The 57,671-nt window shown below is 42.1% G+C and carries 51 protein-coding genes; 19 read left to right on the forward strand and 32 right to left on the reverse strand.

The annotated features are described in order from the left end of the window. Window positions 1-270 precede the first annotated feature (270 nt). From psb34 to V7K50_RS01510, 3 genes are all read left to right on the forward strand, one after another. Window positions 271-450: a photosystem II assembly protein Psb34 gene (gene psb34 / locus V7K50_RS01500; RefSeq protein ID WP_334956579.1), complete on the forward strand. Its 180-nt coding sequence runs from the start codon at window positions 271-273 to the stop codon at window positions 448-450. 377 nt (window positions 451-827) lie between these two features. Continuing rightward, window positions 828-3,041: a tetratricopeptide repeat protein gene (locus V7K50_RS01505; protein WP_334956580.1), complete on the forward strand. Its 2,214-nt coding sequence runs from the start codon at window positions 828-830 to the stop codon at window positions 3,039-3,041. Between the two features lie 296 nt (window positions 3,042-3,337). Continuing rightward, on the forward strand, window positions 3,338-4,081 hold the full coding sequence (locus tag V7K50_RS01510) for a choice-of-anchor K domain-containing protein (RefSeq protein WP_334956582.1): 744 nt from the start codon (window positions 3,338-3,340) through the stop codon (window positions 4,079-4,081). A gap of 66 nt (window positions 4,082-4,147) precedes the next feature. Here V7K50_RS01510 and V7K50_RS01515 read toward each other — a convergent pair whose 3' ends face one another. The 3 genes from V7K50_RS01515 to V7K50_RS01525 form a co-directional block, all read right to left on the reverse strand. Then, window positions 4,148-5,272 (reverse strand): site-2 protease family protein, encoded by a 1,125-nt coding sequence (locus tag V7K50_RS01515; protein ID WP_334956584.1) that lies wholly within the window; start codon window positions 5,270-5,272, stop codon window positions 4,148-4,150. 286 nt (window positions 5,273-5,558) lie between these two features. Further along, window positions 5,559-7,265, reverse strand: coding sequence for a putative bifunctional diguanylate cyclase/phosphodiesterase (locus V7K50_RS01520; protein WP_334956586.1), 1,707 nt, complete (start codon window positions 7,263-7,265; stop codon window positions 5,559-5,561). Between the two features lie 484 nt (window positions 7,266-7,749). Further along, on the reverse strand, window positions 7,750-8,457 hold the full coding sequence (locus V7K50_RS01525; protein ID WP_334956588.1) for a 5'-methylthioadenosine/S-adenosylhomocysteine nucleosidase family protein: 708 nt from the start codon (window positions 8,455-8,457) through the stop codon (window positions 7,750-7,752). Between the two features lie 214 nt (window positions 8,458-8,671). Here V7K50_RS01525 and V7K50_RS01530 point away from each other — a divergent pair, with 214 nt between their 5' ends. The 4 genes from V7K50_RS01530 to hpnH are packed head-to-tail and all read left to right on the forward strand — an operon-like array spanning window position 8,672 to window position 13,461. Then, window positions 8,672-11,353: an efflux RND transporter permease subunit gene (locus V7K50_RS01530; RefSeq protein WP_334956590.1), complete on the forward strand. Its 2,682-nt coding sequence runs from the start codon at window positions 8,672-8,674 to the stop codon at window positions 11,351-11,353. Continuing rightward, on the forward strand, window positions 11,353-12,336 hold the full coding sequence (gene hpnA, locus V7K50_RS01535) for a hopanoid-associated sugar epimerase (protein WP_334956592.1): 984 nt from the start codon (window positions 11,353-11,355) through the stop codon (window positions 12,334-12,336). The genes V7K50_RS01530 and hpnA overlap by 1 nt, the downstream gene beginning before the upstream one ends. 19 nt (window positions 12,337-12,355) lie before the next feature. After that, window positions 12,356-12,502 carry a hypothetical protein gene (locus V7K50_RS01540; protein WP_334956594.1) on the forward strand — a complete coding sequence of 49 codons (147 nt, stop codon included), beginning with the start codon at window positions 12,356-12,358 and terminating at the stop codon, window positions 12,500-12,502. Beyond that, the gene (hpnH, locus tag V7K50_RS01545) at window positions 12,442-13,461 is read left to right on the forward strand and encodes an adenosyl-hopene transferase HpnH (RefSeq protein ID WP_334956596.1); all 1,020 of its coding nucleotides are present in this window, start codon (window positions 12,442-12,444) and stop codon (window positions 13,459-13,461) included. The genes V7K50_RS01540 and hpnH overlap by 61 nt, the downstream gene beginning before the upstream one ends. A 265-nt stretch (window positions 13,462-13,726) precedes the next feature. Here hpnH and V7K50_RS01550 read toward each other — a convergent pair whose 3' ends face one another. The 7 genes from V7K50_RS01550 to V7K50_RS01580 form a co-directional block, all read right to left on the reverse strand. Then, entirely contained in the window at window positions 13,727-14,494 is a 768-nt protein-coding gene (locus V7K50_RS01550) for a HEAT repeat domain-containing protein (protein ID WP_334956598.1), read from the reverse strand. 167 nt (window positions 14,495-14,661) lie between these two features. Continuing rightward, window positions 14,662-15,507, reverse strand: coding sequence for a HEAT repeat domain-containing protein (locus V7K50_RS01555; protein WP_334956600.1), 846 nt, complete (start codon window positions 15,505-15,507; stop codon window positions 14,662-14,664). Beyond that, window positions 15,482-15,763, reverse strand: coding sequence for a phycobilisome linker polypeptide (locus V7K50_RS01560; RefSeq protein ID WP_334956602.1), 282 nt, complete (start codon window positions 15,761-15,763; stop codon window positions 15,482-15,484). Before V7K50_RS01560 ends, V7K50_RS01555 begins: the two co-directional genes overlap by 26 nt. A gap of 227 nt (window positions 15,764-15,990) precedes the next feature. Next, window positions 15,991-16,860 carry a phycobilisome linker polypeptide gene (locus V7K50_RS01565; RefSeq protein ID WP_334956604.1) on the reverse strand — a complete coding sequence of 290 codons (870 nt, stop codon included), beginning with the start codon at window positions 16,858-16,860 and terminating at the stop codon, window positions 15,991-15,993. Window positions 16,861-17,010: 150 nt separating this feature from the next. Continuing rightward, on the reverse strand, window positions 17,011-17,823 hold the full coding sequence (locus V7K50_RS01570) for a phycobilisome linker polypeptide (RefSeq protein ID WP_334956606.1): 813 nt from the start codon (window positions 17,821-17,823) through the stop codon (window positions 17,011-17,013). Window positions 17,824-17,986: 163 nt separating this feature from the next. Further along, on the reverse strand, window positions 17,987-18,478 hold the full coding sequence (cpcA, locus tag V7K50_RS01575) for a phycocyanin subunit alpha (RefSeq protein WP_334956608.1): 492 nt from the start codon (window positions 18,476-18,478) through the stop codon (window positions 17,987-17,989). 88 nt (window positions 18,479-18,566) lie between these two features. After that, complete coding sequence (locus V7K50_RS01580; RefSeq protein ID WP_334956610.1) at window positions 18,567-19,088, reverse strand: phycocyanin subunit beta; 522 nt, start codon at window positions 19,086-19,088, stop codon at window positions 18,567-18,569. A gap of 661 nt (window positions 19,089-19,749) precedes the next feature. On the opposite strand from V7K50_RS01580, the gene V7K50_RS01585 reads away from it, so the two are divergent. Continuing rightward, window positions 19,750-20,820 (forward strand): aliphatic sulfonate ABC transporter substrate-binding protein, encoded by a 1,071-nt coding sequence (locus V7K50_RS01585; protein WP_334956612.1) that lies wholly within the window; start codon window positions 19,750-19,752, stop codon window positions 20,818-20,820. A gap of 38 nt (window positions 20,821-20,858) precedes the next feature. Here V7K50_RS01585 and V7K50_RS01590 read toward each other — a convergent pair whose 3' ends face one another. Then, the gene (locus V7K50_RS01590) at window positions 20,859-21,524 is read right to left on the reverse strand and encodes an HD domain-containing protein (RefSeq protein WP_334956614.1); all 666 of its coding nucleotides are present in this window, start codon (window positions 21,522-21,524) and stop codon (window positions 20,859-20,861) included. 327 nt (window positions 21,525-21,851) lie between these two features. Here V7K50_RS01590 and V7K50_RS01595 point away from each other — a divergent pair, with 327 nt between their 5' ends. Then, window positions 21,852-22,190 (forward strand): hypothetical protein, encoded by a 339-nt coding sequence (locus V7K50_RS01595; RefSeq protein ID WP_334956616.1) that lies wholly within the window; start codon window positions 21,852-21,854, stop codon window positions 22,188-22,190. A gap of 178 nt (window positions 22,191-22,368) precedes the next feature. Here V7K50_RS01595 and V7K50_RS01600 read toward each other — a convergent pair whose 3' ends face one another. The 4 genes from V7K50_RS01600 to V7K50_RS01615 form a co-directional block, all read right to left on the reverse strand. Further along, window positions 22,369-24,159, reverse strand: a complete 1,791-nt coding sequence (locus V7K50_RS01600; RefSeq protein ID WP_334956617.1) for a tetratricopeptide repeat protein — start codon at window positions 24,157-24,159, stop codon at window positions 22,369-22,371. A gap of 2 nt (window positions 24,160-24,161) precedes the next feature. Beyond that, complete coding sequence (locus V7K50_RS01605) at window positions 24,162-24,935, reverse strand: toll/interleukin-1 receptor domain-containing protein (RefSeq protein WP_334956619.1); 774 nt, start codon at window positions 24,933-24,935, stop codon at window positions 24,162-24,164. Window positions 24,936-24,945: 10 nt separating this feature from the next. Further along, on the reverse strand, window positions 24,946-25,659 hold the full coding sequence (locus tag V7K50_RS01610) for a hypothetical protein (protein ID WP_334956621.1): 714 nt from the start codon (window positions 25,657-25,659) through the stop codon (window positions 24,946-24,948). Between the two features lie 63 nt (window positions 25,660-25,722). Then, a complete protein-coding gene (locus tag V7K50_RS01615; protein WP_334956623.1) occupies window positions 25,723-26,115 on the reverse strand; it encodes a hypothetical protein in 393 nt (130 codons plus the stop codon). Window positions 26,116-26,157: 42 nt separating this feature from the next. Here V7K50_RS01615 and V7K50_RS01620 point away from each other — a divergent pair, with 42 nt between their 5' ends. The 3 genes from V7K50_RS01620 to V7K50_RS01630 all read left to right on the forward strand — a co-directional run bounded on the left by V7K50_RS01620 (window position 26,158) and on the right by V7K50_RS01630 (window position 30,593). Beyond that, window positions 26,158-26,340 (forward strand): hypothetical protein, encoded by a 183-nt coding sequence (locus V7K50_RS01620; protein ID WP_334956625.1) that lies wholly within the window; start codon window positions 26,158-26,160, stop codon window positions 26,338-26,340. 562 nt (window positions 26,341-26,902) lie between these two features. Beyond that, window positions 26,903-29,917: an L-glutamate gamma-semialdehyde dehydrogenase gene (gene pruA / locus V7K50_RS01625; protein WP_334956627.1), complete on the forward strand. Its 3,015-nt coding sequence runs from the start codon at window positions 26,903-26,905 to the stop codon at window positions 29,915-29,917. Between the two features lie 229 nt (window positions 29,918-30,146). After that, complete coding sequence (locus V7K50_RS01630; RefSeq protein WP_334956629.1) at window positions 30,147-30,593, forward strand: GNAT family N-acetyltransferase; 447 nt, start codon at window positions 30,147-30,149, stop codon at window positions 30,591-30,593. Between the two features lie 66 nt (window positions 30,594-30,659). Here the strand turns inward: V7K50_RS01630 and V7K50_RS01635 are convergent, their stop codons facing one another. Further along, window positions 30,660-32,621 carry an ATP-binding protein gene (locus V7K50_RS01635; protein WP_334956631.1) on the reverse strand — a complete coding sequence of 654 codons (1,962 nt, stop codon included), beginning with the start codon at window positions 32,619-32,621 and terminating at the stop codon, window positions 30,660-30,662. A 481-nt stretch (window positions 32,622-33,102) separates the two neighbouring features. On the opposite strand from V7K50_RS01635, the gene V7K50_RS01640 reads away from it, so the two are divergent. Next, window positions 33,103-34,029, forward strand: a complete 927-nt coding sequence (locus tag V7K50_RS01640; protein ID WP_334956633.1) for a cobalamin-binding protein — start codon at window positions 33,103-33,105, stop codon at window positions 34,027-34,029. Window positions 34,030-34,521: 492 nt separating this feature from the next. Here V7K50_RS01640 and V7K50_RS01645 read toward each other — a convergent pair whose 3' ends face one another. From V7K50_RS01645 to V7K50_RS01655, 3 genes are all read right to left on the reverse strand, one after another. Then, window positions 34,522-34,824, reverse strand: coding sequence for a TMEM165/GDT1 family protein (locus tag V7K50_RS01645; protein ID WP_334956635.1), 303 nt, complete (start codon window positions 34,822-34,824; stop codon window positions 34,522-34,524). 122 nt (window positions 34,825-34,946) lie between these two features. Beyond that, a complete protein-coding gene (locus V7K50_RS01650; RefSeq protein ID WP_334956637.1) occupies window positions 34,947-35,378 on the reverse strand; it encodes a TMEM165/GDT1 family protein in 432 nt (143 codons plus the stop codon). Between the two features lie 102 nt (window positions 35,379-35,480). After that, complete coding sequence (locus tag V7K50_RS01655; RefSeq protein WP_334956639.1) at window positions 35,481-35,831, reverse strand: YkgJ family cysteine cluster protein; 351 nt, start codon at window positions 35,829-35,831, stop codon at window positions 35,481-35,483. A gap of 193 nt (window positions 35,832-36,024) precedes the next feature. Here V7K50_RS01655 and V7K50_RS01660 point away from each other — a divergent pair, with 193 nt between their 5' ends. Both V7K50_RS01660 and psb30 read left to right on the forward strand, forming a co-directional pair. Beyond that, on the forward strand, window positions 36,025-36,561 hold the full coding sequence (locus V7K50_RS01660) for a hypothetical protein (RefSeq protein ID WP_334956641.1): 537 nt from the start codon (window positions 36,025-36,027) through the stop codon (window positions 36,559-36,561). Between the two features lie 246 nt (window positions 36,562-36,807). Then, complete coding sequence (gene psb30, locus V7K50_RS01665; protein WP_442936923.1) at window positions 36,808-36,951, forward strand: photosystem II reaction center protein Ycf12/Psb30; 144 nt, start codon at window positions 36,808-36,810, stop codon at window positions 36,949-36,951. 119 nt (window positions 36,952-37,070) lie between these two features. On the opposite strand, the gene V7K50_RS01670 is transcribed toward psb30, so the two are convergent. From V7K50_RS01670 to V7K50_RS01725, 12 genes are all read right to left on the reverse strand, one after another. After that, window positions 37,071-39,239, reverse strand: a complete 2,169-nt coding sequence (locus V7K50_RS01670) for a single-stranded-DNA-specific exonuclease RecJ (RefSeq protein WP_334956643.1) — start codon at window positions 39,237-39,239, stop codon at window positions 37,071-37,073. Between the two features lie 119 nt (window positions 39,240-39,358). Next, window positions 39,359-39,784, reverse strand: coding sequence for a hypothetical protein (locus V7K50_RS01675; protein ID WP_334956645.1), 426 nt, complete (start codon window positions 39,782-39,784; stop codon window positions 39,359-39,361). 471 nt (window positions 39,785-40,255) lie between these two features. Continuing rightward, window positions 40,256-40,468, reverse strand: a complete 213-nt coding sequence (locus V7K50_RS01680; RefSeq protein WP_334956647.1) for a hypothetical protein — start codon at window positions 40,466-40,468, stop codon at window positions 40,256-40,258. 152 nt (window positions 40,469-40,620) lie between these two features. Further along, a complete protein-coding gene (gene pstB, locus V7K50_RS01685; protein WP_334956649.1) occupies window positions 40,621-41,448 on the reverse strand; it encodes a phosphate ABC transporter ATP-binding protein PstB in 828 nt (275 codons plus the stop codon). Window positions 41,449-41,499: 51 nt separating this feature from the next. Further along, window positions 41,500-42,399 carry a phosphate ABC transporter permease PstA gene (gene pstA / locus V7K50_RS01690; protein WP_334956651.1) on the reverse strand — a complete coding sequence of 300 codons (900 nt, stop codon included), beginning with the start codon at window positions 42,397-42,399 and terminating at the stop codon, window positions 41,500-41,502. A gap of 6 nt (window positions 42,400-42,405) precedes the next feature. Next, window positions 42,406-43,347, reverse strand: coding sequence for a phosphate ABC transporter permease subunit PstC (pstC, locus tag V7K50_RS01695; RefSeq protein ID WP_334956653.1), 942 nt, complete (start codon window positions 43,345-43,347; stop codon window positions 42,406-42,408). A gap of 46 nt (window positions 43,348-43,393) precedes the next feature. Continuing rightward, a complete protein-coding gene (locus V7K50_RS01700) occupies window positions 43,394-44,395 on the reverse strand; it encodes a PstS family phosphate ABC transporter substrate-binding protein (RefSeq protein WP_334956655.1) in 1,002 nt (333 codons plus the stop codon). An 83-nt stretch (window positions 44,396-44,478) separates the two neighbouring features. Further along, window positions 44,479-45,636: a sulfate ABC transporter substrate-binding protein gene (locus tag V7K50_RS01705; protein ID WP_334956657.1), complete on the reverse strand. Its 1,158-nt coding sequence runs from the start codon at window positions 45,634-45,636 to the stop codon at window positions 44,479-44,481. A gap of 416 nt (window positions 45,637-46,052) precedes the next feature. Further along, window positions 46,053-46,283 carry a hypothetical protein gene (locus V7K50_RS01710; protein WP_334956659.1) on the reverse strand — a complete coding sequence of 77 codons (231 nt, stop codon included), beginning with the start codon at window positions 46,281-46,283 and terminating at the stop codon, window positions 46,053-46,055. Window positions 46,284-47,255: 972 nt separating this feature from the next. Next, on the reverse strand, window positions 47,256-48,509 hold the full coding sequence (locus tag V7K50_RS01715) for an exonuclease SbcCD subunit D (RefSeq protein ID WP_334956661.1): 1,254 nt from the start codon (window positions 48,507-48,509) through the stop codon (window positions 47,256-47,258). Between the two features lie 54 nt (window positions 48,510-48,563). Then, entirely contained in the window at window positions 48,564-49,289 is a 726-nt protein-coding gene (gene cysH / locus V7K50_RS01720; RefSeq protein ID WP_334956663.1) for a phosphoadenosine phosphosulfate reductase, read from the reverse strand. Window positions 49,290-49,980: 691 nt separating this feature from the next. Then, window positions 49,981-51,570: a DHA2 family efflux MFS transporter permease subunit gene (locus V7K50_RS01725; protein ID WP_334956665.1), complete on the reverse strand. Its 1,590-nt coding sequence runs from the start codon at window positions 51,568-51,570 to the stop codon at window positions 49,981-49,983. Between the two features lie 286 nt (window positions 51,571-51,856). On the opposite strand from V7K50_RS01725, the gene V7K50_RS01730 reads away from it, so the two are divergent. Beyond that, window positions 51,857-52,450 (forward strand): TetR/AcrR family transcriptional regulator, encoded by a 594-nt coding sequence (locus V7K50_RS01730; RefSeq protein ID WP_334956667.1) that lies wholly within the window; start codon window positions 51,857-51,859, stop codon window positions 52,448-52,450. A 330-nt stretch (window positions 52,451-52,780) separates the two neighbouring features. Here V7K50_RS01730 and patD read toward each other — a convergent pair whose 3' ends face one another. Continuing rightward, on the reverse strand, window positions 52,781-53,134 hold the full coding sequence (patD, locus tag V7K50_RS01735; RefSeq protein WP_334956669.1) for a heterocyst frequency control protein PatD: 354 nt from the start codon (window positions 53,132-53,134) through the stop codon (window positions 52,781-52,783). 339 nt (window positions 53,135-53,473) lie between these two features. Between patD and V7K50_RS01740 the strand changes: the two genes are divergently transcribed. The 3 genes from V7K50_RS01740 to V7K50_RS01750 all read left to right on the forward strand — a co-directional run bounded on the left by V7K50_RS01740 (window position 53,474) and on the right by V7K50_RS01750 (window position 57,278). Further along, the gene (locus tag V7K50_RS01740) at window positions 53,474-55,744 is read left to right on the forward strand and encodes a RelA/SpoT family protein (protein WP_334956671.1); all 2,271 of its coding nucleotides are present in this window, start codon (window positions 53,474-53,476) and stop codon (window positions 55,742-55,744) included. A gap of 405 nt (window positions 55,745-56,149) precedes the next feature. After that, the gene (locus V7K50_RS01745; RefSeq protein ID WP_334956673.1) at window positions 56,150-56,749 is read left to right on the forward strand and encodes a hypothetical protein; all 600 of its coding nucleotides are present in this window, start codon (window positions 56,150-56,152) and stop codon (window positions 56,747-56,749) included. Beyond that, window positions 56,646-57,278 carry a type ISP restriction/modification enzyme gene (locus tag V7K50_RS01750; RefSeq protein ID WP_334956675.1) on the forward strand — a complete coding sequence of 211 codons (633 nt, stop codon included), beginning with the start codon at window positions 56,646-56,648 and terminating at the stop codon, window positions 57,276-57,278. The genes V7K50_RS01745 and V7K50_RS01750 overlap by 104 nt, the downstream gene beginning before the upstream one ends. Window positions 57,279-57,671 lie beyond the last annotated feature (393 nt).

Consider the following 57,671-nt stretch of genomic DNA (forward strand, 5'->3'; position numbering starts at 1 on the left):
GGGAATAGGGAATAGGGAATAGGGAATAGGGAATAGGGAATAGGGAATAGGGAATAGGGAATAGGGAATAGGGAATAGGGAATAGGGAATAGGGACTGGGGACTGGGGACTGGGGAATAGGGACTGGGGAATAGTGGGAGAAGGGGAATAAGCAATGCCCAATGCCCAATGCCCAATGCCCAATGTAACGATTTGTCTAGCAGTTTAGGAGCATATTTAGCATTTATGTAACATAAAATGAACAATAAATAAAGGTAAAGGAATTAGTTCATGCCCTATACAACCGAAGAAGGTGGTCGCCTGAATAATTTTGCCAAGGAACCGAAGATTTATGAAGCAGAACCTCCTACGGAAGGGCAAAAGCGAACCTACATCTTACTAGGAATCGCCGCTACAGCTTTGGTTGTCGGCTTAATTCTAGTCGCCTTCTTTGTTTCCCAAAACAGTTGAGCCTAAAACATTTTAATAAAATTTCATCTTTATAGTTTTTCAGGTTCTGATTTTAATAGGGGCCTGATTTTTTATTTTTTGTTAAAATTGAATTAGAAACTAATGTATAATTAAATACTTTTTTACTTCTGCTATTAATTATGTCAAGTTTAAATTCATCGGTAAGCAAGTTCGTACTCAGGACTTTAGTCCTTATTTTCTAAGCACTAAAGTGCTTACTACAAACTTTTCATTACTAGCTTGACAAAGTACTAGACATGAAGTACCAATTTATCTTGAGCAGCACAACATCGACTTAAAAATTATTTTTATTATGAGTTTAGCCCACTTGAATACACCCAGAAAGGTGATAACTACGTTTTAGCTCTTTAGCCGCTATGAGCGTGAATGATACTGCACACAACAATAATTCTACTTTTAATCGGCAAGTGTATCACCGCCTGAAACTTGCCCTAAGTCTTGGTTTACGACGACAAATATTTTTAGCGGTATGTGATGATTTACACTTAAGAAATCAGGTAGCAGCCCGTTTACATTCTACATTGGCTTATCCTGTTGGACAGGTGCTATATCAGCCATCAAATGCTCAGGAAAATAGCACTCCAGCTTATCCGCGATTAGTCACGTTGCGTTTAAATTTAAACGATCCCAATCCCATAATCCAGATTAATCAATGGTTGGCTAATTATCCACCGCCAATTGTTGGGGCATCAAAAGATACCCCTGGAAGGTCTTTTCCAGCACCAGCATTTCAGATTGTCGGCGTGGAGCATCTCACTAAGCAACCAGTGGCAACACAAAGGTTATTTTTGCACTATCTCCGCTTAAGTGAACAATATTTCTCTACACAAGAATCCAGCCGATTCCTAGAATCTAACTTGCTGTTGTGGATACCACGTCCTTGGTTATCTGCTATCAAGCAATCAGCACCACAATTTTGGCGATCGCGTACTGGCGTATTTGTGTTTGCTGGAGAACCCACAGCAGCAACTCAGAATTCGGGCTATCCAGAACGTTTTTCACGTTCTCGAAGCTTGGATTTAGGGAATATTGAGCAGTCGATTCTAGATGAATCAGTTAACCAAGCAGAACTGAGAACCGCAGCCACTGAGTTAAACTTTGACAATAATTCTGATTTGCCAGTAGAGATCCAAGGGAATAGCGGACATCAAACCCAGGAAGTTTCGCCGTCAACATCAGATTTATTGAAGGCTACACCACAAGAGCAGGAATTTACTAATAGGTCTGGTAGTGGAAATAATCATCAATCCCTGTCATCTTTATCTTATATTAGCAGCGAGTTAACGGAGCTAGTGATAGCAACAATCAACATAAGTACTACTGAAAATACTGAAGATTATTTCCAACCGCAGCAGATTTTGTTGGAGATTGAAGAATTACACAAAAACCAAGTTCCAGGAGAGATACTGGCAGAAGCTTATCATCGCTTGGGTACTTTATACCGTCTTCGTATTGAGCAAGGAGAGTCAACCCTAGAAAATCTGATGGTGGCAATTATTGCCTATCAGGAGGCAATTAGCTATGACGAAAGCTCACCGCAACTCCCAGATATCTTGAATGATTTGGGTACACTCTACTGGATGCTATACCGCACACCACCCAATTCTGAGTCAGGACAAACTTATATAGAGCAGGCAATAGAGTTTTATCAGTTGGCGTTAAAGATGATTTCGCCTCAGACACATTCGGAAACTTACGCTCGTGTGCAAAATAATTTGGGGACGGCTTATGGTGATTTAGCTCGTTTTTCTCACCCATCTGAAAATTGGCAGCAAGCAATTTTAGCCTACAGTGAAGCACTCACCTACCGTACAGCCGATATGGACTCATTAAAGTATGCGGCTTGCCAGAACAATTTGGGTACTGCTTACTGGCATCTAGGACAATACAACCAACCGATTGTGCATTTAAAGAAAGCGATCGCAACTTACAACGAAGCACTTATACACTACAACCCCGAAGAGGAACCGCTCAAGTATGGCATGATTCAAAACAATATCGGTACTGCCTGCTGGCATCTGGCACAACACGAACAACCTGCCCAAAATCTCCAGCTAGCTATAGATGTCTACATTGAAGCTCTCAAGTATCGCACTCCTGCTAATGTTCCCAGTGCTTGCGCCGGTACACAAAATAATCTGGGAACTGCCTACTGGCATCTAGCCAACCTATCTCAGACAACTCAAGAGGCACGGCAGAAGTATCTGCAACTATGTATCAGTGCTTACGAAGAAGCTATAGCTTTGGCTCACTCACTTAGGGGTACTTCTTTAAGTTTTGATTTGCTTGCTTCTTATAATAACCTGGGACTAGCCTATTATCAGTTAGTAATAGATAAGTCTTTTAATGGCGATGTAGCAACACGTTCTCAACATTTAGAAACAGCATTAGATAACCATTTGCAAGCCTTAAACGGATTAAGTAAACAACCAGAGGCTTATCAAATAACCTTTACTTATGTAGTGAAAACTATTCGTGCTTTTCATCATCAATTAGGGATACAGGGACAAAATCTGGCTTTATCTAAAGTTCCTAGTCATTTGTTGCCAGAGATTTTGTCAAAATTATAAAAAATAATAGCTTGATATCAGCTTGACAATTAAGCAGGTAGGCAAGTAGAGTAGCGATGTCTACGACCGGCTATGCCTACGCAATAACTGTTTGACTAATTATGAAGTGGTGGGATTTTTTAACAACCCATAAAGCTAGCTTAGTAAATATAAATTAGTCAATAAGATTTTGGAATAAAATATGAATATTTTATTAAGAAATTCAATAGAATATTGGCGTATTTTCCGTAAAATTACTAAGGTAGACTGGAGACCTACTTTAAAGAAGCTCCAGAATAATAATTAAAACCTAACTTATGAAACTAAATTTTGTTTTCGCTACTGCTATATCTAGTTTTTTTGTGAGTACGGCCACCGGACTTGGTTTCTCTGGCCAAGCAGATGCTCTAACTTTTTCTGGCATCTCTAGTGCTACATGGGGAGTACCTACTCCAGGAACTGTAGATACCAATCCCATATATACAGGCGTGGGAAGCAACTTATTTAGTTGGGGTGATCCTAATGTGTGTCCATATACTCCTATTGGGTGTACCATAACAGGCTCAAATAAACTAACTTTTAATGGCAATTCATTTTCAACTGACATTAACTCTGTATTCAAAATAGCTGAGTTAACTTACTTCAATGGGACGGTACTTGAAGGTACAAGCCTTAAATCTGTACCTTTAAATATCAATGTGTCCTTCAGCCCTCCCGTTGGAACCAGCCAAGTTTTTGACTTTAACTTGCTTCTAGTAAATACACCCAATGATTCAAAAGATCCTGAAACAAATGCAGACTTTGTGTTTCTAGACACGAATTTGAGTAATCAGAGTTTTACCTTTCAAGGCAATAAATACAGCCTTGAGCTAACTGGCTTTAATCCAAACGTTCCCCAGACGAATATTAAGGCTTTTGAAGGAGCTACAACTACAACAGCTATTTATGCAAAAATCAAAAACATACCCGAACCTTCACTAGTAGCGGGTTTATCGTTGCTAGGGATATATCTGATATCTCGTAAAAAAAATTCTTGCAGAAGAAATACTAAGAGCCTTTAACTTACATAATTAGGGCGGGTAAGATACCCACCCCACAGGATTAGATAATTGATTTGTTGGAAATCACTATGCAGGGTTAGGTTGGGTTCGGCTTTGAAGTAGCTGGATAATTGCAGCTTTTTCTAAGATTCCAACTAGAACGCCATTCTTACGAATCACCGGAAGTACAGATAGCTTTTGTTCTTCGAGTAGCTGCATCACTTCCAGCAGAGGTTTATCAGATTGCACTGTGGTAGATTCGGTAATTGGCCGCATGACTTCTTTGACTTGAGTTTCTGACCACATTACTGTTGGGATGGTTCGTAAATTATCAACTGCGATCGCACCTATTAATTGTCCATCATCATCAGTCACTAAGAACCGATGCCAGTTTTGCCCACTGATGACGCGCTCATCGGCAAACTCTCTCAGGGTAAGATTAGCAGATACAATGGGGCTATCATGAGTTACAGCATCCTCGGCTGTCAAACCTGTGAGTTTTTCTTGCACTCTGGCAAATTGAGCCGCATTACCAGCATTTTGTAACAAGAAGAAGCCAATTAACAAGTTCCAAAAGTTACCAAAGCTGCCAAATAATAGTAGGGGAACTATACCAGAAAGAATTGCTATCCAACCAAAGATTTGCCCAACTCGACTGGCAAAGGTTACACCTTTATAAGGATTACCTGTAATTTTCCAAACGATAGCTTTCAGTATATTTCCGCCATCTAAGGGTAAGCCAGGAATCAGGTTAAATAGGGCTAATGCCAAATTAACAGAAGCCAAAACACCAAGAATTGCAGCTAAGGGCCCTGATGCAGCAGTAGTAACACCAATAGCAGTAACGATACCGCATAATAGTAAACTAACTATTGGCCCAGCGATCGCTACCCAAAATGCTTCACCTGGGGTTTTCGACTCTTTTTCTAAGCTAGCCAAACCGCCAAATATAAACAGTGTGATAGATTTAACATCAATCCCCTGACCAATTGCAACGAAACTGTGGCCTAATTCATGGGCGACGACAGAGGCAAATAACATCAGCGCTGTCATCAATCCTAGTAACAAAGCAAATCCCGCAGACAATTGGGGAAATTGCGCCACCAGTCCACTGCTATAGCTCCAAGTTACCAAACCCAGAACTAAAAACCATGACGGATGGATATAGAAGGGAATTCCGAAGAGATTACCAACGCGAATTGTGCCATTCATGTCGTTTACCTTTGATTTCAGCTTCGAGAGGTTTGCTTTCGTCCTTCTCGATGTCTTTAGTGTAACGAAAGGTTAAGAGATTTTAATCTTGATCGGGGTAGTAGTGTCCGTCCCTAAAGGTGCGGTTATTGGCTACGGGCGGGCGAGATGCCCACCCCACAAGAATTAGTTGAGTATTTTTTATTTGTCAGTCCCTAAAGGAGGTGAGTCTCTGGCTTACAGCCGTTTTCATGTATTTGAACCACATCTGTGGTATATTTACCTGAAAATAGCTGTAAGTATGCACCTATACTGCAATTATCTCGATCTGCTGAGAACTTTTCTGCAACATTGGGGTGATTGTATCAGCAGGGACAGGACGACTGAAATAGTAACCCTGACCTTCGTCACATCCCTGAATTTGCAGGTAGTCAAGTTGTTCTTTGGTTTCTACACCCTCTGCCGTGATGCTCAACCGCAGGCTCTTAGCGAGGGCAATAATGGCATTGGTAACGGCGGCGCTATCAGGATTGGACATGACATCTTGCACAAATGACTGATCAATCTTGAGTATGTTCACGGGAAAGCGCTTCAAGTAGTTGAGGGAGGAATAACCGGTGCCGAAGTCGTCTAGAGCCAACCATATACCCAGCTCTCGTAATTGTTTTAAGGTTTTAACTGATCGCTCAATGTCACCCATCAAGAAGCTTTCTGTCACTTCTAGTTCCAGATAAGATGCTTGGAGTCCAGTCTCCTCAAGAATTTGGCTGATTAGATCAACCAGATTTGATTGTTCAAACTGTCTAGCTGACAGATTTACAGATATCCGAATTGGGGTAAATCCAGCAAGCTGCCAAGCACGGTTTTGGGCACAAGCAGTTCGCAAGACCCATTCACCAATTGGTATGATTAAACCATTGGCTTCTGCAATGGGAATAAACTTTCCTGGAGAAATAAAACCTAATGTAGGATGTTGCCAGCGAACCAACGCTTCCATCGCTGTAACTTCTCCACTGTTTAAATCAATCAGAGGTTGATAATAAACCAGCATTTCGTTGCGCCTAAGCGCCCCATGTAATTCATTGTCTAAAATCAATCTCTCCTGCAACTGGGCATTAATTTCCGGCGAATAAAATTGATATTTACCACGCCCTTGCTGCTTCGCTTGGTACAGTGCTATATGACTCTGTTGCAAAAGTTGATCTACGCTATTACGATCATTTATTTCATTAATTGTGATGCCGATGCTGGCAGTAATATGAATCAAGTTACCCTCTACAGAAAAGGGTTTGCTCAGGGTACTTAACAGCAACTGAGATAGCTTAATCACACTTTCAAAAGAAACAATGTCTATGCGGGCAATGGCAAATTCATCTCCACTCAAATGGGCAAGAATATCTGTTTGTGCCATGCAGGGTGATAACCTCTGAGCAACTGCTCTTAACAACAAATTTCTTGTCTGATGCTCCAACCCATGACTCATAGCAGTGAAATCATCAATACCCAATAAAAAGACAGCTACAAGGCGCTGGTTATTTTCAGGTTGAGATAGACTCTGATGAAGGCGATCGCAAAATAAATCACGATTGGGCAATCCAGTCAGATCGTCATAATTAGTGATGTAGTGAATTAACTCATCTAATTTGTGAAGAGTTTGTGAAGTATTTGCCATCAATGTTCCCGCTTCATCAGCAAACTCTGTGGGCAATTCCGGTAGGGTTTTGGTGTTCAGATAATTTTGCAATGCAGCAGATGTCAAAATAACCGGGTTGAGGAGGTGGTGTAGTGCGTAGAGGGTGGCTGCCGTACCCGCTAAGGTAGCCAACAGAGCAATGCTCATAACTCGCGCCGCCATCTCGAAAGAGTAGGAATTTGAGATGAGGAAACTCAAGAGTAAGGTTAAAAGTGGTACATGAGTGCCCAAAAATGCCACCAACATAATTTTAGCGGTGTAACTTTTTTTGAGGCATTTGAAATGAGCTAGGAACGAGTATAAGTAGAGATTGAGATTCATAAATTCTGTTCGATAGTTGGCAAATTAGTTCCGAGCTCTCCTGACAAAAGAGTATTTTTGATTCACAATCTAGTGGAATTAGCTCTCGTGGAACCCAACCTTGATCAGGTCATATATTATGCTTCCCAAGATGAGTTTCTATTTGATCTGTATGACGATAAAGTTTCTGTAAAACTTATTCTATAAGCAATTCCCCAATCAAGAACTGATTGTATTGATTGTTACCAGCTTAGGATTTATTAGTTTGTCTCAAGGTGAGATAAAAGCAAAAGCAACTACATATAAATACAGATAACCATAGATATTTACTGTGGTTGGATTTTATAAATATTGACTTAATCAAGTTGAGATAATTAGTTATGATTCCTACAGTCCAATAAATTATTTAATCTTGTGGGGTGGGCAACATGAGCGATTTTGGCTATGGTCTCTCGTGTCGCCCACCCCACAAAAAGTAATTGAGTATTTTTTATTTGAAAGTCGCTTATTTTAGCTGATTGCCAGAAAATAGTAGATTTGTAACTTGCTGTAACACCTTTAATGCTGTTAATGAACCTCGAATCAGCCGAGTAGCTGCAAGGGGTTGTCGAAGCATTGCGATCGCTAAGGGAAAAGGTTTTAAGGAGCCATCAGAGTTAATTGCTGGTGTCAGATCGGGGATATTATGCTGACAATCGTCGCTGACTACTCGCAGCATTGCCACAGCTACCCCAGCTGCATTGAAAAACTCTAGGGCAGTAAATCCTTCCATATCAACAACATCAGCCGCCAAAGTCTCACCCAAACGGCGTTTTTCGGCGGCAGACGAAATTAGGCGATCGCTTGTTAGTGACTTGACTAAAAGTGGGGAGTGGGGAGTAGTGAGTGCTGAGTGCAATTGTGCTGTAAAATTCCGATCGCATTCTTGCTGCTTTCCCTGATAAACACAATCTTGATACAGCACAATATCACCAAATGTGTAGCGATCGCTCAAGCTGCCACATACACCCATAATCAGCACTCTGGATTTTGGAGCCAGAAATTGTCCATTTCCTAGGGATTCTTGCAGATATTTGAGTAAAGGCTTCATGCCAACAGGTATGGCTACTACCGTAGGGATGGAGCCAGGAAGGCCGCTTAATCCGCGACACACAGCTTGATATTCTGCTCCATGAGGGACCAGAATTGTGTTAATGGGCAAAAAATTAGACACTAGCCCTCTCAACAGAACCAAGTTTGATCTTTGAACTTTCCTTTTGCATTAAAGATTGGGTCATATCTGAGTAACAATAAATAATATTGCCCTTTACTAGTAACCAAAACTCGCAAAACCAAGGCAATTGCTACTGCCAAACATCTGGCTAGGATTGTGTTTTTGAATTTTGAATTGCTTAATAATTGTGTCACCCACACGATAATTTTCCAAGATGGTAAAACTTCATAACTCCAAATCCGCACGAGAACTCTTCAACATTTCCAAATTGGCAATTCAATTTTCGTGGCTGACGGTGAGTTTTTGGATTGCCGTAACGGTAGCTGGTGTTCTGGCTTTCAGTTCCCTGAAGTATGCCTTGTTTCCAGATATTACCTTTCCAGTGGTGGTTGTGAATGCTACAGCCCCCCTGACAACAGCCTTGGATACAGAAGCGAAGCTCACAAAACCCCTAGAAGAACGCCTCCGTTCCCTAGAAGGGCTGGAGGATATCCGCTCATCCACCTATCCTAGTCAAACTGCTGTTAGCCTTTCTTTTGCCGTTGGGACGAATTTAGAAACATCCACCAAAAAGGTTGAAACTGCCCTCAAGCAGCTAACTTTGCCTCAGGGAGCAACTTCTAAAATTATTCCTCTGAATCTAAACGAGTCAGCCGCCATTAGCTATGCCATTGAGAGTCCCACGCGGAATCTCCCAGATTTGACGAAATTGGCACAAAATGACATTGTGAGTGCGATCGCTAAACTACCAGGAGTCCTGAAAGTCTCACTACTAGGTGCTGGTACTGCAACTCCTACCTTAAATCCAACCAATGGGAGTGCAGCTGCTCTTCCCCAAACCGGGGCGACATTAGTCAGATTTAATGGTCAAAATGCGATCGCATTTCAGGTAATCAAACGCGGTAGCGCTAACACTTTGGAAGTCGTGAGTCGCGTTGAAAAAGAAGTTCAAAGGCTACGCTCTACCCTCAAGGATGTCAAACTCACCTTAGCTGCCACCCAAGCAGAATATATCCGCCACGCCACCCAGTCAACCATCGATGCTTTGCTGGAAGCAGTCTTATTGTCAATCGTAGTAATTTTTCCTTTTTTGTGGAATTGGCGGGCAACTCTCATCTCTGCTTTGGCGATTCCGACATCTTTGTTGGCGACATTTATCGTCATGGCGATTTTCGGCTTCAACTTGGAGACAATCACCCTGCTGGCTTTAGCTTTGGTGATTGGTAGCATTGTTGATGATGCGATCGTGGATGTAGAAAACATCATGCGACACATTGAAGATGGGGAAACTCCTCGCCAAGCGGCGCTTTTAGCTACAAATGAAATTGGGTTGACAGTCACCGCCGCCACCTTGACAGCAGTAGCGGTTTTTTTACCCATAGGTTTGATGGGTGGGGTAATCGGTCAATTCTTCAAACCTTTTGGCATCACCGTTTCAGCTGCAATGCTTGCTTCCATGCTAGTTGCTCGGACTTTATCGCCAGTTCTCGCCATCTACTGGCTGAAACCTAAATCGTCGCTCTCACCGCATGGGGAAGCAAAAATCTGGGTGGCATTTACCCAATTTTACAGAAACTTGCTGAGTTGGTCTTTGAATCACCGGAAGATAGTTATCGGGTTAGCTGTCCTCAGCTTCATTGCAGGTATAGCACTGATTCCAGTAATTCCCAAAGGGTTTATCCCCAAACTCGATCGCGGCGAATTTAATATTGCTTACACGGCTCCTTTGCCCAGTATCCCCGATTTGGCCGGACGGGGACAAGAAGGACAAAAAAGTGATATTCCCAGTCCCCAATCCCCAATCCCCAATCCCCTGAACGACTCTCTTGAAGTTGCGAAGAAACTAGAAGAGGTTGTGAGAAAATCACCGGCAGTTGAAACGGTATTTACCACTGTTGGTTCTCGTGAGGGTGAGCCGAATAAAGGGATACTATATGTAAAGTTAAAGAGCGATCGCACAATCACAACTGCGGAATTACAAGATCAATTGCGCTCCTCCTTACCTGCTCTTTCTGGAGTAACTACCAGTGTTGAAGATATTCAATTTGTCGATTCCGGTGGTCAAAAACCCCTGCAAATAGCATTACAAGGTGATAATCTCCCAGCTTTGAGTAAAGCTGTCAAAGCCATTAAAGAAAGGATTCAGAAATTACCCGGATTCGCTGATGTCACAATTACAGGGGAAACGAATCCACAGGGCACGGTTTTTCAAATTGAGCGTTTGAATAATCAGCGCGTGGCCTACATCAGCGCTAATCTTGGCAAGGATCTTTCCTTGGGTGATGCCACTGACAAAGTGGTAGCGGAAGCCAAGGCGGTGTTACCCTCCAATGTTTCCTTAAATTTAGGGGGAGACTCTGCCCGTCAAGGTGAAGTCTTTGGCAGTTTCGGAACTACTCTGGCTTTATCTGCCCTGTGCATTGTTGTAGTACTATTTTTACTATTCAAAACCTGGGTAGATCCTCTGGTGATTGGTGTCTCTTTGCCCTTAGCACTAGTGGGGGCAATGTTGGCGCTACTGATTACCAAGAGCGACTTTGGGATGATTTCACTGATTGGCTTCGTCTTTTTGCTGGGGCTAGCAAATAAAAATGCGATCTTGCTTGTAGATTATATCAACCAGTTACGCAACGCAGGCTTAGAGCGCACCGAGGCAATCCTCAAGACTGGACTAGTGCGCCTGAGACCAATTATGATGACCACCGCTTCCACTATTTTAGGGATGCTACCCATCGCTTTAGGTTTGGGTGCGGGTTCGGAATTGCGATCGCCTATGGCTATAGCGATCGCTGGTGGATTAGTAACTTCAACTATCCTCAGTTTGATTGTTGTGCCAGTAGTTTACACCATTTTGGATGATTGGTTTCCCCGATTTAAGAAGAGGGGGACAGGTTGATGCAGGTTTTTGTCACGGGGGGTACAGGTTTTATTGGTGCCCACTTGGTACGGTTGCTGCTGCAACAAGGTTACACAGTTAAAGCATTGGTACGCCAGAGCAGCAATTTGCAGAATCTACACAATTTGGATGTGGAAATTGTCAAAGGCGATTTAAATTCACCAAATCTCTGGCAACAAATGGCAGGTTGTCAATACCTATTTCATGTCGCAGCCCATTATTCTCTGTGGCAAACAGACCGAGAATTACTCCACCGTTACAATGTTCTGGGTACGCGCAATGTCTTAGCAGCAGCTCACAAAGCTGGCATTGAACGCACCGTTTATACCAGTTCAGTGGCCGCAATTGGTGTAGGATCATCAGGGGAAGTTGTGGATGAAACACATCAGAGTCCCTTAGAAAAGTTGGTGGGTGACTACAAAAAGTCTAAGTTTCTGGCTGAACAAGAAGCAATGCAAGCCGTTGCTACAGGTCAGGAAGTAGTTATTGTCAATCCCAGTAGTCCTATTGGTTCCTTGGATATCAAACCTACCCCCACAGGTGATATAATTTTACGATTTTTACGACGGCAAATGCCTTTTTACTTAGATACTGGTCTAAATTTTATCGATGTGCGGGATGTGGCATGGGGGCATCTACTGGCTTTACAACGGGGTAAATCAGGCGATCGCTATATCTTAGGTCATCAAAACCTCAGTCTCAAGCAACTACTCGAACAACTCGCCGAGATCACAGGTTTAAAGGCACCTCAACAAACTGTACCTGCTTGGTTGCCCCTTAGTGTTGCCTGGGTTGATGAAAAGATTCTTGCACCCTTGGGTAAATCGCCCTCAGTGCCATTGGATGGCGTGCGGATGGCGAAACAACCTATGTATTATGATCCGACAAAGGCTGTCCGAGAATTGGGTCTACCGCAATCTTCGCTGAAGGCGGCACTCAAAGATGCTGTGGATTGGTTTGTTGCTCAGGGTTATGTCAAATGAAAAATAGAGCAATTCACCTGTGGATGCAATCCGCGCTAGGGTAGCACAAGTACCCAAACCGACAATGACTGTGGTGTTTTTATATAAAGAGGAGCGATCGCAACAATGGCAGTTAATATACAACAAGCGATGGATATTGGGAAGTATCTGGTTACGCAGCGTTTGAAAGGACGTAAACGCTTCCCCCTAGTATTGATGTTGGAACCTCTTTTTCGGTGTAATCTTGCTTGTACTGGTTGTGGTAAAATCCAACATCCAACGGAAATATTAAAGCAAAATCTCACCCCAGAACAGTGCTTTACCGCAGTGGAAGAGTGCGGCGCACCGGTTGTTTCAATTCCTGGCGGAGAACCTCTGCTACATCCGCAAATTGATCAGATTGTCCAAGGATTAATTGAGCGCAAGAAATATATTTACTTGTGTACCAATGGTTTGTTGTTAGAAAAGAGCCTGGATAAGTTTCAGCCTTCCCCTTACCTGACTTTTAGTGTGCATTTAGATGGAATGCGGGAGTTGCACGATCAGTGCGTCGATCGCAAAGGTGTTTTTGATATTGCTGTCAAAGCCATTCGCGCTGCTAAAGCTAAAGGCTTTCGGGTTACGACTAACACCACTATCTTTGAAGGTACTCAACCCAAAGATATGCAAGAGTTCTTCGACTTTCTGGAAACACTAAATACTGATGGGATGATGATTTCTCCCGGCTACAGTTACGAGTGGGCACCAGATCAAGATCATTTTCTCCACCGAGAACAAACCCGCGCCCTCTTTCGGGAAATTCTGGCTCCATACAAAGCTGGTGAAAAAAACTGGAACTTCAATCACAATCCGCTCTTTCTCGATTTTCTCATCGGTGAGAAAGATTACGAATGCACACCTTGGGGTAGCCCAAGTTATAGCGTTCTCGGTTGGCAAAAACCTTGCTATCTGCTGAACGAAGGTTATTACTCTACCTTCAAAGAATTACTAGCACAAACTGACTGGAGTCAATATGGCCTGAAGAGTGGTAATCCCAAGTGTGCAGATTGTATGGTTCACTGTGGCTACGAACCCACCGCCGCAATGGATGCAATGCAACCGCAAAATATGGCGCGTGCCCTTGGTAGTGTGTTTGGTAGGAACTAGTAGTCTGTCAAGAACTAATTGACGGATAATTAAATGAGTAATGAGTAATGGGTAATAAGTAATGAGTAATACCCATTACTTATTACTCATTACTTCAAAATCAAAGACAGTTGGAGTCGGGGATTTAGCAACGGACAAGGAGGTTAGGACATTAACTGATGATATAAACCTATATATAAAAAGACTTTCAACCCAGTCCCCAGCGATGCACTGAGCTTGTCGAAGTGTCCCTAGTCCCCAGTCCCCTGCTATACTATGGGGTGGTTCACCGTCTGCCAGCACCACGATAAGGCACTTCAGGCACTTCAACGTTTTCTAGCTTTCTTTTGGGTGCAAACACTTCTTGATGTTGCTGCTGCTGCTGCTGCTGAATTTTTTCCTGTGCATACTTTACACGGGTGCGAACTCCCAGATCGACATCTGTATCAACTATTTGCTGAAGTCGATCTGTAATCCGCGACACTTGATCGGGTAAAGTGACTGCTATGGCGTTGCCGCTTTGCGGGTTGTTGCCAGACATCGCTAATGTTTCTAAACTCGTCACTGCTGCATAGCGCACTACCCACTCTGGATCTTGAGAAATTAGTAATAGCGCCTCTAATACCTGAGTCTGAACAGATTGCACTTTCTCAGGCGGTACTTGCTGCCAGCGCAAAGTGCCTAATCCCCTAGCAGCTGCCCGCCGCACACTTAAGGAAAAATCGGTTTTTGCCGCCTCTAACAAGGTATCTAGCGCCCGGATATCGCCAATTCCCGCTAAGGCACGAATTGCCCAGGCTCTAGCACCGTAGTTGTAGTCATCAATTAGTTGCAAGAGTGGCGGGACTGCGGCTTCCCCGATGGCAATTAGTCCATCTACCGCCGCCACCGCCGCCCCTGGATTGTTATAGCCCAAAGCTGCAATCAGGGTGGGAACAGATTCCTCTATACGAGCTGCTGCTAACTCTTGAACTGCGTCTACTAAGCGTTCTGAAGAATCTGCTTCTTGCACAGCACGGATCAATATTTGGGCAAGATCACTGTTATTCATCATAATTTATCATGAGTGATTAGTGGTCAGCCAATTGTAGCTTAAGTTATCCGTAGTTGACATCATACACAAACCCCATAACCCTGATTTTGCAGTTGGGTTGGGGATTTATGTGTGATAAACATTTAGTTTAAACGTATTAATGACAACTAATTCCTGGAAAATTATGACTACAACAGCGAGTCCATCAAATTAATCACTTTAATCGCACCTACTGACAAAGTGCTTGTTGCGGTGTGGTTAACTTGATATTCTAGCAATCCTTTCAGAGAAATTAGCTTCAGACTATTTTCGGCAAGAGTCTCGGCGATCGCATCTGCTGCGGGTAGATATCCAATGGCTCCCAAATCTGCTAACACGGCTCGACGCAATTGCAATTTCTCTCCCGCCAGAGCTTTTACCAACCGTTCTCCATAAACTGGTTCTTGGGTTAATTGATACATAGCTCGTGCGGCAGCATATTGCACCAATTCGATTGGATGCTCTAAGAATGGCTTTACCAAAGGGGTAAACTCAGTCGCCCTCAAGGTTCCCAAGGCTTCTAAGATGGCATCGTAGGGTTGAGATAAATCAGGCTGTTTTGATACCAGATCCTCTCCCTGCAAACCTACTTGTAATAGCTTAAATAGGGCGGGAATACAAACCGGATCACCCAGCATCTCTAAAGATTGTGCCGCCGCTTCCCGCACATAAAAATCTGAGCAGTCTAAACATGCAATTAAAGGTGATACTGCCTGGCGATCGCTTAGTTTCCCTAAAGCCCTAGCTGCGTTCCGTCTCAGAGGATATCCGCCTTCTGGTGTCCGATCGGCTTCATCCTCTAAAGCTTTAATCAATCCTGTAACCGCAGCTGCTTCACCGATCCGAAATCTACCCAACCACCAAGCAGCATAAAATCGCAGACCTAAATCTGCACTTTCAAGATTAGCGATCGCTTGCTCTACTGTCAAAGACTCACCGTTGGCAAAGTCACCTGTCGGTGATAAATCTTCAAATTTCTGCGGACTTGAATTCATTAGAAGAAGAAGGATCGCTTTGTTCGCTAGCTGTTTTAGCTTCAGGGTTCAATGGCTGAATGCTGACTATTTTGCCACCCAAGCGAGTAATCCTCTGCATTTCTTTATTCATCCGGTTCTCAGGTACTGTGAAGAACACAGTGGCACTAGAACGAATGGGATAGTTAGTTTTTTCGGTTTCTTCGCTTTGGCGCAGACCCACTACTTCATACCGGAAGTAACGACTACTCGTTCTACTACTAATTTGTCCAACCATAAAATTAATTCCCCATTTTAAGTTGTCATTAGTCTTTTGTCATTCATAATTACTCTTCGGGTTTGCCAGTTGCTCATGAGGGAAATCCCCTTCTCTACGAGACGCTCTGCGTTCACGTAGTGTCTCGCAGAGAAGGCGCTAGCCTCTCACGGATGGGAGAAGACCGCACTGGTTCACCAATGACTAATGACCAATGACTAATGACCAATGACTAATGACCAATGACTTTAAAGTGGTTTCACGCTGGCGATTTTACCACCTTGTTTTACCACTCTCTGGAAGTAACTAGATAGTTCTTCATAAGGGATGATCACCGCTTGATTGACACGGCGTGTGCTAGGATACCCAGCGCCAAAAATGCCTGCCACTTCAATGCGATAGAGTCTGCCATCTTTACCAAAAGTTCCTGCACCACCGAAAGTACTGTTGGGGGTAACGCCTTTTTCAGAAGCAACGTATGAGAAGCCTGAAGGACCACCGGAGGGAGGAACAACGATGGATGCACTATTGCGACCTAGTTCGGCGGCTAGGCGAGAGGATTTGCCTTTGAGTTGGGAGGTATCGCTACTGGCATAGCCACGATAAAGTTGGAAGATCCGGCTAAATCCGACAGTTTTCTGTCCTGTTTGAGTTTTAAAGCCGCGATAGTAAGGCACTATATTTTCACCAAAGCTAGATTGATACTCTGGCGAATCAATATAAGAATCAATGTCGGCTTCAAATCCCTTATTTTGGTACAAGTCCAAGTGATAAACCACCTCAGACTCATCATAAGGGGCACGACCCAACAAATGTTTATAGTTGAGTTCGATGACGCGAGTTTGGAAATTGTCGTAGAAAAATTTGGATTTGTAGAGTTCTGATTTAGCTACTTGACGCACAAACTCTTGGACTGTATTTTTTCCATCGCGCAAGATAGATTCAGCACTTGTGAGGCGGTCAGATGTCAATATGTAGTTGTTGCCCAAAACCTGACGATAGACGGCAGCAATTACTCTCTCAATATCTTCTTTGGTTGCATTAGGACGCAATTCCACAGGAGACTGATCGCTAAAAGGTTCTGTTCCCAGACGGGAAGCTGCTGTTGTAATAGCCATTGGTAATTTTCCTTTTGTAATTGGTAATTGGGGACTGGGAATTAGGGATCGGGGATTGGGTACTGAGTATTGGGTATAGGTTATGCCCTTTCTCCTCCTAGTCCCCAATTCCTAGTTCCCAGTCCCCAGTCCCCAGTCCCCAGTCACTATTTATACGGCTGTAATGCTAATCACCTTACTGCCTCTGCGATTCAACTGCTGCAATTTACTCGAAAGTTGCTCGTATGGTACGATCAATTCCGCAGTACTGCGCCGCACTACAGTTGAGTTTGGAGAAGCTGCTTGTAGCACTCTGATGCGGTATGTTTCGCCACGCCCACCTGTAGAGAGACCTGTTAAGGCTCCGGCGGATACTGGGTAAATGGGTGAAGCTAGATTCTTAGCCACTTCCCAGGTTAGGCGTCCTTGTTTTTGTCCTTGAGCGCGATCGCTATTGGCATAACCGCGATACAGTTGGAACAGTCGGCCAAATCCAACGTTTTTCAGTCCTACTTGGCTCTTAAAGCCTCGGTAGTAGGGCACAATGTTTTCGCCAAAACTCTCTTGATATTCTAATGAGTCAATGTAGGAATTAATCTCAGTTTCGTAACCTTGTGAATTGTAAAGCTCAACATGGTACGAAATCTCTGACTCATCTTGCGGGGCACGCCCCAATAAATGCTTATAATTCAACTCGATAAACCGAGTTTGCGAATTGGAGTGGAAAAACTTATCCCGATAGAGTTCTGATTGAGCAATGGCTTGCACAAATCCCCGAACTGAGATTGCACCTTGTTGCAACAGTGATTCCGCACTGACAAGACGCTCTCCTTCCAGGAGATATTCATTACCCAAAACTTGACGATAAGCCGCCCGGATAATCACTGCCACGTCCGCTTCTGTTCTATCAGGGCGTAGTTCTACCAGTGGCAAGTTTTCAAATCCTCCAATCCCTAATCTTGCTGCTTGTCCCAAAGCTGCCATATTTAACCTCCTCAGTTTTAACTGCAAAACTGAAAACTTTTTAGAAAATTTTTTTTCTAGTCTTTTAACAGTTTCTTCAAAATAAAACTGCCCGGAGAGATAAGCAACTCATAGAACTTACTGGTCATAAGAGCTGATTTCCTCTCCGGGCTAAAGAAATACTCTAGCTTAGAGTATTGATTACATAGTCGATGTAGGAATTTGCTTCAACAGCTGGGTCGCCACTTAGACCGTGGTTAGCTTTGATGTACTTCAGAGCTTCAATGTACCAGCTAGGAGACAAATCAAAAGTGCGGTTGATTTCAGCCAAGCCAGAAATCAAGAAGTCATCCAAGGGGCCTGTGCCACCAACAACTAAAGCGTATGTGATAATCCGCAAGTAGTAGCCAACGTCACGAACACACTTGCCTTTACCGCGTGCATCAGACGCGAAGTTAGGGCCTTGTTGTTGAGTGGTGTAAGGGAACTTGTTATAAACTGCTTGAGCAGCACCTTCGGTCAAGCGTTGAGCATTAGCGCTCAATGCTTTTGCTGCTTGTAAGCTAGCTGGTGCTTGGCGGAAGCGACCAAAAGCAACTTGAATTTCGGTGCTGCTGAGGTAACGGCCTTGAGAATCAGCTGCTGAAATCGCTTCAGTTAGAGGTGTTTTTGTCATTTTGGTATTTCCCTTTTACAAACTTTTGGTTGAAATTTTGTTTTGTCCTAATGGACAATTATCTCAGTCAATAGCAGCAATATCTGCCTTAAGCTACTGCTGAAGCAGCACGATCAAAATAGCCAGCGATTTCAGACGCTAAAGCGCTGCAATCGCCTCTGGTGATGTTGTTGGTATCGTTAACGATGGCTAGGGAAGCTGCTTTCAGCTTCTGAATACCAACAGCAACTGATGCTCCTGGGGTTCCCAATGCTAGATATGTTTCGCGCAAACCATTCAGGGCACGGTCATCTAGGACGCTGGAATCGCCAGCAAAGATAGCATAAGTGATATAGCGAAGAATGATGTCCAAGTCTCTGATGCAAGCAGCAGCGCGACGGCTGGTGTAAGCATTACCGCCGGGAGCGATCAATTGAGGTTGTTCTGCCCACAATTCACGAACCGCAGCAGCAACAAGAGCAGATGCATTGCTGGTAATCCGGTTAACGGAATCTGCACGCTTGTTACCATCTTTGACTAGTTCGCTCAATGCATCCAATTGTGCATCGGTGAGGTATTCCCCACGTGTATCAGCTTGGGAAACTACTTTTGCAAATGCATCTAAAACCATTGCCTTAAATCTCCTAATTTGCTTGGTTAAGAATAATTGGACTCAAAACTGAATGGTTACAGTTGATTTTTGATGTCAGCACTGCCTGACGAGTTACGAAAGGTTTAAAACAGACATCTCAAGAAATAAGTTTACGATCTCCAGGCTTTCAGATTAAAACTTTTGTTAGAAAACTTCAAACTTCTGTGAACGACTGGAAAACCTGATTAAGATGTTGTTTTTTCCTTCTAAGTTCTCTTTATACAATGCTGCCGCCTCATTATTTATTACAAATTATTGTTATGTTTGTTAATTTAATTTACATAAGTTCACATTCTTGTGCCTATGTAGTTTGGGAAAAGTTAGTACAGCACGCCGGAAATAACTATCGAGTTAAAAAGCCAATGAAATAAGCAGCATTACCGTGCTTTTTAACACCAAATATCTACACTACTACGTGAATATTTGACTACTCAACAACCTAATCTCTGTCTCCTGCCTATCTTCTGAAATTGCAGGATTAATAAACCAAAGAAAAAAGACTTGATTTTCGATGAATTTCCATGATAGTCTGCGTTCAGTTATAAACTACGGCTTATTCACGTATTTACCGTAGTTTGAATTGCACAGTGTGTTTGTCATTTTGCAAACTCATAGTTAATGGAAACGCAAATCACCACTTATGGTATATATAAAGTTCTTTCGCCATTTCACATGGCTCTTAGCACCTGGGTTGTTAACCTTGGCAACTTCGTTAACATTGGTTAGTTGCACAGCCGAAGGGGAAAAAGCTCAAAGCCCATCTGCTGCTACAAATGTATCTGATACCAATTCATCTGGAATCAAGGCGAAAGTACTCCGCATCGGGTATCAATCAGCAGGCGATTTGGTCAGATCACAAAAAGTATTAGAAAAGCGTCTGCAACCTTTGGGAGTTAAGGTGGAGTGGGCGCAATTTGTCCAAGGGCCACAACTAATGGAAGCGATGAATGTTGGCAAAATCGATTTGGGTGCTGTCGGGGAAACCCCACCCATTTTCGCCCAAGCTGCTGGCGCTCAAATCGTTTATGTTGTTGGCTCTCGACGCACTGCAACTACAGGTAGAGCAAGTGTGATTGCTGTCCCACCAAATTCTCCCATTAAGAGCGTCAAGGATCTCAAAGGACAAAAAATCGTCTTCCAAAAAGCTTCTGCATCTCACTATTTTGTCTTTAGAGCTTTGGAAGATGCGGGTTTAAAGCCCAGCGATATTAAAATCCTGAGTATACCCACAGTGGAAGCTAGTAGTGCTTTTCTAGAAGGAAAAATTCCGGTTTGGGTAGCTGGCGATCCTTATCTAGCTTTGGCTGAAAAAGCAGGTAAGATCCGAGTAATTAAGACTGCCGAAGGACTTGATACCCCTGGTGCATACTATGTTGGTGCAAGGAAGTTTGCGGTTGAGAATCCAGGAATTCTGCTAATAGTGATTGAGGAGATTGATAAACTCCAGCGTTGGGCTGAGGCAAATCCCAAAGAAGTAGCAAAAATTATCGGGCCAATCCAAAAACTACCTCCTGACATTATCGAAAAGGTAGTTAGCCGCCGCAGTTATGGCTTGAGAGGCATTTCCCCAGAGTTAATTAAGGAACAACAGCGAATTGCAGATTACTTCTATAAATATGGTGTGATTCCTAAAGATGTGAATATTCAGGAAGCTGTGCTGACACCTGAAGAGTATGCGGCAATTACTCCAGAATCAATTAGCCAAAAATAGGTTGAAGGGGCAGAAGCTAAATGCAATCTTTTGTAATGTTAATCGCTATGAAACGAACCAGACAATAAAGACTGAATTTCTCCCTGGATATTGCCACGGGCAGAGGGTTCGGCGAACTCTGCCATTAAAGGTGTGAAGTAGATATGCGATCGCTGTAAAAATCTTTCTAAAACCTGCTGACGACCTATGATATAATCTTGATCTTTCACCCAGGCATATTCTTGACGAATAGCATGGGCGTATTCACCATACTGCATCGGGTTAGTAGCCAAAATCGCTAAATCTGCATCAAGTAAAACTTGGCTATCATAGTCATCAACCCCAGCTTGGTGGTCTTTAGTATTCAAAATGAGACGGGTGACAGTAGTTATGATACTTTCTGCAATACCCAAATTACTCAGCAACTCAAAGGCATAGTCTGCACTTCGTCTTTCATTATCTTGAGCTTGAGAGTCATATACTACATCGTGAAACCAGGCAGCTAGTTGAACAGCAGCTAGGTTGTTGGTGTAGCCTTGCAAAATCTCAATTGTGCTGAGGACGTGATCAAGGTGTTTTAGTGTATGGTAATAGCGACCTGGAGTAGAGTAAGCTGCAACCAACTGATTAAAGGCTTTTTCAGCCCCTATCTGTTCAACACCAAAGGGTTGGTGTGTATTTTGCCACTTATAAAATAAAGTATCCATAAAGTTTTCTGTAGGCATAAAGGCAGTATACCCATTCTTAGTATTGGAAAAAATAAGTACATTCTATTAAAACAGCAGTAGAAGACTTCAAGTAGAACCTCAGATTCTAACTCCGTTAGCAGAAAGAGGGGAAAAATTTTCCTCCCCTTACTTGCAGCTACGGTGTACACACAAGTCTAACCAGTATAAGTTTCAACTCTTCTATTAGGGGACTTCCAAGAAATAAATTACCCAATCTTGTGGGGTGGGCAACATGAGCGCCCTATGGACTGGGCGGGCGAGACACCCACCCCACAAGAAGTAGTTGAGTATTTTTTTTAATTTGGAAGTCCCTAGTTTCGTCGGGTGCGTTATAGACACGCCGAAGTAACAAATGCGTTCACCGAAATAACAAATGAGTTCCCCGAAATAACAAATGCGTTCGCCGAAGTAACAAATGCGTTCGCCGAAATAACAAATGAGTTCCCCGAAATAACAAATGCGTTCACCGAAATAACAAATGAGTTCCCCGAAATAACAAATGAGTTCGCCGAAGTAACAAATGAGTTCGCCGAAGTAACAAATGAGTTCGCCGAAGCAACAAATGAGTTCGCCGAAATAACAAATGCGTTTACTGAAATAACAAATGAGTTCGCCGAAATAACAAATGCGTTTGCCGAAATAACAAATGCGTTTGCCGTATGACAGGCGTGGGGAAGCCGCGAAGAAACGGGCGATTGATTTGCTGAATGTACTGTATAACAGGCGGAAAAATGGCTAATGACAGATTATTGAGAATTAGTTGTGCGTTACTCTTTACTCAATCGAGCCTAACGCAGTACTCGGTATCTCGGCGGACACCCTAGTAACTATGTGATCCCTTTTATATCCCTTTTTCTAATTCCTCTAACAGTACACCAGCCTCTTCATAGGCAACCTTGTAGGTGTAATTAGGGGGACCATCGCAGATTGCTAACCGTCGTGCTTCTGTTGCATGAAATAACGCCTTTTGTCTGTCGTCATCTGCTAGTGCTAGCTGTGCCAGAAACAGATGTACATCTGCCCCTTGCAGCACATAACCACAGCGTTCTGTTATCTCCAGCGCTTCATCAGCAAGCCTGAGCGCTTCATCTCGCTCTCCTGTTGCTAACCGCAGTCGGGCTAGTTCCAGCAGAATATTTGCCTCCAATCGTACTAAATTAATCGCACGACAACGGGTGATTGCCTGAGTTAAATCGCGATCGCTTTCCTCTATATTGCCGTTAACTCGGTGGGCTGCACCGAGTAGCCAGTATGCCTGCACGTAGTCCCATACATCAGGATATTTTCTGCGTGCGTACTCATCTGCCAATTCTAGCGATCGCTGGGCTGCGACTAGGGCAGTGGCAACGGGATTAGTATCTTGTTCCGTGATTTGGGACTCGCGGTTTAATAATGTACCAATAAAGTTTTGGATTCTTCTTGATATAGATTGTCTAGCTGGTATTTTATTTTTACGCAAGTCCCTTTGCTCTACTAGATGGAGTAAGGTAGTAGCCCGTACTAAAAGCAGCGCCTTTAATGCTCGATAACCCCATATAAGTACTTGCTCTCCTATATTTCCCCTCTCCTCAACTATTGCCAAGGCTGTTGATAATTTTGCTTCTGCCTCAGTCCATGTCCCTCGGTAAGCTAAGTGTCTTCCTAATTCCCGATACCCCCGCGCCTCATCAAACTCATTTTCAATCTCTTGAGAAAGGGCAATAGAGCGGTGCAAGTTGGTTTCGGCTGCTTGCAGGTTGGCCAATTGCAATTGAATTAAGGTTAAGTTTCTCAAGTAAATAGCAAGGTTTGTCTTGTTGTTTTGTTTTTCACTTATTTCAATAGCTCGCTCATAGGCAGGTACTGATTTATGGGGTTGACCACTGTCATCGTAGTTCATTCCAAGTGAGTTCAGTGTTGAAGCCTGCTCCCACTTACCCGTCAGTCGCGGCAGTTGCTCTTCACGACTAGGGAAGAGGGCATTCAGGAGTTCAATATTCAACTGATATGCACCAAATTGTAGGCGAGTGGTTTCACCGATGCGATCGTTGAATAAGTCAAAAGCCTCATCATACTGCCCAGCCTTTACCATGTGATGATATAGCTCAATCACAGGATTCAAATCATCCAAACTCTGCACTCGCTCTGGTGGCGGTACTGCGGCAAAGTAGTCTCGCAGTTGACTGTGTACAATACTGCGCTCATTACTACCGAGGCGGTCATAAGCGTAGCGGCGAACAATGGGGTGCAGGTCATAGCGGTGATTTGGCTGGTCATACTGGAGTAAGCCCCGACTCACCAAGTCTTGTAAATCAGCATTAAGGGACTCGCGTAAAAATAAAATATAAGTTAGACAATTTATATCAAGAAGAATCCAAAACTTTATTTGTACATTATTAAACCGCAAGTCCCTAAGAGTATTATTCTCCTGTGCGGCTGCTATTTCCCTCAAGTTTTTGTAAGCCACCGAACCCCGGAAACAGGCAATTTGACTCAATAACTTTTGGCGTTCTGGCGTTAAGCTGTCGTAGGTTTGCTGTAAAACATGGTGTTGGCGTTGCACTAACTGACCACTGACATCTAAACGTGCTGCTGCTGCAATATCACCAGGTTGTTGAGCATCCTGAACAATTAAGCCAGCTAAGAGGCGCAAGCTCAGAGGGTGAAGTTTAAGTAATCTGGTGAAAGAATCAGCAGTATTTTGCGACTAGTTTGCACCGCTTGTTCTATTTGAGCAGTAAAAGAATCACCTAACTCAAGGTTGCGAAAATCAACCCAAATTTGTAAGCCTTGTTTTTCTAAATCTGGTAATAGTTCGTTTTGTACCCATTCTTGGTCTTGATTACTGTAAGAAATAAAAACATCATAAGCAAAAAAGCGCTCTAAAGGCTCGACAAAAGGCAGCTTTTCCACTTCTTGCTGCATCTGCAAAATATTATTATAAAACTGCCAATCTTTTCTATCTGTAGCAATTGCCAATAATTTATCTCGCCACTGAATTGCTGTCGCTAAATTTCCAGCAATGGCATGACAAAAAAATGCTTCTGCGGCAACTGTTAAATTGTTATTATGAGATTCATAGACTGATGCTGCTCTTTTTGCCCCATCCTGAAGTAAATCTGGTTGTCTAACAATGTAGCGTTCTAATAATCCTTCACGGGTTAAATCATGATAAGTCAATCTATCGTTGAAAGAGGCAATAAAAGGAAGAGATTTTAAGTGTTGATAAACTTCTATTGCCTGATTTGAAGTGCTTTCTGGCAATAGTGCTTCCACAATTTGTTGGTTAAACCAATGCAAGATGACACAACGCCGTGCGACTAAAGCTGTTGCTTCTGGCAAGCTGTTAAAAACTGACTCAGCCACAATTGCAGATATTTCTGCTGGGTTTTGTGCTGATAGCAATGCTTGTAAGACTGAATCATTCATATAATGTTTCCTACTGCAAGCAATTCCAGATCAACCCGGTAAACTCTCCAGGAGTGTACTGGACAGCTTTAGCAAAAGCTAGAATTGTTTCTTTTGTCAATTTAGCATCACCGTCAATTTGTTGGCAGTACTTGATATACTCTTGCTCTTCCTTTACTTCCTTCAGTTCACAATTACAACAATATGCAACATAGCTACTGGATGCTTCTGGTAACGAACGACCAGCGACAATAAATCTTAAATGCTTGATATGGATTAATTGAACAAGGAACGTTTCCATCAGCCATTTTTGTGTATCTGAGTCGCCATCTACTGCATCCAAAAGCAGTAGTAATTTTTTATCACGCACGTGATTCAAATCAATAAATAATTTGTCAGTGAGAACCCTAGTTATATGCCAGATATCATCTGTTCTATTTGCAGTAATGTTAAGATTAGTACCAATCAATGTAGTTTTACTTATTTCGACTACTGGGTTGAGATTGCTCCACTTTTCATAGGCAGCAGAATAATTTGGAAGAGTCAGCCCTTGTGAGACAAGATAGAAGTATATATTTTGCAGGATATCAATAATTTTCTGTGTCTTACAATCTAGTACAGTCGAATAATAATCTTGGTGATGCTGACGCAGTTCTTCTGGAAAAACCTTAGTTAGCAAGTAAGTTTTACCCATCTTAGGTTTCCCCGTCAGGCGTAACACCCGAATGTCGCTATCTATTTTCATGAAATCGTGAAACTGCTTAATAATGCTATGAGCATTGATTGTTGTGTGTGTCATGAAAAGTAGTTAGTCGCGTGTATCAATATCAATCTTGGAACCAAGTGTGAAAATGTCGCTAAGACTAACACCACTTCCTTTTGACTTGATTACGGAAGCTATTGCCCGCAGACGAGTCATAGTTACTTTATCAGGATTGACTGGGTTTGTCTGCTGAGTTCCCGGATTTCCGCTAGTTGGTTGTGGTGGTGTGGCTGTTGGCGCTGGCACTTGTATTTTTTCACCCAACCACCAGCCAACTAGGGCGCCTACTAATAGACACCCGACTAACCAACAGGTTGATTTTATGGTGAACTTATCCGAAAAAACTTGCTGTTGAATCGCCGCCGAGAGCAAGTTGCCGACGAGATTAACGGCTAAGCCAACAAAAACTCCAGCGATCGCATACACAGATTTGGACACAGTATTTTTTCTCCTACTAATAGTAATTATTGCGACGGAGTAATGCCGCTACAGCAGGTGCTTAACTTTAAATATGCCCTGCCGGAGATAGATATTTGGACAGTTGCGGCTTGTCTCTACAATATGCTAGCAGGTTGTTTCCCCCGCAACTTCACAGGCGATCCCTTTGTGGCAGTTTTACAAAATGAACCTATACCACTAGAACAGCACGGCGTAAGTAAATAGGACTTACGCACTGTACAAATGCATCGTGATGTGAATTACCTAAAATAGGTTGTTTCAGGCTTTTGTTAATTATCCTGTTATCGTAAATAGACCATGCTGTAGGGGCACAGCAATGCTCATTGGTGTCAAGTTAAGCTAAAACTTCCTACGTCAATAAGCATTTATGCTTAAAAATGCGGTTTTAAAGGGACAAAAAACGAACTTTTTCAGGGACTATTAATGCTTTGTTTATTAGCATCACTCCCAGTTGGCGTATAAAACTCATAAAAAAGTTCACCTTTATACTTCGTTCCAAACAAAACCTATCGTTGACAAATAGGTTTTAACCTTAAGTTGACACTAATGAGCAATGCTGTGCCCCTACGAAAGATATGGTTTTTAACCTTTACACATATTTAGTATTTCTTGTCAATGCGTAAGTCCTAGTAAATTGCTTCTCACCTTTGGCGAATATTCCGAATTATAAACTCAGCATCATGGTGACTACGAAATGAAAGCGCCAAAATAGAAGACACAGGCTTTAGACAAAAAGCCTTGCCTTGATTAACGGAGTTTATTATCAGTGGTATTACAAGTACAAACAAGCACCTACGAAGCTAAAACCCAAGAAATTGCTAAACAACTTCTCGCAGCAACCCAGGAAAATCGTTCGTTCCTTTCTTCCCTGCGGGATCAAATGCGCTGGGATGATAAATTACTAGCTTGGGCGATGAGTAATCCTGGGTTGCGGGTGCAACTATTTCGCTTTATAGATACCCTACCTGCTTTACACAGTAAATCAGAAATTGCCTCACATTTACAAGAATATCTCGGCGATGAGTCTGTAGAATTACCGGCAGCTTTGAAGGGAATGTTAAACTTTGCTAACCCCGACTCTATGCCCGGACAAGTTGCTGCGACAACCGTTGGTACTGCCGTTGAGACTCTTGCCCATAAATATATTTCTGGGGAAAATATTAAACAAGTCATCAAAACAGTTGAACGACTGCGAAAAGAGAAAATGGCTTTCACCATCGACTTACTTGGTGAAGCGGTGATTACCGAAGCCGAAGCGCAGTCTTATCTAGAACGCTATCTAGAATTAATGCAACAATTGGTGGAAGCATCGAAGAATTGGGCAGCTATCCCGGCTATTGATGAGGCTGATGGGGAAGTTATCCCAAAAGTCCAGGTTTCTGTGAAGTTAACAGCATTTTATTCTCAATTTGATCCTTTAGATGCTAAAGGTAGTGAGGAGCGAGTTAGCGATCGCATTCGTATTCTATTACGTCGTGCTAAAGAGTTAGGCGCAGCTGTGCATTTTGATATGGAACAGTATGCATATAAGGATATAACTCTCAGCATCCTGAAAAAACTGTTACTAGAAGATGAGTTTCGGCAACGTACAGATATTGGCATGACTACTCAAGCATATCTGCGTGATAGTGAGCAAGATGTCAAAGACATAATTTCTTGGTTAAAACAGCGCGGTTATCCCCTGACAATCCGTTTGGTGAAAGGTGCATATTGGGATCAGGAAACTATCAAAGCAGCGCAGAAGCATTGGAAACAGCCAGTTTACAACGACAAAGCGGCAACTGATGCTAACTTTGAAACCATCACTCAGCTATTGCTAGAAAATCATCAATATGTCTATTCTGCCATTGGTAGCCATAATGTGCGATCGCACTCTCGCGCCATTGCCATCGCTGAAAGTTTAAATGTCCCCCGCCGTCGCTTTGAATTACAAGTCCTCTATGGTATGGGTGATAAAGTTGCAAAAGCATTGGTTGACAGGGGTTATCGGGTGAGAGTTTACTGTCCTTACGGTGAATTATTACCTGGAATGGCGTATTTAATTCGCCGATTGTTGGAAAATACCGCTAATAGTTCTTTTTTACGGCAAAATCTCGAAAATCGACCAATTGAAGAATTATTAGCACCGCCAATTGTCAAAGAGGAGAACTCTTTAACTCCTAACCCTTCGGCAGGCTCAGGGCATCGCTCCTCACTCCTAACTCCTAACTATCATTTCCTCGGTGCGGCTGATACTGATTACTCTGAGGAAGAGGTGAGAACAAAAACGGCGCAAGCTTTCCAAAACGTTCGTCAACAGTTGGGTAAAACTTATTTGCCCCTAATTAATGGCGAGTATGTTAACACACCGGAATTTGTTGATTCTCTCAATCCTTCTAATTTCAGTGAGGTAGTTGGTAAAGTTGGGTTGATTAGCGTTGAACAAGCGGAACAGGCGATGCAAGCTGCAAAAGCGGCCTTTCCTGGGTGGAAGAAAACACCAGCTAAACAACGCGCTGATATTTTGCGGAAAGCGGGTGATTTGATGGAAGAACGCCGCGCCGAACTTTCCGCTTGGATGGTTTTGGAAGTTGGGAAACCAGTTAAGGAAGCTGATGGAGAGGTTTCTGAGGCGATAGACTTCTGTCGATACTACGCTGACGAGATAGAACGGTTAGATGAAGGTGTGAATTACGACATACCAGGTGAAACTAATCGTTATATTTACCAGCCACGGGGAATTGTTGTGGTAATTTCTCCCTGGAATTTTCCGCTAGCGATCGCTTGTGGAATGACTGTCGCAGCTTTGGTTTCCGGCAATTGCACTCTCCTCAAACCTGCGGAAACATCTTCTGTAATTACGGCAAAACTCACAGAAATCTTGATCGAGGCTGGTTTTCCTAAAGGTGTATTTCAATACGTGCCGGGTAAGGGTTCGCAAGTTGGCGCTTATTTGGTAAATCATCCAGATACTCATGTCATCGCTTTTACGGGTTCCCAGGAAGTAGGTTGTAGAATTTACGCAGATGCAGCAACGTTGAAACCTGGACAAAAGCACATGAAGCGGGTGATTGCTGAAATGGGCGGCAAGAATGCGATTATCGTGGATGAAAGTGCTGATTTAGACCAAGCAGTTGTGGGAGTAGTGCAGTCGGCGTTTGGTTACAGTGGACAAAAATGTTCTGCGGCTTCCAGGGTAATTGTGCTGCAACCGATTTATGATACCTTTGTGCAACGGTTGGTGGAAGCAACAAAATCCTTAAATATTGGGGAAGCAGAGTTACCAAGTACCCAAGTTGGGCCAGTAATTGATGCTAATGCCCGCGATCGCATCCGCGAGTATATTGAGAAGGGTAAGGCAGAAGCACAACTAGCCTTAGAATTACCATCACCCGAACAAGGATATTTTATCGGCCCAGTCATATTTAGTGAAGTATCGCCAAATGCGGTAATTTCCCAGCAAGAGATTTTTGGCCCTGTGCTAGCCGTAATTCGGGTGAAAGATTTCCAAGAAGCTTTAGCAGTCGCCAATGGAACTAACTACGCCTTAACTGGCGGACTTTATTCTAGAACGCCTTCGCACATTCAACAGGCGCAGACAGAGTTTGAAGTCGGTAATTTGTACATCAACCGCAATATTACCGGAGCGATCGTTGGACGACAACCCTTTGGTGGATTCAAACTTTCTGGAGTAGGTTCTAAAGCTGGTGGTCCTGATTACCTCCTGCAATTCCTGGAACCACGCGCGGTAACAGAAAATATTCAGCGTCAAGGTTTTGCACCAATTGAAGGTGCAGATTAAAACAAGCAAGGTGGGCAGTGATGCCCACCTTTTTTGTCATTAAACTAAACTCAAGTTTAGGGATTTCCAAGAAATAAATTATCCAATCTTGTGGGGTGGGCATCTTGCCCGCCTTTGACTATGGGCGGGCGAGACGCCCACCCCACAATAAATAGTTGTATATTTTTTTATTTGGAAGTCCCTTACTCAATTAAACTGTAAATAAATTAAAGAATATAAACAAAGCTTTATGACCAATTTAGTCATAAAAATTGCTGAAATACCTCAAGAACTTCTAGCAATTCAAGCAATTAGGATAGCAGTATTTCAGGAAGAGCAAGGGGTAGATGCGGCTTTAGAATTTGATGGTAAAGATGCAATATGCGAACATTTGATTGCTTATTTAAATGAGGAAGTTGTGGGTACCGCCAGAATTAGATATTTAGATGATAAGACTGCCAAAATAGAACGGCTTGCTGTTTTATCTACAGCTAGAGGGCAGGGTATTGGTAAGAAAATTATGGAAAATGCCTTAGAAGTGATAGATAACAAAAATATTCCCGAAGTAGTGATTCATGCTCAAGAATATGTGAAGTTTTTATATAAAAAGTTGGATTTTGTAGAAGAAGGAGAAGTATTTGAAGAAGCCAGTATTCCCCATGTGAAAATGAGAAAAAAATTCTCCCAACGAAAGTAAAAATATACTATATATTTTTCCCCAATTGGTAATGAGAAAATGTATTTTTATGAGCAATTAACTCATTTAAAAAATGTCGTTCCGATTATGTATCCACTTGACTTGGTAGCCAATTGTGTGGAGATAATTTTGCAACATTGTGGCAGTTTGATCCTCTTCTTCTCCAGGCAAAATGGTTTCATTTCTGGGGATGGCTGGAGAAGAGGATAAAAACGAGGACAAGTTAATATTTGCTTCCTCATCTCCCTCATCTGCCTCATCTCCCGGATACACTAGATTTGGTATAAACAGAGTGAACTGACTACCTGCTCCCAAAGTCGATGTCACGGTAACATCTCCACCATGTAAACGCGCTAATTTGCGTGTTAAAGCTAAACCCAAACCAGTGCCTTCGTACTGCCGGTTTAACCGACTGTCAAGCTGTTTAAAGGGTTCAAATAGAAATTGAAACTGATTTGAATCTATACCAATTCCAGTATCGGAAACTGTAAATGTTATCCCTTCCGGTACTTTTTTGACTACCAGCGATATCTGTCCGCCTGGGGTGAACTTAACGGCATTAGTGAGTAGGTTGAGTAACATTTGCTTGATCCGCCGCTCATCAGCAATACAAATATCCGCTTCGATGTCAATTTGATATGTGAGTTGCAATCCTTTTTCTAAGGCGCGATCGCGCACTGTCCATATAGCATAATTACATAAGTCGGACACTGACAAAGGTGACAATAACAGCTCCTCTTTGCCTGCTTCTACCTTAGATAAATCAAGGATATCGTTAATCAGTGCCAGCAGATGTTCACCACTACTATATATAGAATTTACATATTCGTTCTGCTTTTCATTAAGAGAGCCAACTATTTCTTGTTGCAGCAACTGTGACAAACCCATAATCGCATTGAGAGGGGTACGTAACTCATGGCTCATGGTTGCTAAAAACTCACTTTTTACCCGACTGGCAGATTCTGCTGCTTCTTGCGATGCACGTAATTTCAACTCTGTCTGCTTACGTTCAGTAATGTCCTCAATCATCGCTAGAAAAAACTCAGGTTCACCATCGCTGCCTGGTATAACAGAAACAGAGATATGAGTCCAAACTAAGCTACCATTTTGATGTAGGCAGCGTCTTTCCATCTCAATGCGATGTCTTTCGACAAGCTCTTCCTCATGTTTTGAGGGTTGGAAGCCGTCCCTTGAAGTTGTCTTTAAATCTGTGCCAATTCCTGACATAAGTTGTTTGTAAAGTTTTAAATCCCCCTTTTCTGTGGAAATGTAATCGGTAAAGCTCTTGCCATATAGCTCTTCTCGGCTGTATCCTAAAATCTCGCACAGTGCCAGATTAGTATCAACTATCTGCGCTTTCATATCTATAAGTCCAATACCGATAGAAGAACGCTCAAAAATCGCTCGAAATTGCGCTTCACTCTTTCGTAGTGCTTCTTCTACGATGTTTCGCTCCCTCGCTTCTATAGCCAGCGTCACGAAATCTGCAATTGAGCCAACAAAAGTCTCTTCTTCCAAAGTCCATTGACGACCTTCGCCTATGTGTTCGTGACACACTACACCTACCAAACGACCCTCTAGCCAAATTGGTGCATACAGTATGGATGTGATGCCTAAAACTGAAAGATAAGACTCAGATAATTCTTGGGTTCTAGTATCGTTTCTGGCATCATCTGCGGCAATGGTACGTTCTTCTTCTAAAGCCTGGAAATAAGCCGGATAATTTATTTTTAAAAGCGAGTTACCAAAGGTATGCTCCTTAGTCTTCACATCATATAAATCGATGCATTCAATTTGGGAACGTTCTTCATTATATAACCATACCCCAACTCGCTCCACCAAGAGCGTCTGAGCAGCAGTTTCTGTAATTTCCCTCAACACCGCATTGAGATTACCCTGCTGAAATGTCTTGCTTCTTGCCAGTTGTACCAGAGTCTGGCTTTGTTTTCGCCGACTATTTTTTCTGATTTGTAGAGCCTCTTGGGTCTCGTTCTGCTCTGTAATATCTATAGCTGACACCACCTGCATTAGTTGCCCTCAAGAAGAAATAATTTGGACTTGCAGTTCTCCGGAAAAAAATAGAACTGTCTTTGTATAACTACAATTACTTGATTTGGTTTTTCAGAACCGGAAAATATAATTTTTTTCATCAAAATTTATAATTCTGGCTAAGGAGTTAAAGCTAGATTTTGCTGCTCACTTCTGTTACTTCATGCTAGTGATTTTTGCCAGGGGATATTTAACATTTCAAAGAATTTTTACTATTAAGTAATTCTTCTATCTAATTCTTCTATCAAGTAAAGTTCCTGTTAATTAGTATAATGTTTTGAATTTAATTCTGGGGATTGGGAACTGGAAAAATTTTTCTTAATCCTAATCCCTAATCCTCAGTTAAAGTTATTGCTTAGTGCTGACTAGCAAAACACTGTTGATTCTCCTAGAGAAAGATACCTAATGACTCAAATTTTGTCAAAATTGAGCTAACGGCAGCTTTTACGGAGGTGGAACGATGACGGATAGCAATGTGAGAATTGTTTCCTTGATTCCCGGTGGGACAGAGATTTTAGCGACACTAGGGTTGGTTGATGCTATTGTGGGGCGATCGCACGAATGCGATTACCCTCCAGAAATCTACAATCGCCCCATTTGTACCCAAGCACGTTTAAACTCTAATGCCTCCAGCAGCGAAATTAACGATGAGGTGAACAATTTATTACAATCTGCTCTCAGTATTTATGAAATCAAAATAGATGTTTTAGAGCAGTTAAAGCCTACCCACATTCTCACTCAAGATCAGTGCGATGTTTGCGCTGTCAGCTTACACGAAGTGGAAAAGGCAGTTGCCTCACTCATTGACAGCAAACCTCAGATTATTTCTTTACAACCCAATACTCTCCAGGATGTTTGGGCTGACATTGAACGAGTCGGCAACATCTTTGGCGTAGACTCGGTAAAAATCTTAGAAAATTTAGAAGCTCGGGTCAAAATTTGTCAGCAAAGAATCCAAGGACTTTCTTTACATGAACTGCCTACTGTCGCCTGTATCGAGTGGACTAATCCTTTGATGATTGCGGCGAATTGGATTCCTGAATTAGTTAACTTAGCAGGAGGACAGTCTCTATTTTGCGCTAAAGGTCAGCCGTCTCCTACCTTACCCTGGGAAACACTTTTAATAACCAATCCAGATGTAATTGTTTTTATGCCTTGTGGCTTTGATTTAAATCGCACTCGCCAAGAAGCCAACTTGTTAACTCAACGTCCAGAGTGGGAAAAACTACACGCTGCCGAAGCTGGTAGAGTTTATATCACTGATGGCAATTCTTACTTTAATCGTCCAGGACCAAGACTGGTAGATTCTCTAGAAATTTTGGCAGAAATTTTGCATCCAGAAATTTTTCAATACGGCTACAAAGGAACTGGTTGGGAACCTTTGTAATTTAACTAGTAGTCCACCACGCTAACTTTGATGGGTGAATAAGTTCGTAAGCTGTTGCGCCTTTAATTTGCACTAATATTTTTTCAAGATGATTGTGGGGTGGGCATCCTGCCCGCCCTGATAATGCAAGTTCTATACATAACAGCTTAGTCAGGACTTTAGTCACTTGATTTGAGCGACTAAGCGCTCACTACAAACCAAGCATTGTTGACTTGGCGGACTACTAGATTAAAACTAGCCCTTTCAAGGTGACTCATAAAATCTCTGTTTTCCTCTCTGCGTCGCGCCAGTTGCTACAAGTCGGGGAACCCGCTCAAGGCACTGGCAACTCTATTGCTAAGGTTTAATAAATTACTTTTAAACCGCAGAGGACACAGAGAAAAGAGGAATTGTACCAGAAAATTATTGTGAATTTTTCACTCTTCTCATAGCTAGATTAAGCTCTCCATTCTGAATAAATTCCTTAAGGAATGCTGGGATTACTACCATCAGTTACGGTATTTGTTCAGAATCTGTCGATGGTTGGTTGTTAAATAACAGCAAACGTGCAGCAAGAATGGCAAATCCGACAGCCGCGATCGCTTTTAACACACGTGTAGGTAATAATTCGGCTACTGCACCCCCAGCTAACGATCCCAACAGGCTTGTCAACAGCAATGCGCCTGCTGCACCAAAAAATACTGCACGCGGAGAATTAGAACGCCCTGAAAGTGCGATCGCTGCAAGCTGACTTTTGTCACCCAATTCTGATAAAAAAACTGTAATAAAGCTTAGTCCTAAAAGATGCCAATCCATATAATTAAGGGGGAGTGGGGAGTGGGGAGATGAGGGAGATGAGGGAGAATAACTACTAACTTCTAATTCCTAATTCTTAACTAGTAACTTCTAACTCCTAACTCCTAACTTTTAACTTTTAACTAACCTTGAAATACATCCCAAAACAGCATTAAGGAAATCACTAACAACATCACACCGGCTGATTTTTCTATAGTTTTCGGGCTGAGTCGGCTGGCTATCCAACTACCTAAAAGTACACCTAATAAGCTGGTGGTTATCAGCGCCGCCGCCGAGCCGATAAATACCACCCACGGCGAATGAGATTCTGCACTCATTAGCAGAGTTGATAGCTGAGTTTTATCTCCAATTTCTGCGAGAAAAATAGTTACAAAGGTTGTACCAAAAACTACTAGCACTGATTGCTGCTTTTGAGGACTATCGGCAATTACAGGCTGAATTGGCTCAACAGCGATCGCCGGAGTTAAGTTAAAATCGTTGCTGTCTTTCAGTTCTAGCTCAATCTCAGACTGAGATATGCCAGAAATGCCCTTATATGCAGAGTCAAGTTTCACAGGTAGTAGTTTTGGTTGCTAGGGTGTTTTCATATTTCTATCATATTCTCAGATTGTTGTAATAAATTGCAACCCTACAGAATAAAATGAGTCGTGGGAGTGTCACAGCCCTACAGCTTGATCGAAGCGTAGTATTTCGAGACTGCGATCGCCATATACTCCTTCTATTTGCTGGCGACAGCAGTCAATAGCAAAATCGTTAACTTCTTCTGGTTCAACCCCATACATCTCTTGAAACACTTCTGATTCCACACAGCAGAAGCGAGGACGATTTGAGTAGATGCGACATTCTCGCGTGATATGGTCGAAATTAACGCACCATCCCCCTTCGCCTACCATACTGAGGTAGAGTTCTAGTTCTGATGCTGAAAGATAGTCTTCCAAGTCGGGACGCTCTGCTGGATCAAGATTACAGCAGGCTCCACATTGCTTTACACATTGCCAAGTTGACATTTTAGACATCTCCAAATTAGTAATATTTTATGGTAAAAGAATAGAAGCATGAGTTTTTGACTGTTGCAATTGCTGCTGACAATTATAAAGATAGGTCAGTGTTAAGCAAGATTTAATATTTTGCTACTACAAACAGGAAATTTATTGAGATGATTGTATAGAAAGATTTATTAGCTTTTAGGATTCCTTAATTATGAAACCTAATTTAGAAGATATCTCTAGCAGTTTTCCCCGCCGTCAAATTCTTAAAATTGCTCTTACTTTTGTGACTGGCTTAACCACGACATCATTGGTCTCTTTTTTCATGACCAAATCCTCAAAGCCAGCACAAGCAATTGTTGTGCAACGACCAAATGAGTTTGAGCTTGAGGGTCAAGGTACTCACATCAAGTATTCAATTCTCAATCAAGTTCCACAGCTTGATTACAGAACTAAGAACATTTATGAGCATTTCAGTGGCGATCAAATTGAGACATTAGCTACTGATATCGGTACACTAATAACGGTAATTATTAGCAGACCGCCAAACCCTGACCTTGGAGGAAATATAGTCAAACTGAGCTTTCTCTTACCAATTATCAACCTAGCTATTGGGAGTCGAGAAAGTCCTGTCCAAACCGAAGCAATTTTAACTACTGAAAGAACATCAGGATTTATCCGTACTCCCTTGTTTGGACAATTACAGTCATATCAGACTATAGTACTCCGGGGAACCGCTAGATATAGATAAGGGCTAATTTTTGAAATCAGGTCATGTCAATTGATTTTTTCTTGCTTGTGAGAAATCTGGGATTAGAGATTGGGGATTGAGAAAAATTTTCACAGCCCCAGTCTCCCTATTTTACGTTTTTATATCTTTTGTTATAATTTTGTTAAGTAAATTAAATCTAACAGGCCATAGCCAGATATGATCGATTTCGGGTTTTGTAATTAAGTTATTGAATTTTTTTAAGACAATTGAGAGGAGAAAAGGAAAATGTTTGACGCTGTATCTGACTTGTTTAACGCTTTTATCAGTATCAATTGGGAAGTTATTTTCCAATTGCTGTCTGTGGCGCTAATAGTGATTGCTGGCCCAGCAGTCATCTTTGTGCTGGCATTTCGCAACGGCAACCTTTAAAAGTACTGAGTGCTGATTGAGAGTTAGGAGTGAGTAATTAAATTTTATTCTCAACTCATAACTGATAAATCAGCACTCGTAGTCTCACAAGTGGGAAGTTGATTAAAGACTCCAAACTTCTAACTCCTAACTGATAAAGCTTGAAGCGCAGCTTGGATAATATTGTCATACAGTGGTTGAGAAATATCAACTTCTTTGGCATTTTGACGATTAGTGCCCAGCAAACCAATTAGATGTCCTGGCTGCATAGCTAAGACTTTGCCTTCAGTATTTTTAATTCTTAATTCTGCTTCAATACCGTTTTTATAGAAACCGCAAGTATACTGTCGCTGGTTGTATTCAAAAGTTGTGCTTGACGGGGTAGGTGGCGAAGCCAAAAATTGTTGAAGCTGAATTGGTAGTCTGACACCGATTAACTCTAGCTCAATGGTGGTCTTACCGTTAAAGTAATTTTCTCGCAGTTTGTAAGCGATATCCACTCGCAGTGGTAGTTGGAAATAGTCGCCCCAACGCCAAGCGATCGCTTTGATTTGATACTGCTGATTATCGATAGTTTGAGCAATTGTCAGTTTAATGTGACCCTTCCCAACGATTTTTTGCTCAACCACTTGCACATTAGGTGTCCAGAAAACTGGATCGGGGTTATCCATACCGCAGGGGTGCAGAGCGTTAAGCTGTTGATAAAGCTGCTGATTGACGTGATTTAGATTGACTTCGGCATCAATTTTGAGCAGAGGTTTAAGATGTTGGGGTTCAAGACACTGGTTAGCAAACTCAATCAAACGCGATCGCACCATCTCTAAATTCTCTGCGGGTAGAGAGAATCCCCCGGCTGCTTTGTGTCCACCAAATTTCCCTAGTAAATCGTGACAATATTCCAAAGCTTCAAATACATGAAACTCTGGAATTGAGCGTGCAGAACCGCGTATATGTCCCTCATCCTCATAAGTACCGATGAACACCGGAACACCGTAGCGTTCCACCAGGCGCGAGGCGACGATACCAATAACGCCATGATGCCAATTGGGTTGAACAACAATTAATACACGGTCTTGCTGTAGAGATGCAACAAATTCTGTTTCTACATAAGCGATCGCTTCTTCTTCAATTTGCTGACACATCTCCTGGCGAGAGGCGTTGATTTGTTCACACTGCATTGCCCTTTCTAGCGCTACTCCCATATCATCTGTAGTCAGCAATTCAATCACAGTCTGGGGATCACCAATTCGACCAATAGCATTAATTCGTGGCCCCAGGCGAAAACCGATATCTTCAGGCTTGAGCGATTTTGGATTTTGGATACTTCGACTTCGCTCAGTACAAGTTTTGGATTTTGGACTTGTACTGAGCGTTCGCGTAGCGTCTCGTAGAGAAGTCGAAGTATTAGAAATTTTCTCCTCTGCTCCCCCGGCTCCCTCATCTCCCCTCGCCTGTACGCCGCCTACCTGAATTAACGCCTGTATTCCGGGTAAGTTTGACTTGGGTAAATGCTGTAAACCACGTTTCACCCAACGACGATTTACGCCAGTTAAGGGGGCTAAATCTGCGATCGTTCCCAGCGTAAATAGTGCTAGCATCGGCTGGATCAAGCCCTTAGTCTCTCCTAGCTGTTGCGCTAGAGACACTGCCAAAATATAGGCAACACCAACACCAGCAACACCCCGATAAGGTGATGATTCCGCTATCAGTTTGGGGTTGAGGATAGCGTTAGCTGGCGGTAATTTTTGAGGTACATCATGGTGATCGGTGATAATCACTGCAAGACCAAGTTCTCTCGCTCTCGCAACTGGTTCAAACGCAGAGATCCCATTATCTACAGTGAGAATTAATCCTACACCTTCGCTGTGAAATTCTTCAACTATGCGTTTATTAATACCATAGCCTTCATGCATCCGACTGGGAATAGCATAATCTACTTGTGCGCCTAAAGTGCGGAGACTACGTAAAAGTAGAGCAGTGCTGGTCATCCCATCAGCATCGTAGTCACCGCAAATAGCAATTTTAGTTTGAGTAGCGATCGCATTTTCCAACAATTCCAAACTAATCGCCAAATCTGGGAAATCTTCTAACGGCGAAGGTAAAACCAAAGACTCTGGATCTAAAAATGCTTGTACCTGTTCTGGTGTTTCCATACCCCGATTAATCAACAACTGGCTGACAATGGGTGAAAGATTTGTCAAAACCGCCAGATTTTGGGCAAATTCTGGTTTTTGTGGATAAATTTGCCAGCGTTGATCGGGTAAGCGTCGGCGAGGCTTTGATAATTCAGATACAGGTCGTTCTAGCACAATAAAATTTAGGAGTTAGGAGAGACGCGATTAATCGCGTCTGTACAGGAGTTAAGAGTTTTGAATTAAAAGTTATTTCTTAACTGATAACTCATAACTCATAACTCCTAACTTTTCTGTTAAAACACGTTAATCCTACCATCATCCATAATATACAACGAGCGATCGCCAGGAGAGCGCCAAGTTGGACGAAGTTCCAGCCGCAATGTACCAAAGTTAGGTTTAGAGACAATTGCTTGTAGTGATAAACCCTTTTCGCTCCAAAATATCAGAGATGTATTTGGCTCCGTACCCTCTATTTGTTCTAAACTTAATTTCTGTCCTGGACTCAAGGATATTGCATCAGTCCCGGAGGGTTTTTGGATTTTGATTAAGTTAGGTGTGCTATTTATAACTTCAACTCGGATGTGTTGCCCGGGTGTAAACTGAATTGAGTGCGATCCACACTTAGAAGCACAAGTTCGAGCTAACGTAGCACTGGGATTATTGATTGATGCAACTAGAACGGTAGCTGCAACTAAAGCAAATGATAGAGGCTTAAACATAATACACAGTATAAGTACTAAACTGGAATTTTACTTAAATCTAGTACTATTAAGCCTCAGTATATTTTCCAGAATTACTTTGCTAATTCCCAGTTATTAAATTACGATTTATTATAAACATCTCCTCTGGCACCAATGGCATAAATTTCGATGTCTTTAGAATCAATATCCACTGTAAAAATAATTCTGTTTTTACCTATACGTAGTCTGTAAAATCCCTCTCAATCACCTTTCATCTTTCTGATATCTAGTTCTGTAAACGGGATAATGCCTTGGTCTTCGACAGCAATAACAATTTGCCTTATAGCGGTTCCCATTCAGATGCAGTACAACGTTACATCACGAGGTGTAAGGGCACGGCAATGCCGTGCCCCTACGGGTATACCTCACGTAAACGATAACTGCTATATTTGCTCCCGAATATTTTCGACATCTTCGGGATTTGCTTTTTCTAAAAATTTAATCGCTTTTTTACGAAATTTTATTGCCATACCTTACCCAATCGGTCATATCAATTACTTCATCCTCAGCATTATCTGAGGGTACACCAAACTTGGCTTCAAGTTCGCGTTGCTCATCATCACTTATGTAAGGAATCAGAATTTGACAGAGGCAAAGTCTTTCTTCTTGCAGAACTTCACGCATAGTTTCTTTAATCAATGCTTTTAATTCTTGAATTTCCACTGTATGCCTTGAATTCGTAGTTAGATGTAATATATTACCTAGTCTCAGCTTGTACGGGAGGGAAAGGTTAAAGGGCAAAAGAATAATAGTAAGTAGTTCACAACTGAACTTTACTTTTACCTTTCCCCTTCCCCTTCTACTGTGATGCCTCTTTAGCCAAACCGTCCACTGATATAATCCTCAGCTTCTTTAGTTTGAGGAGAACTGAACATTTGGACTGTAGGATTAAACTCAACTAATTTTCCACGACGTTTACCATGTTCGTCAATTTCTGTATTGAAGAAAGCGGTGAAATCAGCCACTCTAGAAGCTTGCTGCATATTGTGTGTCACCATAATAATGGTGTATTGCTCCTTGAGTTGTAAGCAGAGTTCTTCTACTTGGCGGCTAGAAATTGGGTCGAGAGCAGAACATGGCTCATCCATTAATAATACATCTGGCTTCATGGCGATCGCACGAGCAATACAAAGCCGTTGCTGTTGTCCCCCAGATAATGCAGTACCCTTCTCTTTGAGTTTGTCCTTCACTTCATCCCAGATAGCAGCGCGTCTGAGCGAATCTTCCACCAATTCATCAATATTACCTTTGTAACCGTTAGCACGCGGCCCAAAGGAAATATTTTCGTATATTGACTTGGGGAAAGGATTCGGTCTTTGAAAAACCATTCCGATTTGGCGGCGTAATTTTACAGAATTTATCTTAGGATCGTAAATATTGCGATCGCGGTAATTAAGTCTACCTTCAACCTTAGCACCAGGGATTAAATCATTCATCCGGTTGAAGCAACGGAGTAAAGTACTTTTACCACATCCTGAAGGGCCAATAAAAGCAATAATTTGTTTATCAGGAATCTTTATATAGACATCTAAAAGTGCCAGGAATCCACCGTAATAGACCTTCACACCTTCAACATTGAAGACACTATTATTTTGCTCTATCGTCGCACTATCTGATTGACTTCTACTATTGCTATAAGTCATTTGGTTGAACTCCTAATATCTGTGAATATATCCAATTAGATATTTAATTACCTAATTTATTGAGAAGCGTTGCCGAATATAAATTGCTACACCGTTTAAAACTAAAATCAAGAGTAACAACGCAATAATTGTGGCAGCTGCTGCACTAGCAAAACCCGGTTCAGGACGAGTGATGTAACTGTAAATTTGAATGGGTAATGCCATAAACCTCTGAAACAAACCAGGGTTAAAGGTGAGAAAACCCACAGCACCGACAACAATTAGAGATGCTGCATCACCAATAGCGCGGGATACAGAGATAATCACCCCCGTCAAAATACCGGGAACAGCATAAGGTATTACATGACTGCTGATAGTTCGCCATTTTGTGACACCTAATCCGTAAGAAGCATTTCTCAGGGAATCTGGGACAGCGCGAATTGCTTCTCTAGCTGTCACAATAATTACTGGTAAAGACAACAAAGATAAAGTCAATGCACCAGAAATCAAAGCGGGGCCAAAGCCAAGCAAATAATTGAAAACCCCTAAACCCAGCAATCCATAAACGATAGAAGGTACACCCGCCAGATTACTGATATTAATCTCAATAATCGCTGTCCACCAAGCTTTAGGTGCATACTCTTCTAGATATAAAGCTGCTCCGACACCAATGGGGACAGTAACTAAAATCACAACCAGCCCTAAAAGAATGCTGCTGATAATTGCAGGGCGGATACCACCTTGGTCAGGAAAACGAGAAGGAGTTTCCGTGAGAAAGCCGGGTGACAAAAATCTGCCTAATCCGTCTTTAAAAATATCAAAAAGTAGCAACGCTAGGATAAATAAACCAATCAGCAATCCTAACAAAAAAAGGACTTCAAATACTTTCCCTAATGTCTCCCTACTTTCAACATTATCGGTAAATTCTGCCGCAGAATCTAGAGAATCATCTTGTTGATAACTTGTAGCCATATCTATTTAGTCGTATTTTTCTTTAAAGCGATTAGCAATCCAGAAACTAACAATATTCAAAACAAGGGTAAGTAGAAATAGAACAGCGCCTACAGCATATAATGTCTTAAAATTGAGACTACCACGCGGACTATCTCCACCAGAAATTTGTGCCATGTAGGCTGTCATTGTTTCTACTGATTCCGCAAAGTTAATAGTTATTCTTGGTTGCTGTCCGGCGGCGATGAGGACAGTCATTGTTTCACCCACAGCTCGAGAAATACCCAAAATAATCGAGGCTATGATTCCAGAAAGCGCGGCTGGTAGAACTACTTTAAAAATGGTTTCTAGTTTAGTAATACCTAAAGCATAAGCTCCTTCTCGCAATGAGCGTGGAACTGCTCGAATAGCATCTAAGCTGATAGAACCAACAGTAGGAGTAATCATTACCCCCATCATTAACCCCGCACTTAAAGCGTTGAATATTTCCAGAGGGATAACATTCCGCAGCAATGGTGTTAGGAACAACAGGGCAAAGTAACCATACACTACTGTAGGTACTCCCGCCAAAAGTTCAACTGCCGGACGTAAAACTGCTGCTACTTTGGGTTGAGCATACTCACTTAAATAAATCGCAGAAGATAAACCTAAAGGAATAGCAACTGCCATAGCAATAGCTGTAGTCAAGAAAGTGCCATTAATCAATGGCCAAACGCCAAAATGTTTATTGGCAAATAGAGGTGTCCATTTAGTATCAAGAAAGAATTGGGCAAAGGAGACTTCTTGGAAAAAACTGAATGTCTCCTGAAAAATAATTACGACAATACCAAAGGTAGTCAAAACCGAGACTAAAGCACAAGCAAATAAAATCACCGCAATAATCTTTTCGGAAATATCTTCCGATGCATTTTTCTCCAGTGATTCTCTAGATTGTAGATAAGGAGCGTCTTGAAAATTGGTATTTTGCATAAACAATTAACTCACTAAAACTAAACTACAATACCTGAGACTTAAATTAAATAAAGTTTGTGATTGGTTCACCTGGTTTTGCTTTTTTAAACTTTGTCCCAGTTTCACCAGTCGCAAATTTTTGTTTAACTTTGACGTAAGCTTCATCAGGTAATGCTACATAACCAACACTATCTACCCACTTCCAAGAATTTTCTAGATAAAAATCTACAAATTCTTTGACTGCTGGCTTAGTATCTAAGGATTTTTTACTGACATAGATGAAGAGAGGACGGGATAAAGGTGTATAGATATTTTTAATTACATTATCCACCGGAACTGGTTTTTCACACTTTCCGGTAAGACTTTCTACAGCAACTAGATTCAGTTTGTCTTGATTTTGAATGTAGTAAGATATCCCGACATAACCCAAGGCTGATACATCACCTGAAACTCCTTGTACGAGAAGGTTTTGATTTTGAGTAGCAGTGTAGTCTGTACGGCCATTCTTGGCTTTACCAGTTACAGCTTGAGTCATATAATCGAATGTTCCCGTATCAGAAGATGGAGCATACAGCTTCAGCTTTTCGTTAGGAAACTTGGGATTAACTTGATTCCATGCCAATATTTTGCCGTCTGATTTGCCGCCCCAAATTTTACCCAGTTCCTTAATAGTTAGACATTTCGCAAAGTTATTTTTACGGTTGGCAATAACAGCGATGCCATCTAAAGCTACAGGTAACTCTACAAATTTAATATTCTTACTTTGACATTTTTTGATTTCTTCATCTCTAATGGTGCGAGAAGCACCAGCTATATCAATATCGCCATTACAAAATTTACTGAAACCACCGCCAGTACCACTTGAGGCAACGCTTACTTTAGCTTCAGGTTTGACTTTACCGTATTCTTCTGCAACTGCTAAAGAAATGGGAAAACCTACAGCTGCACCATCAATGCTCACCTGACTTTTCTTTTCGTCATTACTGCCACAAGCAGTGATACTGCTGGCAATAATCATTAAAAATGTCAGTAAGAAGCTATTCTTGAATCTGCTACGAAAGCTCATAAATTATCAATTGAGATAAAGTTACAGGAAATTGCTTATACTTGGCTATCTGCAAGTAGAGAATGCTGCATGAAAAATAAATATCATGCTTTGTTTGCAGCTTGCACTTTGTCAAAAATTGCTCCATCTCCAAAAAACTTTTTCTGAATAATATCCCAACCACCTAAATCTTGAGATGTAAATAAAGTTTTAATTGGCGGATGTTGGGAAGCTACTTCTTCGGTAACAGTGGGATTAACAGGACGATATTGTAATTTGGCAAATTCCCGTTGAGCTTCTGTTGAGTAAAGAAAATCAACAAACGCTTGTGCAACTTCTCTTGTACCGTGTTTATCAACGTTTTTATCAACTACCGCCACAGGATTATCAATGGAAATATTAACTTGTGGTACAATATAAGGCAACTTTGTCCCATTTTTACCCGCCAAAATCACCTCATTTTCGTAGTTGATTAAGACGTCTCCTTCACCTTTTTGGAAGAATAAATCGCTAGCCTCACGCGCATCTTTCGTTAAAGTAGGGGTATTTTTATAAACTTTAGTGACATAATCTAGCGCTGTAGCCTCATCACCGCCTGTTAGACTTACCGAACCCCAGAAAGCCAAGAATTCCCAGATAGCAATACCAGAAGTTTTTGGGTTAGCTGCAATTACTTTCACGCCATCTTTTGCTAAGTCTGCCCAAGTCTGGATGCCTTTGGGGTTGCCTTCACGAGTGACGATCGCAGCAACCGATCTACTAACAATACCACTTCTCGGTGCTTTGATTTCCCAACCTGATTTAATTAAACCCGCTTGCTGAATTTTACTGACATCTAAGGGAAGCGCTAAATGTACTATATCTGCTTCTTGCGAACCGTCAATTACACCAGTTGCTTGAGCTACAGAACCACCATAACTTTGCTCAAATGTGACGTTTTGGTTATGTTCTTGCTTCCACTTTGCCACAAATTTGGGAATTATCTGGTCATGAGCTGCTTTGGTGACGGAGAAAGAAACGAGTTTTAATTTGACATCATTTTTGCTAGCTGAACTGCTTTCAGAACAGGAGGCAACTGTTATACTGAAAAAAATACCTATTAGAAACAGACTCACAAAGCTTTGTAGAGTGCGTCCATTCAAGCCAATTTTAATTGTGTGTTTATACCAGAGTTGTATACTCTGTAAGGCTTTCATAATATAAGCCTGTATCCCTTCACTCAGGAATTGACTTAATTGTGTCGGTTGTTGCGACTCGCTCATCAGAATTCACCCCTAAATCTACGGTATTTCTAGACGGATACCGTAATAAAATAATTATAGGGTACATAGAATAATATTTATCATCTGGGTTAAATTTTTTTTACTAATTGAGCAATTTATGATTAAAAGTGGCAAAGAAATCTGATTTTCCAAGGCATTTCAAAAAACGGGTTTTTTCTGCTGGAAAGCGAAAAAATCCGATCCTATCAATGCATAATTTTTACTATAAGTATGTGATGATTAATACAAAAAATCTTATAGGCTCGACTTTTTGAGCCAGTCAAGCTGTTTTTAAATTAGAGTAGCCGCACTACAGCATCTTGAATATCATATTTAGCGATCGCGCTCATACTGATGTAGCAACTGGTTGTCAGATATTGACTCTATTGATATAATAGATAATCAGGCGATAAGATTTAAGTACTCACCAACTGAGTCACGCGCTTCAATATACGTACCACGTTGTACAATTCATTTCCAGGGTTTCGCATCAAAAAACCCTTTGATAAAGCATAACCCGGTGAATTTTCTTTCACTAATTTTACGAAAATAAACTCGCTTCCCGTGGTAATCATACCAAAACTAGGTTTATCGTTATCCCGATTTCCCAACAGATAAGCAAGAATTTGAGCGAGTCCTTGTTCCACTGAAAAGGAAGCTCTTTTAGAGGGTGTTTGAAAAGTAATTGGTTGTGATTTTAGGAACTTATCGATCCCCCTTAACCCCCCTTAAAAAAGGGGGAAGAATCAAAGTCCCCCTTTTTAAGGGGGACTTAGGGGAATCTAGAACATTTTACTACCAAGAAGAGGACTTTTAAAACAACCTCTTAGACTCAATAATCATCACCCAAAATTGCTCTTTTAAAACTAAGGTATCTATTCTGCCTTTGATAATTACATCTTCATCTGGTACAGCAATATCTATAGATTCTTCTGATTTTACATAAAACGGAGCTAAATAAAAATCCCCAATAAATAAAAAGTAATGGGTCTAGAACTGCCATTCTAACTACATCTTCTAGTAAAGGCGGGTAATTCAGAAGATTTAAATAATCCGTTTTAACTTTATCTAAAGTTGTTTGTCTAAATCATTAATTTCTGGTAAATCTTCTTGTCATTCTTGAAATAATGAGTCATTCAAAACTAACTAAATGCCAAAGTTATCAATTAAATCGCGTAAGTCGATGACTTTTGCTTGGATTGTTTGCGTCATAGATTTTGGAGAGTGGAAAATAGGGCTTACAGAAAATACCTCTAAAACTCTGATTTCTCCGTGCCCTCCGCGCCTCTGCGGTTCGTTATTCCATAATAAACCTTATAGCGGTTCCCATTCAGATGCGGTACAAGATTATATCGCAAGGTGTAAGGGCACGGCAGTGCCGTGCCCCTACGGGTGTACCTCACGTAAACGAGAACCGCTATATCTAAGTTGAAAACTGTAGTTTTCGCCCTCACCCTAAATCCCTCTCCCAAGCTTGGGAGAGGGACTTTGAAATTCCCTCACCTTATCCCAAATTTGGGATAAGGGGTTGGGGGATGAGGGCAAATCCTTTTCATCACCAAAGAACTACAGGTTTCAAAATAGACGTGGTTTAAGTGTTAATTATGAATTATTTTATCCTATTCATTAGTTGCTGCTTCTAGCCAAACTTCCACATCATTTGTTAGCAACTTCTGGGCTGCATCCATCATTGATGTTGCTATATCTTTGAGGTCTTCACGATTGTTTAAGTAAGTTTTCAACGCTTCCATTGGGTCGATGCTGCTACTCGCGCTCAATTCAGGAATGCGAGGCCTGGCTAATTGACTTACTAATTCTGCTTGAATGGTGTAGGTATGAGCGAGATTTAAAGCAGTATGTAGAGAGGAACTGTCAATTAAATCCATCTGTTCAGAGCGGAGTTTATAAATTAGCCGCACTACAGCATCTTCAATATCATACTTTGCGATCGCCTTCATTAACACCCCTTGCGGATCATCTGCTTTCGATATATCCACCTCAATGGTGCGGAAAGTCCGAACTGTTAAAGGACAAAATTCCCATTCAGCACTTCCCCGTTCCAATTCCAGCATCACATAGCCTTTGTCTTCTTTTTCTTCACTAAAATCTACCCGTTCAATACTCCCTGGATAAATTACCGGCGGATTGTTAGATTTATTCAGATTTTGGTGGCGGTGGACGTGTCCCAATGCTACATAATCAAAACAAGGTCGTGTCAGCAAAGATAGGGGTAGAGTAAAGCCTTTACCTACTGCCAAAAAGCGTTCTGCCCCCAAAGTAGCATTGTCAGCCATCAAGTGAGCCAGAAGAATAGTAGGCACATCGGGGTCAAGACGACGAATTTCCCCTTCTATAACAACTCGCAGACGTTCCGTTAATAGTTGGTTGACTTCCGCCAAAGACGAACCTTCAGTCTCTTGGCGAGTCATCAGAGTCGAACGAGTCAGCCAAGGGAGGGTAATTACTTGGACTTTGCCGTTGCGGGTTTGAATGCAGTGCGTAGTTAATGTATCACCCACAACAAATCCTGGTACTCCCAAGGTGCGGTAAATATTTAAACTCGCTCCTCCCTGTCCTTGGGAATGTTGGTCATGGTTCCCCACCAACAGCACTGTTGGAATATTAGCATCCATCAAACGGCGAAATTGGCTGGCAAAAGCTTGCTGTACATAAGGCGGTGGTGTAGCATCCGGGAAAGCATCACCACCAAATATCACCATATCTACAGTATCTGCGATCGCTCGGTCAATACATATAGAGAGAGTATTGACAAAATCCTCCAACCGTGTATTTAATCCAGTCGCGGGATTAATTCGTCCGTGGGAGAAGCCACTTCCCATGTGGATGTCGGAGAGATGGAGGATTTTAATCATATTTGCCCTTTGTCCTTTGTCTAATACTAATGACAAATGACTAATGAGCAATAACTAAATATGAATTCCACATTCTGTTTTATCACTTCCCCGCCAGCGTCCGGCGCGTTCGTCTTCGCCTTGGCCTACTTTAGTGGTGATAGGTTCGTCGCCGATACTGGGATAACCTTTGTCGTGTAGAGGGTTGTAAATGACTCCATGTTCAGCCACGTATACCCAACTGTCTTGGCGTGTCCAGGCAGCTATAGGATTTACTTTCAGCCGACCTTTACCATCTAATTCAAATATGGGCATATTTGCACGGGTTACTGCTTGGTCACGGCGGCGTCCGGTAATCCAAGCGACGCTGTTGAGTTCGTCTAGACCCCGTAGCAGTGGTTCAATTTTTGTAATGTGATGGAATTGGGCAATATCCTTGTCCCAGAGTTTATCGCCATATTTCGCTTCAAAGGCTTCACGGGTGTCTACGTCTGGAGTTTTGAAGGTTTGCAAATCCAGATTGTAGATTTCTTTGGCTTTGGCTACTAATTCTAGGCTTTCGGCAAAGTGGTGCAAGGTGTCGAGAAATATTACAGGAACGGGATGCTTCAGTTCACTGTAAAGAATATGGGTAATTATCATGTCATCCACGTTAAAGGCGCTTGTTTGCACCAGTTCCGTTGGGATATTCTCTATAGACCATGCCAGGATGTCTTTAGGAGTGGCAGTTTCAAATTGTTCATTTAGTTGCTCTAAGTCAAAAGCGATCGCTTGGTTTCTAGATGCCGTGGATACTGTCATGATAATCTTCTATTCAAATATTTTTACCTTGATTAATACTGATCTTACTCGATAAAGGCGCGTATTCCGCTCGGATATAAGGTAATCATTTTGTTCGGAAATTACTACATTATGTTATGGGCATTGGGCATTGTTCTATTTTTAATATTTAATCTTTAGTCAAAACTAATACATACGTATAAATTACAGTGTTTATTAAGAAAATTTACGGCATTTTAAGTTTTACAGTGCTTTTATAGATATATATACTGATTTTGATATGGTTAAGGAACTATTAATAAAAAGGATTTTACTTAAATGAACGATTCCAAACTGCCCAATGCTTTAGGACAATCTATGATTATGGGCGCTTTGATGATCTTAACCAGCGTTGGGATTATTACAATCATGAACTTTTTCTAAGATCAATATTTCTAATTTCAGCAATAAAACTTCACATAGCCCTGCTTAAAACTGAGCGGGGCTTTTACTTTTCTGATGCACATATATCAGTGCATATTAAGCCTCTTCTGTAACTTTCGACAGAGAATAATTTTTAAGACGTGTTTTTACGTAGGGCTTGCCATCAGAGAAATTCAAATAGGGATGCGATCGCTATAAACCTTACCCTAGTAATGAAGAGTTTGTAGTAAGCACTGAAGTGCTTAGAAAATAAGGACTAAAGTCCTTACTACGAACTTGCTTACTTTAATTAGTGACCGACTGGCGCTTTCACTCCGGCACCGCCTTTGCCCAGGAATAATAACAGGGGTAATGAACAAAGAAACCCTATGCCTACGACTCGAAAGCAATCTGCGTAAGACAAAACAGCAGCCTGAGTGTCTACTGTTTGACTTAATAAAGCGAGTGCTTGTTGTTGCGCTGTTGCCGCATCCATGCCTTGGCCTTGAAGTGCCCCATTGAGCAAGTCGAGACGCTGATTGGTTTCTGGGTCATAAGGACTAAGTTTTGCTAACAGGATATCTCGATGAAAAGTCTGTCTGCGGTCAAGCAGAGTTGTAAGTAGGGCAATACCGATACTGCCACCTAGTTGTCGAGTCAGGTTGTAGAAACCAGAACCGGCAGAAATATCTTTTTTGGGTAGCGGCCCTAAAACTGCCAAACTCAAAGGGAGAAACATAAATACAGTAAAAGCTCCGCGCCATACCAATGGCCAAAATAAATCGTCTGTCCCGCTTTGTGGGGTAATTGCTGCTAATTGAAACATGACTCCAGATGAGCCGACAGCACCGATCGCAATTAAAAATCGGGCATCAACTATACTAGTTAGCTTGCCTAATAAAACCATCCCGATGGCAGACGCTAAAGCCCCAGGTGCTAATAATAGTCCTGTTTGTGTTGCCGTAAATTGCAGTACGCTTTGAGCAAATATCGGTACAGCAAAAAGTGCGCCATAAAGCCCCATACCCACCACTGCTGAGAGAACGCTTCCCGCAGCTAAAGAACGGTGACGCAAAACTCTTAAATCTACAGCTGGGTGATCTGTTTTCAGTTCTCGCCAAATAAACAACCCCAAGCCCATAATACCGAGAATAGTCAGAGTGACAATGAAACTGGAGGAAAACCAGTCGTCTGTTTCCCCTTCTTCTAATACAGTTTGTATGCTACCCACAGCCACAATTAAAAACCCAATTCCCCACCAATCAACAGCTTGATTCTTTGTCTCACTCTTTTCCTTATTCTTTGGCAAAAACGCCAAAGACATGGCGACTGCAATGATCCCAAAGGGAATGTTGACAAAGAAAATCCAGCGCCAGCCTAAACCATCTACTAAGAATCCTCCTAAGGTTGGGCCAATTGCTGGCCCAGCTATCACACCCACACCAAAAACTGCTTGAGCCAAACCTTGTTCAGCTGGGGGAAAAGTCTCGAACAAAATCGCCTGGGCTTTCGCTAGCAAACCGCCACCGCATAAACCTTGGAGAATTCGAGCTACGATCAACATCGGCAGATTGAAGGATAGCCCACATAAAATAGAGGAAATCGTAAAACCAACCAGCGAGAAGATAAAGTAGGTTTTACGCCCAAAGTAATCTCCCAACCATGCAGATAAGGGAATTAAGACGACGTTAGCGATCGCATATCCGCTAACTACCCAACCCACTTCACTGATAGTCGCACCCAAACTAGCCTGAATATCAGTGAGAGCTACGTTAACAATACTAGTATCAATTACTTCTAAGATTGCACCAAGAGAAGCCGTAAAAGCGATCGCCCACTTCAATGGGCCTTGGACATAACCGAATTGGTCAATACTAGAAGGTTTAATGTTGGTAGCCATTATTTAGCACAAGTAATATTTGGGAGATGTCAAGCAATGCCTTGGTTGTCCAAAGCTAAAATTAAGTATTGTATATATACGCTACGGTAGCGTATCATATAAAAACGGTCAAGAGAGTTTTCAACAAAAAGTAGCAGAAATACCTATGCTAAAGATGGATAGTCATTGCTGCTGTTTTAGTGCATGGGAAATGAGTTCGGCACTGATTTATTCCCCATGTGGTATGTTCTATGCCCAAACTTAGAAGCAAATGGCCAAGAAGATATTGCTTGGGGATGATATTTTTATGAGTAAGCAAATTAACGCACCCTCTGGACGGCCACGCAGCATCCAGGCCGATCAAGCTATTCTGCAAGCGACTTTGGATTTGCTTGCAGAGGTAGGATATGAAAGCATGAGTATAGAAGCGATCGCTTCCCGTGCTGGAGTTGGTAAAACCACGATCTATCGGCGTTACACATCCAAAGAAGAACTAGTTGCAGATGCAATAGAAAGTTTGAGGGAAGAATTACCGATCCCCGACACAGGTAGCTTTTGGGGAGACATGGATATCTTGATCAATAATGCCGCCAAAAAAATAGATAGTCCCCTTGGTCGTCAGACACTCGCCCTGATAATTAGTACAGCGTCTAGCAATCCTCAGTTTGCCGAGGTTTACTGGACAAAATATACCAAACTTCGACGTGAAGCCTTGTCTAAAGTACTTAAGCGTGCCAAGTCTAGAAGTGAAATTCACCAGGATGCCGACATTGAGCTAATTATCGACCTTTTAAGTGGGTCACTGTACTACGCACTTATTTTTAAACCCATCACCGAGCCAGTAGAAGCGTATATGCGTCGCACAATGAATCTTCTCCTCAAAGGTATTAGTGCTGGTTGAAAGGGAATGGGGAATGAGGGAAGAATTCTTAAAAACTTCTAACTCCCCAGTCCCCAATCCCTAGGGACTGTTTTCAAACTCGAAGATCCCCCCTAACCCCCCTTAAAAAGGGGGGAAAAGAAACTCTAAAAGCCCCCTTTTTAAGGGGGGTTGGGGGGATCTCCAAAGACTCAGTGCTTCAAGAAAGGTTTGAAAACACGCCCCAATCCCCAATCCCTAGTCCCCAATCCCTAGTCCCCAGTCCCCAATTCCAACTTGTTATCAAAATAACTTTCCATTATAGTTCATAAATGAGATGATGGAGGAATTAGAGAAAAAGGTGGACAATTGTTATTTTTCTCCTTCCGCTTCTGGTTGCAGAATAGCATCACAGTATTGAATGAGGGTTGTCAAGCGATCGCAAATCGTCTGAAGTCTCGTTTGTGCAGTAGATGCTTGCCGCGCTCCTTGCAAAAACATCACATCTATTGCCAACAGGCGCAATTGCTTGCTCATCTCCGTTTGATAAGACTGCACTCGCCAGTTTTCATCAGCCAAAGGCACAATCTCTTGCCCAAAAAATTGCTGCAACGAGGCTACACTCTGCCGCAGTTCGAGCGCAACGATTTGGGTAGTAGTGGCATCGGAGCGTAATTGCTCTAATAAGGTTACGAATGCCACATATTTCTCAGGGTTTAAAGACATCCAGTGCTAGTTAAGATAGTATTAATGTCAAGATTAATGTCAAGTAATTTTTCTTCTACAATAAACTTCTCTTTTAGACTTATCACCATTAAAAGCCTCAAATTCTAGTTTGAGGCTTAGTTTGCTATCAATGCATTCTCTTTCTTTATGATCCTTGAAGCTTCAAACCGGATGATTACCAGACGCTCCTGCATCGCTAACGTTGCACTATCGGTAATTGGATAATCATCCTCACACTGCTTTTTCTACCCTTCTCTGGGCGATAGCATCTTTTCAGGGTGATGCTGTCAGTTTTATTTATCTTTCACTTATCTACCGATCCTATCCAAACCCAATTGTATGAGCAGTCTAGCAATAAATTCATCAGTTGATCTTGCCATTCCCGAATGGTTAAAAAAATGTTTGAAGGAGGCATCCACAAGTAGCGGTGTAGCTGAAGATGACCGAAGACATAGCGATACAGTCTTAATTGGTCGAGCATTTGAATTTGCTTACCAACTCCATCAAGGTCAATACCGCAAATCGGGAGAAGCATACATTGCTCATCCCATCGCTGTAGCCGACTTGCTGCGTGACTTGGGAGGCAGTGCTGCTATGATAGCAGCTGGATTTCTCCATGATGTAGTTGAAGATACAGAAGTTACAAGTCAAGAAATAGAAGAACGCTTTGGCCCAGAAGTGCGGCAATTGGTGGAAGGTGTCACCAAGCTTTCTAAAATTAATTTCACCAGCAAAACCGAAAGCCAAGCCGAAAATTTCCGGCGGATGTTTTTGGCAATGGCGCAAGATATTCGAGTCATTGTGGTGAAATTGGCAGATCGTTTGCATAATATGCGAACTTTACAATATATGTCAGAGGCCAGCCGCCGCCGCAGTGCCCAAGAAACGCGAGATATTTTCGCGCCCTTAGCTAATCGCTTGGGGATTTGGCGGATTAAATGGGAACTGGAAGATTTGGCTTTTAAGTATTTGGAACCGGAAGCCTTTCGCCAAATGCAGGAGTACGTTTCTGAAAAACGGACAGCGCGAGAAGAGAAATTAGCCAAAGCTACAGACATTTTGCGAGAACGTTTGCAGCAAACCGGCATCCACTTTCAAGATATCAGTGGCCGTCCCAAGCACCTTTATAGCATTTATCAAAAAATGCATCGGCAGCAAAAGGAATTTCATGAAATTTACGATTTGGCAGCGCTGCGGATTATTGTTCAAACCAATCAGGATTGCTATCGGGCGTTGGCGGTGGTTCATGATGCTTTTCGCCCAATTCCTGGGAGATTTAAGGACTACATTGGACTGCCCAAGCCTAACCGTTACCAGTCGTTGCACACTGGGGTAATTGGCTTAACTGGCCGTCCTTTAGAGGTGCAAATTCGGACAATCGAAATGCATCACATCGCCGAGTATGGGATTGCCGCCCATTGGAAGTACAAAGAAACAGGTGGTTCTAGTATTAGCCATTTGACAGGGACGGATGACAAGTTTACTTGGCTGCGGCAGCTGCTGGAATGGCAAACTGATCTTAAGGATGCACAAGAATATCTTGACAGTGTAAAAGACAATTTATTTGAAGATGATGTCTATGTCTTCACCCCTAAGGGGGATGTTGTTCCTTTAAGTCCTGGTGCTACAACTATAGATTTTGCTTATCGCATTCATACCGAAGTGGGGAACCACTGTTCAGGGGCGCGGGTGAATGGGCGAATGGTACCACTGTCAACGCGGCTGCAAAATGGCGATATTGTAGAGGTTCTCACCCAAAAGAACTGCCATCCGAGTTTAGATTGGTTGAACTTTGTTAGGACTTCGGCGGCAAAATATCGAATAAAACAATGGTACAAGCGATCGCGCCGGGAAGAAAATGTCGCCCGTGGACGGGAGTTGTTAGAAAAAGAACTTGGTAAAACTGGTTTTGATAATTTACTGAAGTCGGATGCGATGCAAATTGTTGCCGAAAAGTGCAACTACCACAGTGTTGACGATTTACTCGCTGGTTTAGGTTACGGTGAAGTTACCTTGAACCTAGTGTTAAATCGTTGGCGAGAAGTAGCGAAGGGACAACAACCACCTTCTACTGTGTCGCCATTTATCCCCAAAGAACCAAGTACATCAAAAGCTTTACGAGATGCACCTCAAACTACTTCGCGCTCAACTGATTCGCCAATTTTTGGGGTGGAAGGGTTGGTGTATTATTTAGCTGGGTGTTGTACCCCGATTCCTGGCGAACCGATTATTGGTGTAGTGACGCGAGGTAGGGGGATTTCGATTCATCGCCAAGGCTGCAATAATCTTGAGTGTGTGGAGTATGAGCGCTTAGTACCAGTTAGATGGAACCCAGGTGCCGAAAATAGTGGTCGTCCGCACACCTACCCAGTGGATGTTCAAATCGAAGCCCTTGACCGCGTAGGGGTGCTAAAGGATATTTTGTCACGGTTGAGTGACCAAGGGATCAATGTCCGCCATGCCCAGGTGAAAACCTCTATTGGTCAACCTGCATTAATGGACTTAGGAATAGATATACGCGATCGCTCTCAATTAGAGCAAGTGTTCGTCCAAATTAAGAAAATGAGTGACATTTTGAATATCCGCCGCGTTGGTCAAATTGACGAGTAGATGAGCCTGCAAGGTGCGTTAACGCAGGGTAACGCACCAATTTAGGAGTCGAACCGCAGAGGCGCAGAGAAGCCAGTGCTTTGCGGGGGTTCCCCCCGTTGTAGCAACTGGCGCGGCACAGAGGAAGAGAGGAGGGAATAAATGCACCGTGTTATTGCTTAGATAAGTGTATTTTATTTGATAATTTAAAATCAACGACAGTATATTTTACATCCTTACTAGGCGCTGTCTGTTATCACCTTTGTTAAGACGTAATGTTATTTGGAAATTCACGTCTTTTTACGGAATATTTAACTTTAAACTTTATTCAATCTTCATATTTTAGTTCAGTAGATTACGCCTGTTAGTTACTACTAATTAAGGCTAGCTTGGACATACTTTAAAAGTATAAAATTTTGATAAAGTATGTCCAAACTTCTGGTTAGTCAATATCACACAGAAGTAGAAAGAATTATTCAATATGGCGGTTCACGTAAAGAAACTTCGATTCGGGTTGCATTTCAAAACTTAGTTAATGAATATTGCAAACCTAGAGAATTTAGGCTTATTCCCGAACTAGATTATAAAACACCTAGCGGCAAACTTGTTTATCCAGATGGCACTGTTAAAGATGCTTTGCGTTTGGATTGGGGTTACTGGGAAAGCAAAGATGAATATGATAATTTAGACCAAGAAATTGAGAAGAAACTCATCAAAGGCTACCCCGATAGCAACATTCTGTTTGAAGACTCGCAAACAGCAGTTTTAATTCAGGGTGGACAAGAAACTATGCGCGTCCCGATGAAAGATGCTGACGCGCTGGATGGAATAATTACATATTTTATAAATTATGTTCGCCCGGAAGTTAAGGATTTTCGTGAGGCGATTGAAATTTTTAAGGAAGATTTACCGGCTGTTTTAAATGCTTTGCGTAAGATTATCACTGTACCGCTACGACAAAGACGGGAACCGCATCGACAACATCACCGATTGGGGATTAGCACAATTTCAAACTCACTACGGTGATTCAACAATTACCAAATTAGATATTTTTAACTACACCTACGCCGTCTTGCACAATCCTGCCTATCGCACCAAATACGAAATTAATCTGAAACGAGAATTTCCGCGCATACCCTTCTATGATGACTTTCACAAATGGGTTAACTGGGGTAAACAGTTGATGGATTTGCACATCAATTATGAAACTGTCCAACCCTATCCTTTAAAACGAATTGATTTACCTTTCGCTACAAATAGGATACCAAAGGCAAAACTCAAAGCCGATGCAGCCAATGGAACCATTATTTTAGATGATGTCACAACTTTAGAAGGTTTTCCCAAAATTGCTTGGGAATATCGTCTTGGCAACCGTTGTGCTTTAGAATGGATATTAGATCAATACAAAGAAAAGAAACCTAAAGATCCGACAATTGCGGAAAAATTCAATACATATCGCTTTGCAGATTACAAAGAACAGGTAATAGATTTACTACAAAGAGTCTGCACCGTGAGTGTGGAAACAATGCAGATTATTCAACAAATTGAGGTGTAATCGATTCGTTATTTTTCGGGAACAGACTAATCAATGTGCTTGACACTCCTCGCGCCTATTGGCACGAGGATTCTTGAATCAATGAGATCACTTAACTTGGAGTCCTTGCGTCATCCGAGCCAGAGGTGAGGCTCTCCTCAAGCGTTACTTCGGGTATGCCCTACCCTAGTTGCATTAATGAGGCAGTGCGTTGGGCGGCTATGCCGACTTGAAGCAACTGCCGTGCAAGTCCTGTTTAGTTTGAAACTATTTGTTTCAAAATTCTGAGTCGTGTTTCGACTTCGCTCAACACAAGTCTAGCTCCTATAAATATTTTACCTACTGCTAGGAGGAAACTAGAATAATGCAGTAGAACCGCATAGATGAGGCAGTGCGGTCTTGGGGTTTCCCCAA

This window comes from Nostoc sp. (assembly GCF_036917135.1).
Classification (GTDB): domain Bacteria; phylum Cyanobacteriota; class Cyanobacteriia; order Cyanobacteriales; family Nostocaceae; genus Nostoc.

What these genes read in the sequence shown, in the direction of transcription:
- psb34 (WP_334956579.1), top strand. Translation starts at nt 271, where the DNA reads ATGCCCTATACAACCGAAGAAGGTGGTCGCCTGAATAATTTTGCCAAG.
- V7K50_RS01505 (WP_334956580.1), top strand. Translation starts at nt 828, where the DNA reads ATGAGCGTGAATGATACTGCACACAACAATAATTCTACTTTTAATCGG.
- V7K50_RS01510 (WP_334956582.1), top strand. Translation starts at nt 3,338, where the DNA reads ATGAAACTAAATTTTGTTTTCGCTACTGCTATATCTAGTTTTTTTGTG.
- V7K50_RS01515 (WP_334956584.1), bottom strand. Translation starts at nt 5,272, where the DNA reads ATGAATGGCACAATTCGCGTTGGTAATCTCTTCGGAATTCCCTTCTAT.
- V7K50_RS01520 (WP_334956586.1), bottom strand. Translation starts at nt 7,265, where the DNA reads ATGAATCTCAATCTCTACTTATACTCGTTCCTAGCTCATTTCAAATGC.
- V7K50_RS01530 (WP_334956590.1), top strand. Translation starts at nt 8,672, where the DNA reads ATGGTAAAACTTCATAACTCCAAATCCGCACGAGAACTCTTCAACATT.
- hpnA (WP_334956592.1), top strand. Translation starts at nt 11,353, where the DNA reads ATGCAGGTTTTTGTCACGGGGGGTACAGGTTTTATTGGTGCCCACTTG.
- hpnH (WP_334956596.1), top strand. Translation starts at nt 12,442, where the DNA reads ATGGCAGTTAATATACAACAAGCGATGGATATTGGGAAGTATCTGGTT.
- V7K50_RS01550 (WP_334956598.1), bottom strand. Translation starts at nt 14,494, where the DNA reads ATGATGAATAACAGTGATCTTGCCCAAATATTGATCCGTGCTGTGCAA.
- V7K50_RS01555 (WP_334956600.1), bottom strand. Translation starts at nt 15,507, where the DNA reads ATGAATTCAAGTCCGCAGAAATTTGAAGATTTATCACCGACAGGTGAC.
- V7K50_RS01560 (WP_334956602.1), bottom strand. Translation starts at nt 15,763, where the DNA reads ATGGTTGGACAAATTAGTAGTAGAACGAGTAGTCGTTACTTCCGGTAT.
- V7K50_RS01565 (WP_334956604.1), bottom strand. Translation starts at nt 16,860, where the DNA reads ATGGCTATTACAACAGCAGCTTCCCGTCTGGGAACAGAACCTTTTAGC.
- V7K50_RS01570 (WP_334956606.1), bottom strand. Translation starts at nt 17,823, where the DNA reads ATGGCAGCTTTGGGACAAGCAGCAAGATTAGGGATTGGAGGATTTGAA.
- cpcA (WP_334956608.1), bottom strand. Translation starts at nt 18,478, where the DNA reads ATGACAAAAACACCTCTAACTGAAGCGATTTCAGCAGCTGATTCTCAA.
- V7K50_RS01580 (WP_334956610.1), bottom strand. Translation starts at nt 19,088, where the DNA reads ATGGTTTTAGATGCATTTGCAAAAGTAGTTTCCCAAGCTGATACACGT.
- V7K50_RS01585 (WP_334956612.1), top strand. Translation starts at nt 19,750, where the DNA reads ATGGTATATATAAAGTTCTTTCGCCATTTCACATGGCTCTTAGCACCT.
- V7K50_RS01590 (WP_334956614.1), bottom strand. Translation starts at nt 21,524, where the DNA reads ATGCCTACAGAAAACTTTATGGATACTTTATTTTATAAGTGGCAAAAT.
- V7K50_RS01605 (WP_334956619.1), bottom strand. Translation starts at nt 24,935, where the DNA reads ATGAATGATTCAGTCTTACAAGCATTGCTATCAGCACAAAACCCAGCA.
- V7K50_RS01610 (WP_334956621.1), bottom strand. Translation starts at nt 25,659, where the DNA reads ATGAAAATAGATAGCGACATTCGGGTGTTACGCCTGACGGGGAAACCT.
- V7K50_RS01620 (WP_334956625.1), top strand. Translation starts at nt 26,158, where the DNA reads ATGCCGCTACAGCAGGTGCTTAACTTTAAATATGCCCTGCCGGAGATA.
- V7K50_RS01630 (WP_334956629.1), top strand. Translation starts at nt 30,147, where the DNA reads ATGACCAATTTAGTCATAAAAATTGCTGAAATACCTCAAGAACTTCTA.
- V7K50_RS01635 (WP_334956631.1), bottom strand. Translation starts at nt 32,621, where the DNA reads ATGCAGGTGGTGTCAGCTATAGATATTACAGAGCAGAACGAGACCCAA.
- V7K50_RS01640 (WP_334956633.1), top strand. Translation starts at nt 33,103, where the DNA reads ATGACGGATAGCAATGTGAGAATTGTTTCCTTGATTCCCGGTGGGACA.
- V7K50_RS01645 (WP_334956635.1), bottom strand. Translation starts at nt 34,824, where the DNA reads ATGGATTGGCATCTTTTAGGACTAAGCTTTATTACAGTTTTTTTATCA.
- V7K50_RS01655 (WP_334956639.1), bottom strand. Translation starts at nt 35,831, where the DNA reads ATGTCAACTTGGCAATGTGTAAAGCAATGTGGAGCCTGCTGTAATCTT.
- V7K50_RS01660 (WP_334956641.1), top strand. Translation starts at nt 36,025, where the DNA reads ATGAAACCTAATTTAGAAGATATCTCTAGCAGTTTTCCCCGCCGTCAA.
- psb30 (WP_442936923.1), top strand. Translation starts at nt 36,808, where the DNA reads ATGTTTGACGCTGTATCTGACTTGTTTAACGCTTTTATCAGTATCAAT.
- V7K50_RS01675 (WP_334956645.1), bottom strand. Translation starts at nt 39,784, where the DNA reads ATGTTTAAGCCTCTATCATTTGCTTTAGTTGCAGCTACCGTTCTAGTT.
- pstB (WP_334956649.1), bottom strand. Translation starts at nt 41,448, where the DNA reads ATGACTTATAGCAATAGTAGAAGTCAATCAGATAGTGCGACGATAGAG.
- pstA (WP_334956651.1), bottom strand. Translation starts at nt 42,399, where the DNA reads ATGGCTACAAGTTATCAACAAGATGATTCTCTAGATTCTGCGGCAGAA.
- pstC (WP_334956653.1), bottom strand. Translation starts at nt 43,347, where the DNA reads ATGCAAAATACCAATTTTCAAGACGCTCCTTATCTACAATCTAGAGAA.
- V7K50_RS01700 (WP_334956655.1), bottom strand. Translation starts at nt 44,395, where the DNA reads ATGAGCTTTCGTAGCAGATTCAAGAATAGCTTCTTACTGACATTTTTA.
- V7K50_RS01705 (WP_334956657.1), bottom strand. Translation starts at nt 45,636, where the DNA reads ATGAGCGAGTCGCAACAACCGACACAATTAAGTCAATTCCTGAGTGAA.
- V7K50_RS01715 (WP_334956661.1), bottom strand. Translation starts at nt 48,509, where the DNA reads ATGATTAAAATCCTCCATCTCTCCGACATCCACATGGGAAGTGGCTTC.
- cysH (WP_334956663.1), bottom strand. Translation starts at nt 49,289, where the DNA reads ATGACAGTATCCACGGCATCTAGAAACCAAGCGATCGCTTTTGACTTA.
- V7K50_RS01725 (WP_334956665.1), bottom strand. Translation starts at nt 51,570, where the DNA reads ATGGCTACCAACATTAAACCTTCTAGTATTGACCAATTCGGTTATGTC.
- V7K50_RS01730 (WP_334956667.1), top strand. Translation starts at nt 51,857, where the DNA reads ATGAGTAAGCAAATTAACGCACCCTCTGGACGGCCACGCAGCATCCAG.
- patD (WP_334956669.1), bottom strand. Translation starts at nt 53,134, where the DNA reads ATGTCTTTAAACCCTGAGAAATATGTGGCATTCGTAACCTTATTAGAG.
- V7K50_RS01740 (WP_334956671.1), top strand. Translation starts at nt 53,474, where the DNA reads ATGAGCAGTCTAGCAATAAATTCATCAGTTGATCTTGCCATTCCCGAA.
- V7K50_RS01745 (WP_334956673.1), top strand. Translation starts at nt 56,150, where the DNA reads ATGTCCAAACTTCTGGTTAGTCAATATCACACAGAAGTAGAAAGAATT.
- V7K50_RS01750 (WP_334956675.1), top strand. Translation starts at nt 56,646, where the DNA reads ATGCTTTGCGTAAGATTATCACTGTACCGCTACGACAAAGACGGGAAC.